This is a genomic window from uncultured Chloroflexus sp. (assembly GCF_937129525.1).
In the GTDB taxonomy this organism is placed as follows: Bacteria; Chloroflexota; Chloroflexia; order Chloroflexales; family Chloroflexaceae; genus Chloroflexus.
Window position 1 is genome coordinate 1 of record NZ_CAKZNK010000046.1, and the last position, 57671, is coordinate 57671.

The 57671-nt window shown below is 57.1% G+C and carries 51 protein-coding genes, 1 tRNA gene and 1 riboswitch (1 of these 53 running past the window's edge); of the genes, 20 read left to right on the plus strand and 32 right to left on the minus strand.

The window, feature by feature from the left end:
• Positions 1-518: 518 nt before the first annotated feature.
• The 3 genes from Q0650_RS04395 to Q0650_RS04405 all read left to right on the plus strand — a co-directional run bounded on the left by Q0650_RS04395 (position 519) and on the right by Q0650_RS04405 (position 4253).
• A complete protein-coding gene (locus Q0650_RS04395; RefSeq protein WP_298816310.1) occupies positions 519-2303 on the plus strand; it encodes a DUF1800 domain-containing protein in 1785 nt (594 codons plus the stop codon).
• 115 nt (positions 2304-2418) lie between these two features.
• Complete coding sequence (locus Q0650_RS04400) at positions 2419-3786, plus strand: DUF1501 domain-containing protein (RefSeq protein WP_298816311.1); 1368 nt, start codon at positions 2419-2421, stop codon at positions 3784-3786.
• A 14-nt stretch (positions 3787-3800) separates the two neighbouring features.
• Positions 3801-4253, plus strand: coding sequence for a cupredoxin domain-containing protein (locus Q0650_RS04405; RefSeq protein ID WP_298816450.1), 453 nt, complete (start codon positions 3801-3803; stop codon positions 4251-4253).
• Between the two features lie 87 nt (positions 4254-4340).
• On the opposite strand, the gene Q0650_RS04410 is transcribed toward Q0650_RS04405, so the two are convergent.
• From Q0650_RS04410 to Q0650_RS04420, 3 genes are read right to left on the minus strand one after another with little or no spacing between them, the layout of a single operon-like run.
• Positions 4341-5384 carry an agmatine/peptidylarginine deiminase gene (locus Q0650_RS04410; RefSeq protein ID WP_298816313.1) on the minus strand — a complete coding sequence of 348 codons (1044 nt, stop codon included), beginning with the start codon at positions 5382-5384 and terminating at the stop codon, positions 4341-4343.
• Between the two features lie 5 nt (positions 5385-5389).
• A complete protein-coding gene (locus tag Q0650_RS04415; RefSeq protein WP_298816315.1) occupies positions 5390-6277 on the minus strand; it encodes a carbon-nitrogen hydrolase in 888 nt (295 codons plus the stop codon).
• A gap of 22 nt (positions 6278-6299) precedes the next feature.
• Positions 6300-6710: a gamma-glutamylcyclotransferase family protein gene (locus Q0650_RS04420; RefSeq protein ID WP_298816317.1), complete on the minus strand. Its 411-nt coding sequence runs from the start codon at positions 6708-6710 to the stop codon at positions 6300-6302.
• Positions 6711-6815: 105 nt separating this feature from the next.
• Here Q0650_RS04420 and Q0650_RS04425 point away from each other — a divergent pair, with 105 nt between their 5' ends.
• The 3 genes from Q0650_RS04425 (at position 6816) to Q0650_RS04435 (ending at position 9889) form a co-directional block, all read left to right on the plus strand.
• Positions 6816-7739 carry an LLM class F420-dependent oxidoreductase gene (locus Q0650_RS04425; protein WP_298816319.1) on the plus strand — a complete coding sequence of 308 codons (924 nt, stop codon included), beginning with the start codon at positions 6816-6818 and terminating at the stop codon, positions 7737-7739.
• Positions 7740-7816: 77 nt separating this feature from the next.
• On the plus strand, positions 7817-9037 hold the full coding sequence (locus Q0650_RS04430) for an MFS transporter (RefSeq protein WP_298816321.1): 1221 nt from the start codon (positions 7817-7819) through the stop codon (positions 9035-9037).
• Between the two features lie 111 nt (positions 9038-9148).
• Positions 9149-9889, plus strand: a complete 741-nt coding sequence (locus Q0650_RS04435) for an SGNH/GDSL hydrolase family protein (protein ID WP_298816323.1) — start codon at positions 9149-9151, stop codon at positions 9887-9889.
• A 20-nt stretch (positions 9890-9909) separates the two neighbouring features.
• Here Q0650_RS04435 and sfsA read toward each other — a convergent pair whose 3' ends face one another.
• Positions 9910-10695 (minus strand): DNA/RNA nuclease SfsA, encoded by a 786-nt coding sequence (sfsA, locus tag Q0650_RS04440; RefSeq protein ID WP_298816325.1) that lies wholly within the window; start codon positions 10693-10695, stop codon positions 9910-9912.
• 239 nt (positions 10696-10934) lie between these two features.
• Between sfsA and Q0650_RS04445 the strand changes: the two genes are divergently transcribed.
• The 4 genes from Q0650_RS04445 to Q0650_RS04460 all read left to right on the plus strand — a co-directional run bounded on the left by Q0650_RS04445 (position 10935) and on the right by Q0650_RS04460 (position 19906).
• Entirely contained in the window at positions 10935-11939 is a 1005-nt protein-coding gene (locus Q0650_RS04445; RefSeq protein ID WP_298816327.1) for a homoserine kinase, read from the plus strand.
• 237 nt (positions 11940-12176) lie between these two features.
• Entirely contained in the window at positions 12177-17393 is a 5217-nt protein-coding gene (locus Q0650_RS04450; RefSeq protein WP_298816329.1) for an Ig-like domain-containing alpha-2-macroglobulin family protein, read from the plus strand.
• Complete coding sequence (locus tag Q0650_RS04455; RefSeq protein WP_298816333.1) at positions 17394-17978, plus strand: GNAT family N-acetyltransferase; 585 nt, start codon at positions 17394-17396, stop codon at positions 17976-17978.
• Positions 17975-19906: a glycosyl hydrolase gene (locus tag Q0650_RS04460; RefSeq protein WP_298816335.1), complete on the plus strand. Its 1932-nt coding sequence runs from the start codon at positions 17975-17977 to the stop codon at positions 19904-19906. The genes Q0650_RS04455 and Q0650_RS04460 overlap by 4 nt, the downstream gene beginning before the upstream one ends.
• A gap of 120 nt (positions 19907-20026) precedes the next feature.
• On the opposite strand, the gene Q0650_RS04465 is transcribed toward Q0650_RS04460, so the two are convergent.
• The 15 genes from Q0650_RS04465 to Q0650_RS04535 all read right to left on the minus strand — a co-directional run bounded on the left by Q0650_RS04465 (position 20027) and on the right by Q0650_RS04535 (position 32627).
• Positions 20027-20338, minus strand: a complete 312-nt coding sequence (locus Q0650_RS04465) for a helix-turn-helix transcriptional regulator (protein ID WP_298816337.1) — start codon at positions 20336-20338, stop codon at positions 20027-20029.
• A gap of 197 nt (positions 20339-20535) precedes the next feature.
• Positions 20536-21558 (minus strand): Gfo/Idh/MocA family protein, encoded by a 1023-nt coding sequence (locus Q0650_RS04470; protein ID WP_298816340.1) that lies wholly within the window; start codon positions 21556-21558, stop codon positions 20536-20538.
• 161 nt (positions 21559-21719) lie between these two features.
• Positions 21720-22874, minus strand: coding sequence for a molybdopterin-synthase adenylyltransferase MoeB (moeB, locus tag Q0650_RS04475; protein WP_367280792.1), 1155 nt, complete (start codon positions 22872-22874; stop codon positions 21720-21722).
• On the minus strand, positions 22871-23155 hold the full coding sequence (locus Q0650_RS04480) for a MoaD/ThiS family protein (RefSeq protein ID WP_298816342.1): 285 nt from the start codon (positions 23153-23155) through the stop codon (positions 22871-22873). Before Q0650_RS04480 ends, moeB begins: the two co-directional genes overlap by 4 nt.
• Before the next feature lie 79 nt (positions 23156-23234).
• Positions 23235-23723 carry a M67 family metallopeptidase gene (locus Q0650_RS04485; protein ID WP_298816344.1) on the minus strand — a complete coding sequence of 163 codons (489 nt, stop codon included), beginning with the start codon at positions 23721-23723 and terminating at the stop codon, positions 23235-23237.
• A gap of 95 nt (positions 23724-23818) precedes the next feature.
• A complete protein-coding gene (locus tag Q0650_RS04490; RefSeq protein ID WP_298816346.1) occupies positions 23819-24745 on the minus strand; it encodes a PLP-dependent cysteine synthase family protein in 927 nt (308 codons plus the stop codon).
• Positions 24746-24805: 60 nt separating this feature from the next.
• A complete protein-coding gene (locus Q0650_RS04495; RefSeq protein WP_298816348.1) occupies positions 24806-25198 on the minus strand; it encodes an iron-sulfur cluster assembly scaffold protein in 393 nt (130 codons plus the stop codon).
• Between the two features lie 86 nt (positions 25199-25284).
• Complete coding sequence (locus Q0650_RS04500) at positions 25285-26136, minus strand: sulfurtransferase (protein ID WP_298816349.1); 852 nt, start codon at positions 26134-26136, stop codon at positions 25285-25287.
• Positions 26137-26229: 93 nt separating this feature from the next.
• Positions 26230-26550, minus strand: coding sequence for a non-heme iron oxygenase ferredoxin subunit (locus Q0650_RS04505; RefSeq protein ID WP_298816351.1), 321 nt, complete (start codon positions 26548-26550; stop codon positions 26230-26232).
• Between the two features lie 129 nt (positions 26551-26679).
• Positions 26680-28095, minus strand: coding sequence for a Fe-S cluster assembly protein SufB (gene sufB, locus Q0650_RS04510; RefSeq protein WP_298816353.1), 1416 nt, complete (start codon positions 28093-28095; stop codon positions 26680-26682).
• A 36-nt stretch (positions 28096-28131) separates the two neighbouring features.
• Positions 28132-28524, minus strand: coding sequence for a Fe-S cluster assembly sulfur transfer protein SufU (gene sufU, locus Q0650_RS04515; protein WP_298816355.1), 393 nt, complete (start codon positions 28522-28524; stop codon positions 28132-28134).
• An 18-nt stretch (positions 28525-28542) separates the two neighbouring features.
• Positions 28543-29781: a cysteine desulfurase gene (locus Q0650_RS04520; RefSeq protein WP_298816357.1), complete on the minus strand. Its 1239-nt coding sequence runs from the start codon at positions 29779-29781 to the stop codon at positions 28543-28545.
• Positions 29782-29910: 129 nt separating this feature from the next.
• A complete protein-coding gene (gene sufD / locus Q0650_RS04525) occupies positions 29911-31125 on the minus strand; it encodes a Fe-S cluster assembly protein SufD (RefSeq protein WP_298816359.1) in 1215 nt (404 codons plus the stop codon).
• 11 nt (positions 31126-31136) lie between these two features.
• A complete protein-coding gene (sufC, locus tag Q0650_RS04530) occupies positions 31137-31916 on the minus strand; it encodes a Fe-S cluster assembly ATPase SufC (RefSeq protein ID WP_298816360.1) in 780 nt (259 codons plus the stop codon).
• 33 nt (positions 31917-31949) lie between these two features.
• A complete protein-coding gene (locus Q0650_RS04535; protein ID WP_298816362.1) occupies positions 31950-32627 on the minus strand; it encodes a metalloregulator ArsR/SmtB family transcription factor in 678 nt (225 codons plus the stop codon).
• Positions 32628-32914: 287 nt separating this feature from the next.
• Here Q0650_RS04535 and Q0650_RS04540 point away from each other — a divergent pair, with 287 nt between their 5' ends.
• Positions 32915-33178, plus strand: coding sequence for a hypothetical protein (locus Q0650_RS04540; RefSeq protein WP_298816364.1), 264 nt, complete (start codon positions 32915-32917; stop codon positions 33176-33178).
• A 114-nt stretch (positions 33179-33292) separates the two neighbouring features.
• Here Q0650_RS04540 and Q0650_RS04545 read toward each other — a convergent pair whose 3' ends face one another.
• The 9 genes from Q0650_RS04545 to Q0650_RS04585 all read right to left on the minus strand — a co-directional run bounded on the left by Q0650_RS04545 (position 33293) and on the right by Q0650_RS04585 (position 42063).
• Entirely contained in the window at positions 33293-34507 is a 1215-nt protein-coding gene (locus tag Q0650_RS04545) for an AAA family ATPase (RefSeq protein WP_298816366.1), read from the minus strand.
• Between the two features lie 244 nt (positions 34508-34751).
• Entirely contained in the window at positions 34752-35606 is an 855-nt protein-coding gene (locus Q0650_RS04550; RefSeq protein WP_298816368.1) for a hypothetical protein, read from the minus strand.
• A complete protein-coding gene (locus tag Q0650_RS04555; RefSeq protein ID WP_298816370.1) occupies positions 35599-36384 on the minus strand; it encodes a class I SAM-dependent methyltransferase in 786 nt (261 codons plus the stop codon). Before Q0650_RS04555 ends, Q0650_RS04550 begins: the two co-directional genes overlap by 8 nt.
• Before the next feature lie 61 nt (positions 36385-36445).
• Positions 36446-37594, minus strand: a complete 1149-nt coding sequence (locus Q0650_RS04560) for a glycosyltransferase family 4 protein (RefSeq protein ID WP_298816372.1) — start codon at positions 37592-37594, stop codon at positions 36446-36448.
• 57 nt (positions 37595-37651) lie between these two features.
• Positions 37652-37726 (minus strand) — tRNA-Cys (locus tag Q0650_RS04565).
• A 44-nt stretch (positions 37727-37770) separates the two neighbouring features.
• Positions 37771-38247: an aminoacyl-tRNA deacylase gene (locus Q0650_RS04570; RefSeq protein ID WP_298816374.1), complete on the minus strand. Its 477-nt coding sequence runs from the start codon at positions 38245-38247 to the stop codon at positions 37771-37773.
• 10 nt (positions 38248-38257) lie between these two features.
• Positions 38258-39214: a HAMP domain-containing sensor histidine kinase gene (locus Q0650_RS04575; protein ID WP_298816456.1), complete on the minus strand. Its 957-nt coding sequence runs from the start codon at positions 39212-39214 to the stop codon at positions 38258-38260.
• 338 nt (positions 39215-39552) lie between these two features.
• On the minus strand, positions 39553-40689 hold the full coding sequence (locus Q0650_RS04580; RefSeq protein ID WP_298816375.1) for a homoserine O-acetyltransferase: 1137 nt from the start codon (positions 40687-40689) through the stop codon (positions 39553-39555).
• Between the two features lie 78 nt (positions 40690-40767).
• Positions 40768-42063 (minus strand): homocysteine synthase, encoded by a 1296-nt coding sequence (locus tag Q0650_RS04585; RefSeq protein ID WP_298816377.1) that lies wholly within the window; start codon positions 42061-42063, stop codon positions 40768-40770.
• 109 nt (positions 42064-42172) lie between these two features.
• Positions 42173-42284: riboswitch (SAM riboswitch) on the minus strand.
• A gap of 332 nt (positions 42285-42616) precedes the next feature.
• Here Q0650_RS04585 and Q0650_RS04590 point away from each other — a divergent pair.
• The 4 genes from Q0650_RS04590 (at position 42617) to Q0650_RS04605 (ending at position 47274) form a co-directional block, all read left to right on the plus strand.
• Positions 42617-43345, plus strand: coding sequence for a carbon monoxide dehydrogenase subunit G (locus Q0650_RS04590; RefSeq protein ID WP_298816379.1), 729 nt, complete (start codon positions 42617-42619; stop codon positions 43343-43345).
• Between the two features lie 111 nt (positions 43346-43456).
• The gene (locus Q0650_RS04595; RefSeq protein ID WP_298816381.1) at positions 43457-43939 is read left to right on the plus strand and encodes a (2Fe-2S)-binding protein; all 483 of its coding nucleotides are present in this window, start codon (positions 43457-43459) and stop codon (positions 43937-43939) included.
• 43 nt (positions 43940-43982) lie between these two features.
• Positions 43983-46346, plus strand: coding sequence for a xanthine dehydrogenase family protein molybdopterin-binding subunit (locus Q0650_RS04600; RefSeq protein ID WP_298816383.1), 2364 nt, complete (start codon positions 43983-43985; stop codon positions 46344-46346).
• 67 nt (positions 46347-46413) lie between these two features.
• Complete coding sequence (locus tag Q0650_RS04605; protein WP_298816385.1) at positions 46414-47274, plus strand: xanthine dehydrogenase family protein subunit M; 861 nt, start codon at positions 46414-46416, stop codon at positions 47272-47274.
• Positions 47275-47379: 105 nt separating this feature from the next.
• Here Q0650_RS04605 and Q0650_RS04610 read toward each other — a convergent pair whose 3' ends face one another.
• On the minus strand, positions 47380-48405 hold the full coding sequence (locus Q0650_RS04610) for a hypothetical protein (RefSeq protein ID WP_298816387.1): 1026 nt from the start codon (positions 48403-48405) through the stop codon (positions 47380-47382).
• A 144-nt stretch (positions 48406-48549) separates the two neighbouring features.
• Between Q0650_RS04610 and Q0650_RS04615 the strand changes: the two genes are divergently transcribed.
• Complete coding sequence (locus tag Q0650_RS04615) at positions 48550-49170, plus strand: DoxX family membrane protein (RefSeq protein WP_298816389.1); 621 nt, start codon at positions 48550-48552, stop codon at positions 49168-49170.
• A 171-nt stretch (positions 49171-49341) separates the two neighbouring features.
• Here the strand turns inward: Q0650_RS04615 and metG are convergent, their stop codons facing one another.
• Positions 49342-51147 carry a methionine--tRNA ligase gene (gene metG / locus Q0650_RS04620; RefSeq protein ID WP_298816391.1) on the minus strand — a complete coding sequence of 602 codons (1806 nt, stop codon included), beginning with the start codon at positions 51145-51147 and terminating at the stop codon, positions 49342-49344.
• Positions 51148-51484: 337 nt separating this feature from the next.
• Here metG and Q0650_RS04625 point away from each other — a divergent pair, with 337 nt between their 5' ends.
• The 4 genes from Q0650_RS04625 (at position 51485) to Q0650_RS04640 (ending at position 56150) form a co-directional block, all read left to right on the plus strand.
• Positions 51485-52726, plus strand: a complete 1242-nt coding sequence (locus Q0650_RS04625; RefSeq protein ID WP_298816393.1) for an SH3 domain-containing protein — start codon at positions 51485-51487, stop codon at positions 52724-52726.
• On the plus strand, positions 52723-53568 hold the full coding sequence (locus Q0650_RS04630) for an exonuclease domain-containing protein (protein ID WP_298816395.1): 846 nt from the start codon (positions 52723-52725) through the stop codon (positions 53566-53568). Before Q0650_RS04625 ends, Q0650_RS04630 begins: the two co-directional genes overlap by 4 nt.
• Before the next feature lie 341 nt (positions 53569-53909).
• Positions 53910-55055, plus strand: coding sequence for an RNA polymerase sigma factor RpoD (rpoD, locus tag Q0650_RS04635; RefSeq protein WP_298816396.1), 1146 nt, complete (start codon positions 53910-53912; stop codon positions 55053-55055).
• A gap of 201 nt (positions 55056-55256) precedes the next feature.
• Positions 55257-56150, plus strand: coding sequence for a DMT family transporter (locus tag Q0650_RS04640; protein ID WP_298816398.1), 894 nt, complete (start codon positions 55257-55259; stop codon positions 56148-56150).
• A gap of 25 nt (positions 56151-56175) precedes the next feature.
• On the opposite strand, the gene Q0650_RS04645 is transcribed toward Q0650_RS04640, so the two are convergent.
• Complete coding sequence (locus Q0650_RS04645) at positions 56176-56976, minus strand: slipin family protein (protein ID WP_298816400.1); 801 nt, start codon at positions 56974-56976, stop codon at positions 56176-56178.
• Between the two features lie 47 nt (positions 56977-57023).
• Positions 57024-57671, minus strand: the 3' portion of a protein-coding gene (locus tag Q0650_RS04650) for a nodulation protein NfeD (protein WP_298816402.1). Its footprint extends 600 nt past the window's final position; 648 of the gene's 1248 nt are visible here — the last part of the coding sequence; the start codon falls outside the window, past its right edge; it ends in the stop codon at positions 57024-57026.

Sequence of the window (57671 nt, forward strand, 5' to 3'; positions counted from 1 at the left end):
CGCGCCGAGAGCGGTGGTGTCCCTGTCCCCGTTCCGCGCTGCGGGGTGGTATTCCACCCACATACAGCTTGCTCGCGCCGAGAGCGGGAGCGTCCATGTCCCCGTTCCGCGCTGCGGGGTGGTATTCCACCCACATACAGCTTGCTCGCGCCGAGAGCGGTGGTGTCCCTGTCCCCGTTCCGCGCTGCGGGTTATACATCAATCTCAGGGAGATGGGCATGGACGTTGATATTCCTATCGTTGTTTCTTTGCCATTGCCAAACTTCGACAAGAAACGTTTGCTCTCACCAACCTGTCTCACCCTTTCAACTGGATTGAACAGTCAATCAAACTGTGTGCTCATACATCTCAATTTGACTTTCTTTCTAACGGGAAGTTCTCAATGTTGCCATCACCTATCAACAATGTAGTAGTAACAAACAGTACTTTCGGGTGATTCCGGCTTTGTCTTGTAAAGATTACAATTTTGACAGGCCATATGATGACGATCTATTCATTATCCATTCCAGGAATACCCTATGGAAATAACCCGTCGTGACTTGATAGAGAGTGGCACGCGGCTGATCGCTGGCCTGGCTGCCACCGGTCTGGCCGCGCTCGGCAATTCACCGACGCCGGTTGCTGCCTGCTCGCCTGGCCAGCCGGCTTCTCTGCGCACTATTGCGCTGCGGCGATTGGCTTTTGGGCCTAGTCCAGAACTGGCGGCAATGTATGATGCGACCCCAGGTTCGACTGTGGAAGAGCAGTTCGATAACTGGGTACGCCAGCAACTGAACCCCGCGAGTATCGACGATACGCCTTGTGATAATCGGATCAATTCGGCGCGATTGAAGATTCAGTACACCCACAATAGCACAACGGTTAATGAAGTTCGTCCCCTCACCTGGCTGAACGCTGCTCGTGAAACCCTCTGGCAGCAGCGAGTGGTGCCCGATCTGCCATGGGCAGAGCGAACGCTGCCCTATAACGAGGTGCGGGTTGCCACCTGGATTCGGGCCGTCTACAGTCGTCGCCAGCTCTTCGAGGTATTGGTCGATTTCTGGCATAACCACTTCAACGTTCGCGCCGAATCAGATAGCCGCATCGCGGCAACCTGGCCGGATTATGACCGCATCATTCGCGCTCACGCCCTCGGTAACTTCAACGCGATGCTGCTCGATGTCACCAAGAGCGTGGCAATGATGTATTACCTCAACAACGTCAGCAACCGCGCCGGTGGCGGCGAGGGTGGCAATGAGAATTTCGCCCGCGAGTTGTTTGAGTTACATACTCTGGGGAGTGATAATTATCTGAAATTTTATGACCGACGCGAAAATATCCCGGTGGTAGAGTACGGTTCTGAACGCTTCGCCGCCGCTTATATCGACTACGATGTGTACGAAGCGTCGCGGTGCCTCACCGGATGGACGATCGCCAACGGACGCGACGGCAGACCGAATACCGGCGCATTCTATTTGATGGAGTCGTGGCACGATAACTTTCCGAAGACGGTATTGGCGCCTGCACCAGCGCCTGGTTTTCCACCTGCGCCCAATTTCCCCTACAACAACGGCGCGCAACGCGATGGCGAAATGGCCCTACGCTTGACAGCCCGCCATCCGGGCACGGCCCGCCACATCTGCGCCAAACTGTGCCGGCGGCTGGTTGCCGATGATCCGCCGGTGTCACTGGTCGATACAGCCTATAACGTCTGGATGCAACATCGCGACTCGCCGGATCAGATCCGGCGAGTCGTTGAGGCGATTCTCCTTTCGCCAGAGGCAAAAGCTATCTTTGGGCGCAAGCTGCGCCGACCGCTCGAGGCAATCTGGGCATTTCTGCGCGCTACCAATGCTACATTGCCCAACGATGATGCTTCCGTTAGTGAGCGATATTGGGGTAATTTGCTCTGGAGCGCCGACCAAACCGGTCATCGTTTGTTCGGTTGGGATACCCCAACCGGCCATCCTGATCGAGCCGACTATTGGGCCAATACCAATGCGCTGATCAATACGTGGAATATGTTCTACACCGTTCAGCAAAGCTGGGGCGGCAATGTGGCAATCGATATTGTCGGCCAAACGCCAGGCGGTTTATCGTGTACCGGGATCGTTGATTTCTGGCTGCAACGCATGCTTACGTATATCCCCTACGGTGATCTGCGAACGCTCCTCATCAACTTTCTGGCCCAGGGCCAGGATCCCAATCAACCGCCGCGACCGCTGAGTGGCGCGCCAGATTGGAACAATCCTGCCGCAGTCAACGAACGGATTGTGACGATGGTGCAGTTGCTGGCATGTAGTCCGGAGTTCTGGTTGCGGTAGAAAGCTACCTCCGGTTGATGAACAACGAGCATGAGCGGCTTTTTCGCAAACACCGATATGACGTGATAACGGCATCTACCACGACTTCACCCCACCCAAGAGGAGCAACCTTGCTATGCAGTGGACTCGACGCGAATTTCTAATGGGTTGCAGCGCCGCTATTGCCGCTATGGCTGCGGCCCGGATCGGTCAATTAGCCTTTGCTGAACCTGCCCGGCCTCAGGCTACCAATGAGATCTTTGTCCAGATCTTCTTGCGCGGCGGTTGCGATGGATTGAGCTTGCTCAGCCCATTTGACGATAGCTTCTACCGCACATCCCGCGGGAGCCTGGCACTGCCGACCAGCGGCCCGAATAGTCCGTTGCTGATCGATCCGCGCAATCCGTCGTATAGCAATAGCAGCAGCTTTGGCCTGAATAGCCGGATGCCACACCTCCGCGAATTGTACAACGGTGGTCATCTGGCATTCATCCATGCATGCGGTTTGAATGATGATACCCGCAGCCACTTTGATGCAATGGATTACATCGAGCGGGGCACACCGGGGAATAAGACGACCAGCACCGGCTGGATTACCCGCCACTTGCAGGCGCAGGGTAGCACAACCAGCCTCCTGCCGGTAGTGGCGGCAAACCACGCCACGCCGGCCAGCCTGCTGGAACATCCGGCGGCGGTGGCGATGTCGTCGCCACAACGGTTCCGTGTCTACACGGGCTATCGCTACAACCGCCAACAGGAGAATTACCCCTTCCTCAGCACACTACGCGAGATGTATAATCGCAGCGCGATTAACCCGCTGGCAACGGCGGGTCGCCGGGTAACGCAGATTATCGATCTGATGAGAGGATTGGAGAGCTATACACCGGCCAGTGGTATCACTTACCCTTCCGGTTCGTTTGGCGACTCGCTGAAAACGGTGGCACAATTGATCAAGGCCGAGATCGGCTTGCAGGTCGCCACAATTGACTTCGGCGGCTGGGACACTCACGAGTCGCAGGCGAATAGCGATGGCACCGGCTATCTGCCTGACCGGCTCGGTATCCTCTCACAAGGGTTGCATGCATTCTACAGCGACCTGGCCTCATTCCATAACCGGCTAACGATTGTCGTCTTGAGCGAGTTTGGCCGCCGACTGGGGCGTAATCAATCCAATGGCACCGACCACGGTCACGGCAATGTAATGATGGTGCTGGGTGGTAATGTCAACGGGGGTAAGGTGTACGGAACCTGGCCGGGGTTGCATCCCGATCAGCTCGATCAGCGACAGGATCTGGCAATTACGACTGATTTTCGACAGGTGTTGAGCGAGATTCTGATTCGGCGCCTGGCGAATCCACAGCTCGGTGTTGTCTTTCCTGGCCTGTCAGCTTACACGCCGCTGGGCATCGCGCGTGGTGCCGACCTGCCGCCAAATCTCTCAGCCACGACACCGGCCAGCACCGGTCATCAGATATTCGTGCCGCTCATCCAGCAATGCCGGTAATCTCACCTCGGGGGATGATTGATGTGGATCGGCTAAGGCGATTTGTAGTATGCGCGTTGGTGGCACTAAGCTTGAGCGCATGCGCAACAACGTCAGCGCCGATGGTTGATCTCACTATTAACGCTGCCGGTTGTTCACCGGCGAGCGTCACACTTACGCCAAACCGTGAACCGGCGTTGACGGTGCGCAATGCCGCGCCTGAGGCAATGGTCGTAAGTGTGCCGACAATGGATCGCTGGATCGAGCTTGAAGCTGGCGCAACCGGGGTGTTTGAATTGCCCCGGTACATTATGGGAACGTTCGATCTGTTTTGTCTCAGCACCGCCGATCACCGCGCGCTCGGCGGCGACAATCCTTTTCTTTGTGTGCTGGAACCGGCAGAACTGGCGCCAGTTGCTCGCTCAGCAGGGATTCTGGTGATCGAACCACACGAGCGCATTCGTGAAGTGCTCGAGCAGAATCGCTAGCGATCAGACCAGCCGAATGTAGTCGGGCAGGGAGAGCGAGGCAATTTACCGTTTGCAAACAACCCCGCTCTCACCTCAATACACCCGTTACCCTGCCGCCGGCACCTGTTGGCTGAGGCAGTGCCAGGCGCCTAACCCCCAGACAACTTCTGTAGCGTCAATACCGATCATGCGCCGGGTGGGGAAACAACGCTGCAACACTTCACAGACTCGCTGATCGTTGGGATGGTTGAACACCGGCACGATGACAGCATGGTTGGCGATATAGAAATTAGCATACGAAGCAGGGAGACGCTGCCCTTGAAAAACGATCGGTGGCGGCATCGGGATCGTCAACACCGTAAGCGGTCTCCCGGCAGCATCGCGCATCAACTGCAACCGACGTAGATTGTCTTGCAGTGGATGGTAATTTTCGTCGCCCGGATCCTCCTCCACGGCTGCTACCACCGTGCCCGGCGCAACGAAGCGGGCAATATCATCGATATGTCCATCGGTATCATCGCCAACGATACCTTCACCCAGCCAGAGAATGGTATGAACTCCCAGCATATCGCGCAGGCGCTGTTCGATAGCCGCGCGGTCGAGGTGCGGGTTGCGGTTAGGATTGAGCAAGCACTGCTCGGAGGTGAGCAGGAGACCATTGCCGTCAACATCGATTGAACCGCCTTCGAGCACCATCTCGCCGACAAAACGGGGCACGTTGAGATATTCAGCCATCCGAGCAGGGATCTGGTTGTCGAGATCGAACGGCGGATATTTGCCGCCCCAGGCATTGAATTCCCAATCGGTTGCCGCTATCTCGCGCCCGTGTGGCCCGTCACGGACGACAAAGATGGCGCCGTGATCGCGGCACCAGGCGTCATTGGTAGGAAACTCGTGGAAACGGATGTCGCCAGTTGCGCCCGCTTCGTCCAGAAACGCGCGCGCCTGCGCCGCCATTGCAGCATCGTTCACATTGATATGCACAGTCTCGCCGCGCGCCAGCTCAGCGACAAAGCGCGCATAGACCGGCCAGATCCGGTCGATGATGCCCGGCCAGCTTGCCTCTTTGTGCGGCCACGACAGCCACGTTGCCTGATGCGGTTCCCACTCGGCTGGCATACGGTAGCCCAATTCTGCAGGGGTTGGCATGAAGCTTACTCCTCATCGATATAGCGTCGCGTAATGTCACTGTAAGCGTCGATGCGGCGATCGCGCAGAAAAGGCCAGTGTGTGCGCTGAACATCGATGCGGCCTAGATCGACCGGAGCAACCAGCACTGCCGGCTCGTCAACCGGAGCGCGAACGATGACTGTACCTGATGGATCAGAGATAAAACTCTGGCCCCAAAACTCGATCCCGCCGGCAGGGTCGCCTTCGTGACCGGTGCGGTTGATGCTGACCACATAACAACCGTTCGCAATGCCGTGTGAACGCTGGATGATCTCCCAGCTCTGGTGTTGGGCGACACCATATTCAGCTTTCTCGGCAGGATGCCAGCCAATGGCTGTTGGGTAGCACAGGATGTCAGCGCCGCGCAACGCGGTCAGGCGCGCCGCTTCGGGATACCACTGATCCCAGCAAATCAGCACTCCGATCCGCGCATAGCGAGTTTTGAACACCTTGAAGCCGAGATCGCCGGGAGTGAAGTAAAACTTCTCGTAGAAGAGCGGATCGTCGGGAATGTGCATCTTGCGATACTTACCCAGATAGCGACCATCGGCATCGATCACTGCCGCTGTGTTGTGGTACAGACCCTCAGCCCGCTTCTCAAACAGGCTGGCAACGATCACGATCTCGAGTTCGGCAGCCAGCTTACTTAGACGCTCGGTGCTAGGGCCAGGTACTGGCTCGGCCAGGGCAAAGAAGTCGTGATTTTCACTCTGACAGAAATAGAGCGAGCGAAACAGTTCGGGCAAGCACACAATGCGCGCCCCCTGCTCAGCGGCGGCGCGAATGCCGGCTTCAGCCGTCGCCATATTGGTTTCCGGGTCAGCGGTGCAGCGCATCTGCACCAGCCCGAGATTGACAATGCGTTGTGCCATTGTGACACTCCATTACAGCAGCTTACCACTCGCCGCCAACGATGAGGCGAAACCGACCTTGCCGGATCATTGCCTCGGCGGCATCTCCGGCAAGATACACCCACGCCTCGCGTGGGCCAGACTCGGTATAAACGGTCATAACCACCCGCTCGTAGAGATTACCCGCCCGCCCGGGCACATAATCCTCCAGTTCATCGAGCAGGGCCAATACGCGCTGATAGCGATCAGGAAGTATCTCGATCAGCTCACCGATAACAGTCGATCCTGGCGGAACCAGATCAACTGCCTGCGCCAGAAATGGATAGGGGCCGGCAGTGTAGAGCGCGGCGTTGGGTAACCAGGCTCGCATCTCGCTAGCCGTCTGTCCGGCTAGTAAGCGGGTATAGTTGGATTGTCCCCGCTTTAACGTTCCGTAAACAAAAAATGGACGCATCAACTATTTTTCGCGGTATACTCATAAGGTGCCGCAACGCGGCGCGCTGATACTATACCACGGCTGCGGGGAAAGCCCTGCGCCGCGCAACAAAGGAGCGTCTCCATGCCAATTGAAATCGCCCTCATGATCGAAGGTCAGAATGGCCTCACCTGGCCACGCTGGCAACGACTGGCTCAGGCCGCGGAGGATCTTGGATTCGTCGGGTTGTACCGCTCTGATCACTTCACCAACGCCAATCCGCCAGAAAAAGATTCGCTCGAACTGTGGGTTTCACTGACCTGGCTTGCCGCTCACACCAAACGGATTGAATTCGGCCCACTGGTTTCCCCGGTTTCCTTCCGCCATCCAGCGCTCACTGCGCGCATGGCAGCGGCAGTCGATGATCTGTCCGGCGGACGGCTCCACCTTGGGCTTGGCGCAGGCTGGCAGGAGCGCGAACACACTATGTTTGGCTTCGATCTGTTGCCGGTCGGGCCACGGTTTCAGCGCTTTACCGAAGGCCTGGAAGTGATCACGCGCCTGCTGCGTAGCGATACGCCGGTCACGTGGATCGGTGAATATTACCAGTTGCGCGAGGCTATCCTGCTGCCGCGCCCGCAACGACCGGGTGGGCCGCCGATCGTGATTGGTGGCAATGGCGAAAAACGCACCCTGGCATTAACTGCTCGCTACGCCGATGAGTGGAACGCTGTCTTTGTTTCGCCCAACCGGTTTGCCGAATTGAACAGTCGGCTCGATGCATTGTTAACCGAGGCTGGGCGGACGCGAACGGCAGTGCGTCGCTCGCTGATGACCGGATCGGTCTTTGGGCGCGACGAGCGCGAAGTAGAACGATTGCTGGCTGGCCGCAACCGGACGCAACTTCAGGAACGTGGTGTGCTGGTCGGTACGGCTAGCGAGATCGTCACGCAGATCCAGGCTTTTGCTGAGGTTGGCGTCGAACGGATCATGGCGCAATGGCTCGATCTTGACGATCTTGACCGGCTGGAAGCATTCGCGACGCAGGTATTGGCTCAATTCCGCTGATATAACGATGCCCTGTTACCTGGCAGGAAAGCAGATCGTAGGGCGCTTCCATAATTGCATAAATATTGCGCACTCTCATGCAAACACGCTGGCAAACAACACTCTGGATCACGTTCGCCGCACAATTTCTTTCGGCGATCGGATTTTCAATAATTTTTCCTTTTCTCCCACTTTACGTTGCCGAACTCGGTGTTGCCACCGTTGGCGATGTCGCGTTATGGGCAGGACTGGTCTTTTCACTTCAGGCCCTGACAATGGCCATCGCCGCGCCGATCTGGGGATCGCTGGCCGACCGACTCGGCTATAAACTGATGGTCGAGCGGGCAATGTACGGTGGCGCCATCATTCTCTTGCTGATGGGGTTTGCCCGTTCGGCAGAGGAATTGACCTTACTGCGCGCCATTCAAGGCATGATTACCGGCACTATTTCAGCCGCCAACGCGCTGGTGGCAACGGTAACCCCACGCGAGCGGATGGGGTTCGCGATGGGAACGTTACAGATGGGCCTGTGGAGCGGCACCGCTGCCGGCCCCTTGATCGGCGGTATTATGGCCGAGACGTTGGGGTTTCGGGCGACGTTTATCACTACAGCAGCGCTGCTCCTTGCCTCTGGCGTTCTGGTAACGGTCGGAGTGCGTGGCGGCGGAAAAGCGCCAACGGCACAGCCACGCCAGCGCATCGGGATGCTGCAAAGCTGGTTAGTGATTGCGCGCACACCCGGCATCGCTGCCGCCTACGGTATGCGCTTTCTGAGCAGTCTCAGTCAGACGATTTTGCTACCGTTTGCGCCGTTGTTTATTGCCAGTCTGCTCAGCGGCGATGATCCGGTCAGCGCGTACACCGGCCTGATCGTTGGCGTTTCATCGGCAGCCGGCACTGCGACGGCGATCTGGTTAGGCAAGCTTGGCGATCGTATCGGGCACCGACAGGTCTTAATAGGGAGCGCGCTGCTGGCCGGTCTGGCCTTTGCGCCACAGGGAGCGGTCAGTAATGTCTGGCAACTACTCGTACTACAGGCACTGAGTGGAGCGGCCATTGGCGGGATTACACCATCGTTAAGCGCATTGCTGGGGCGCTACACTGCTGCCGGCAGCGAAGGCGCAGTGTACGGTCTCGATAGCTCAATCGTCTCGGCAGCGCGCGCGGTTGCGCCGCTGATTGGCGCTCTGGTTGTGGGGCCGTTTGGGCTGGGCAGCGCCTTTCTGGTGAGCAGCGTGGCATGCCTGGCGATTGCTATCAGCGCAGCCCGACTGCCCGCAGTGGAACGCCAGCCTGTGACTGCGCAAACCCAAACATAGCCCGACGCTGGCGCAGGCTGCGTTTCCACAAACAGACCGACGTGGAGAGAAATGGTTACAATTAAGCTGTACGCAACCGTTTCGAGAACCACCATCACAGGAGAGAGCACTTTGATCCGCCGGTTCTATCTGCTTGGCCTTGCCCTGTTCGGCGCAGCCTGTCTGGCCGGCATCCTGGCCTGGCAACGCGCGCGCCATTACGAACGACTCTTTCACCTCGTCCGACTCGATCCGCTTGGGTTGACAGCGATTGACGCCACGCCAACCACATCGGCGCGTTTCGTCTTTTTCGGCGACTCGCGAGCGGCGGCGTGGCCGGCCCCAGCGGGGTTCACCATTGTCAATCGTGGCGTGCCCGGTCATACCACTGCGCAGGCGCGGTTACGTTATGTCATGCACGTTAGCCCGCTCAAGCCGGAACTGGTCATCGTGCAGGTTGGGGTAAACGATCTCACTGCGCTGGCAGTGTTTGAGCGCGATACTGAAACCATCATTCAAACCACCATTGCCAACCTGCGCGCCATTGTTGACCTGGCCCGTTCGGAAGGGAGTCGAGTCATCGTGACCACGATCTTCCCGCTTGGCCCCAATGCCTTCGAGCGGCTCGATCCGGCAACAAGCCTGATTCAGTCTGCAATCATGCGCGTGAACGAGGCGATTGCCGCGCTCGCTGCGCCTGACGTGATCGTTTTCGATAGCGCAGCGTTGCTGGCTGGCGTGGATGGATACGTTGCCGAACCGTATCAGACTGATCTGTTGCACATTAATGCGGAAGGGTATCGCGTGTTGAATGAGGCGCTGGGGAGGTTACTGGCAGAGTATACCGGAAACAGGTCGTCGCCGAAACCATAGGGGAAAGAGACCCTAAAACATCAACCGGCGCAACCATCGCGGCGCAGTTCGAGCGGCACGGCGCTAAGTGAAGCAAACATTGGCACTTCACGGCCTAACGTCACACCCGATATGCTTACCGGGCAGACATAGGCATATATTTCCACACCTATCGAACGGGCAGTGCGCAAGGCGCGACTGAACGCGACATCGACTTCTTCGTCAGGAGCAAAGGCGCATCCCTGTGAACGCTGGATGATGAACACTACTGCCGCGCGTTGACCATTACGGGCGGCGTTGATCAGCAGCTCGAGATGGTGACTGCCGCGCTCAGTCGGAGCATCAGGAAACACGGCGACATGATCGATGATGCGTGTCACCGATTTAACTTCAATCAGGCAAGTATCGAGTCCTTCGCTGAGGCGAAAGTCAATGCGATGCGGGCCGAGCCGAACTTCACGCTGAACCCGAGAATAGCGCGAGAATTGCGGCAAAGCACCCAGCGATAGAGCAGCGGCAACAAGCCGATTAGGCAGTTGGGTATCGAGCGACACCAGGTCGTGCCCCTGATACACGGCCACCACCTGAAATGCCGTCTTGCGCCCAACCTCCTCGCGGGGAGCCAGCAATAAGCGCGCGCCGGGCACCAGCAGATCGGTCAAACGACCACGATCAGAGAGATGGGCGCGCACCATGCGACCGCCCATCTGCGCTTCAACCAGAAACTGACCGGAACGAGCAAAAAACGTTGCTTCTACCAGCGGCGCACCGGTAGAGAGCGGCACTCGCACAGTCGGTTGGATATAGGTACCCGATCCATGTCCCATGTCTGTAAGTATACCACAGAGAAATGTGGTCACATTAAGCTGAGCTACAGTATTGACTGTATCGGTTACAGAGAACATTGTCAACCAGGTTCCCAGCAGCTTCCGTCAGCGGTGTATCGTTTTATTGCGTGACGGTCAGTCATTGCCGGTCAACGCTCCGCTGGCAGCACAGCGACCTGCACTGTCTGATACTGCTCGATGGTACAATGAACACCTGAGCATGGCTATGAGGTAGCTCAATGCTAACCCACGATGACATTGCCCGCGTATTAGCACTTTACGAAGTCGGTGAGTTACGTTCAAGTCGCCCGGCCAGCCATGGCGCAATCAATGAAACCGCCTTCGTTGAAACGACCGTAGGCCGCTTTGTCATGCGGCGCAACCGACGACATATCGGCTTACAGTCGATCCGCCTGCGCCACCGTTTACTCGAGTGGCTGCGTCAGCGTGGCTTTCCGGCGCCACGGGTATTGCCGGCGCGCAACGGCGAGACGGTTGTTATCATCAATGACCGGGTATATGAGTTGAGTGTCTTCATCATTGGCGATGAATTTAACCCGACTCGCCCGCGTCAGCTTAGCGATGTTGGTCGAGTGCTGGCCAGCTATCACCGCGCTGTAAGCGATTTTCCTGATCCACCGCCGCCGCCGCCATCACGCTACCTGCCGTCCGGCTTGAGCAGCCTGACCGAACGGCTCATCACCCGCGACCTGCTCGGCGATCTGACGGTCATCCTGCACTGGTATGAACGGCGCATTGCCGAACTGCGCCGACAATTAAGTGACGAGGCTTACGCCGCGCTACCACACTTGCTGATTCACGGAGACATGCACCGCGACAATCTGATTTTCCGCGGTGATGCAGTAGCGGCGCTCATCGACTACGATCAGATTTGCATCGATGCCCGGCTGGTCGATGTGGTTGACGCGCTGGTGGATATGGCGATTGGTCCGCCGCCACCCAACTGGTCAATGTGGGGAGTCTATCGCGCGCCGTTGGATCTTGAGCGAGTTCGACTCTTGCTGAGGGCGTATAATGCGATTATGCCGCTATCGCGCAATGAAGCTCAGGCATTGCCGGCGATGCTTGAGACAGTGTGGTTGCAGGGCAACCTGCGCCGCGCCTTAAGCACGCCAGACGCCGAACCGGATTATCACCTGGAACTGTTAGGGCAAGGCCAGTGGTTGTCAAAATGGATGGACGAGAATCGCGCGCATATTCTGGCCGCAGCAATGGTATACTGATACTCGTTCTAAGGTTTGCAAACAGCGCGAGTGAACCATGACATTTGTGACAGCCCTGGTAAGACCTGAGGCATCGTTTGCGCAGCGCGCGCAATTCAGGCAGGTCGATTGGGAATTGCGCAATGGATGTTCGTCGTTGTTCTCCAGTCCTGTTCGACACCATACTTCGCAGATGACAAAAACACGAGCACGAACAAACCAATCATTGCCCCCAACCCCTTCAGCGCGGTAAGTATCATGGCTCATCCGGTTCGACTCGATAGCATGATACGAGGCATCCGGCGCTGGATGCGGCTGCTGGCCCACCTTTGGACAATCGTACTGGCTGGTGTCGTTGTAATCTTGCTCGCTGGGCTGGCAATCCGCTGGCTGGCGCCACTATCACCGTGGACTGAGACGCCAACCGTGCAAGTGCGCGATCCGTTGCCTCAGAGCCGGGCCGTGCCACCGCGCAGCGCGATAACGCTCGCATTCAGCCTCCCGATGAATCCGTTCACCGTGGCGCGCGCCCTGCGAATCGATCCACCAGTGTCTGGAACGTTTGAATGGTCGGACGACATGCGTGTGTTGCGCATCATTCCAGCGCAACCGCTACAACCAGATACAACGTATCGCATTCGTCTGCTGGCAAGTGCGCAAAGCCGATGGTGGCGATCGCTCGCCCAACCACTCGATGTTGTGTTTGTCACGGCTGCCCAACCCACAGTGACCGCTGCACTGGCGCCACGTCAGCGCAATGCGCCGCTCGCGCTCATCTTCAGTCAGCCCATGGTGGATGAAACTGCCGTCGGTCAGCCGGTTACACTTACCTTCTTGCGCATTACACCGCCATTGCCGGTGAGCGGGCAATGGCTTGATCCGCAAACATTGTTGATCGAGCCGACCGGTGCGTTTGCCGCCGCAACCACGTATACCCTTACTCTCGACCCCAGTCTGCGTGATGCCCGCGGTATCGAGCTGGGTCAACCCTTTCAATGGCAATTTACAACTCCCTGGCCAACCCTGCTCGAACGGAAGCCACTGCCCGACGAACGCTGGGTCAACCCACAGCAACCGCTCACATTAACATTTGATGCGCCGATCGATCAACGTCTGCTTAGCGCTGCTCTGGTTATCACGCCAACTATCAGCAGCGATCTGAGTAGCTCAACTCATGATGGTCGCTATACCGTTACTTTAACCCCACACAACGGTTGGACAAGTGGACAAACCTATTACGTTCGGCTCCAACCACCAGATGCAATCGCGCCACTGGCTGAATGGCGCTTCGCCGTCGAGCCAGAACCAACCCTGATCGCCTCATTTCCAGGGCAGAATCAAACGCTGGCACCGGGGCAAGAGATACGCCTGATCTTCAGCACGCCAATGGATGAAGCCGGGTTGCGAGCCGGCTTGCGCTTTGACCCACCGGTAGCAGATGTTACCATTGAGGTAGAAGAGAATCGGGTTAGTCTCCGACCGGTAGTGCAGGCAGCAACAACGTACACGTTAACGATAGCTATCGGTACCCGTGATCAGAGCGGTGTTCCGCTTGCCGAGGAGGTAACGCTTACGTTTCGCACGGCAAGCGCGCCGCCCCAGTTGCGTATCGCCGGTGAAACGCTGCTCAGTTTTCCGGTCGAATCACAGCCGGCGATTACCATTGAGCGCATGAATGTAGCGTTCATCGATGCGCAACTTTACCAGCTCGATCTGACAACACTGGCGCGCGCACTCTTAATTCAACCCGGAGAGTGGATCAATTTCGTTCCGGAACGTTACGGTCAACCATTGATACGGTCCTGGCGTGAGCTGATCAACGATCCACCAGATACGACAGTTCGGAGTCTCCTGCCTTTGATGGCGAATAGTGCTGGCGATCCGCTGACACCGGGAGCGTATTACCTGCGCTTGACTACCAGCAATGGCCTGCGCGCCGATCGACTCTTGCTAATCTCATCGCTTCACCTGACCATGCTACCCAATGGTAGTGAACTGTTGATCTGGGTGACGAAGCGAGGCGATGGCGCGCCGGTCAGCAATATTCCACTGTCATTGTACGGCGCTGAGACGCTACTGGCGCGCGGCAGCAGCAACGATCAGGGTCTCTGGCGAATCCCCTGGCAGTTGATAACCGGGGTGGAAACTAACAATAGCGCGAATCGCGCCATCATTGCGCTGGCTGAAGGTGACGGAATCGCCCTTGCTCGCGTTGAACCGGCTACCCTCTTTCCCACCGCAATTCAAGCTCTTCTTGCAGTTGACCGCCTGAGCTATCGTCCGGGAGGCGTCGTCCGCATCAATGGCCTGGTGCGCGAACGACAACCAGATGGCCGGCTCGATATACCGGCTGTCAGATCGTGCCAGCTTCAACTCGATGGCGCCTCTCAGATCGGTGAACCAACCGCTGTGGCCTGCGCCATTACCGATAAGGGATGGCTCAACGGTAGTCTAAGGCTCGACGCTCGCCTGCCACCTGGACAATATACCGCGCGTGTAACCATTGGCGATGCGACATATCAGCTTCCGCTCCGCGTCAGCACGCCATCAGCCGGAACCAATGTCCGGGTCAACCCGACTCGCCCGGCTGGTCTCACAGTTAATGTCACCCGCGCCGAGTTGCCTGTCAGTGGCGCAACAGTAAGCTGGAACCTCCTGCTCGAAACCCTCTCAGTAAGCGAACTCGATGGCGTGAGTGGTGAGACGATTGGCCCCGCCAGCGAAACGCAAGCCAGCGCCGTCACCGATCTCAGTGGACGGGTAACGATAAACCTGCCGGCTGAGGAGAATCTGTTGCGTCCGCTGCGCTATCGCGCGCGGATCACAGTGCAAACGCCTGACGGAGAGCAGATTCTGCGCAACGATGAGGGTATCATCATCCCGCGTAACATACGCCTCGAAGTCGATGCGCCTATCGTCATCGACCGCAACGAACGAGCAGCCATTACAGTGTCAGTGCATGATCCTGATGGTCAGCCGCTTGGCAACACGCTGGTTGAGATTGAGCTACGGCGAAGCGCCACTGAGCCGCCGCTGATCGTCCGTCGCGCGCGCACTGCGGCCAATGGTCGCATGACGACAGCCCTGGTGCCATTGGCCTCAGGACGATATGAACTCATTGCGCGAGTCGGGTCAGTATTGACGAAGCGCGTATTGTGGGTCGCTGGATCGCCGATCGCTACTTCTGAACCATCCATCGTGGCCGACCGTTCTGTCTACTCCATCGGCGATACAGCGCGTTTATTGATCACCGGACCAGCCGGCGGTGGCAGCCTGTTGTTAATTATCGGTCAGGGGACTGATGCCCGTACTGTCATCACGACGGCGCAGCCGGGTAAGCTGATTGATCTGTCGATTAGCGCCGAATTCGCGCCACTCACTCCTATCACTGCCTTGATTGATGATGGCTCACGAGTCTGGTGGGCAACCACAATGCTTTTGATTGACCCGCTGCCATCACCGACTATCAATCTGTCTTTGCGCGAAGCGCTTCCCAATGCGACAGTAACGTTTACCGTTACCGCTGCCACTGATACGCTCCTCGTTACCCTCAATCCGACCAACACACCACCAAATAATCTCGAACCCTGGAATCGGTTGCTCTCGCCGGCACACCTGACTACCGCGCAACGTAGCGGGCTGACCGGCATCATCTTGCCGGCAACTATTCAATCTGTCAATGATCAGCACGAAGTCAGTGTGCGATTGCCTTCGCAACCTGGCCGTTGGCGGATTGAAGTCATTGCCGTCTATGCATCTGGTTTTGCGACCATCGCCAGTGTTCTGATCGACACGAACCAGCCGGTGGAAGCGGTCGCAGTGCCACTGCCGGCCCTGCGTCAAACCGATACCGTCACGACAACCCTGCTCCTGCGCAACGTTGATCGGCAACCCCGCTCGATTCGCGCCCGACTCTGGCTCAGCGGTGGTGTGTTGCTTGATCCAAGCGAGCAATCAGTAACAATCCCGCCAGGATCGACTCTACCCGTCTTCTGGCAGTTGCAACCCCAACCGGGTGTGTCAATCATTGGTCTGCGCTATGAAGTGATTGACAGCGTTCCACTACCGCCAATTGAATATGCTGTGCCGGTAATCAATGAGGGGGCGGTGTCAACTGCCGGCCAAACGCGCGTTATCGCAGACGCAACCGATCTTACTCTTCCTGATAGCGAACACGAGGTCGTCATTGCCGCCGGCGCGCGCGCAGCGCTGACCGATCAGGCCCAACGATTGGCACAGACTATCACCCCAACCGCAGAAACGCTGGCAGCGGCCATTATGATCGGACGCCAACTCGAACGGACAGCCACAACCACCAGCGAAACAGAATATTGGCAAACGACTATTGCCGGCATTCTCCAGCAACTGCGCGCTTTGCGCAACGGCGATGGCGGTTGGGGATGGTGGCCGACCAGTCGATCCGATCCGTTTGTGACTGCGTTCGTGCTCGAAGCTGTCGGCCAGCTCGATCGCACATTGCCCGGCCTGCGTGAGCTGAGCGAGCCAGCGCTGCGCTATCTGCGGCGAGAACGATCAAATCAGCCGCCTGATGCCCAGGCCTATATTGATTATGTCATGTTTTTGCATAGCATTACCGTCAATCAGACACCCACTCTTACCGATGTTGGTCCGGCTGGTCTGGCATTCACTGCGCTGCGACTCGCTAACGAACGCAGCGCCATGCTCAACTCTCTGTGGGCTACTGCCGGCAATAACCTGGCATGGGCCGGCGCCACAGGATTGCCTCCCAGCACGCTTGCGGTCAGCGCCAGTGTTGTACAGGCATTAAGTGCGGATCGCCCTGCCGACCCGCGTCTGGACACCTGGCGAACAGCTCTCTTGCGCCGCTGGCAGGTGGATGGCTGGCCTACACCTTACGAGGCGGCGCGGGTAGCGCTGGCGCTTGGCGCAGAACTGCTGTCTGACGGAGCAACGGTTACCGTCAGTCATGACCTGACGGGTCAATCAACGATTAGCGGCACGGAACGCTTGCGGATTGGGGGTGGTTCCCTCCGGATCGAGCCTGAGAATGGGATAGCGCTGGTGGCAATACGCAGTCCGACGGTCAGCGCCGGTCGCACAGGCGATGTGCGCGCGCGTCTGCGCTACGTCACCGCTGCCGATCCGCTTGTAATGAATCAGGTAGTACAGATTGACGTGTTGTTGGTCATTAGCCAGCCGCTCTTTCGGCTGGATGTGACCATTCCGTTACCGACCGGAATAACGCCGGTAAAGATAGAAGCCGATCATGATTTCGCGTTCCAACGCATCGATCGCGATCGTCGCCAGGCGCAGATCGGCGGCGCAAGACTGGCTGCCGGAGTATACCGGTTTACTGTCACCGCTCAGGCCACGACCGCCGGCGTATTTCAGGCGCCGCCAGTCTTGATCAACGCCCCAGGAAGCGATCTGGCGTCCACGATCATCGTATGGCAAAATGAGATCACAATTACGCCGATCACAAATAGACCGTAGATGGGTAGCACGCTCTTCACAACTGAACGGCTCTGGTTGCGGGTGATGGAGCCATGCGACAACGAAGCGGTGCGTGGCTACTTTCGGCGCGCATGGACGTTTGGCGAAGACTGGCTACCAATTCCGCCAGCCGATTTTTTTACCTTGCAGGGGCAGCGTCGTCGATTGGCGGCAGAGGCCGAAGCGCGCCGCGAGCGGCACAGCTTGCGGCTCTTTCTGGTGCGACGCGATGATCCATTTGAACGGATCTGCGGTGACATCTGGTTTGATTGTATCGATCAGGTCATCTGCCGGGTAGCGTTGATTGAGTTTCGCATGGAAGAGCGTTCTTGTGGCAAGGGGTACATGGGTGAGGCTTTGCCGGTGGCAATGGCACTTGCCGGCGCTGAATTAGGGATTGACCGCTTCGAAGCACTGATAGCGCCGCAACATACCGCTGCATGTCGGTTGGTAGCACGATGTGGATTCACCCCACTCTCCACAATTGTGTGTTGGCGGCAACTTGGACAGGGATGGGTAGAGCATCAGGTATACGCCACGGTAGCGACGCAGACCACTTCCACCGCGCACACCCAGAACAGATGATCCGTATTCTTTGCCTGATATCGTTGTTACTGACTACAGCCGGAATCCTGGCGGCTGACGCGCCGGCGCCGCGCCGGCTTATCACCGAATCGATTGCTATTCGCGCGCCGGTTGGTCCACTGGCAATCGGTATCAACAGCCACCTCGCCACCCGTTACCCCGACGCGGCAACCATGCCTGTGCCGGCGGCAATCGTGGCCGATCTCGGCGTGCAGTGGGTGCGCGAAGATCTGCACTGGCACCGGATTCAACCGCATCCGGACACATGGGATTGGGTCTTCACTGACGCTGCGCTCTACGCGCTGCGCCGGCAACGGTTACAAATCCTGGGAGTCTTAGGACCGGCAGTTGGGTGGGCTACCGCTGACCCCAATGACCGCGATGATCTGATTTCATTCGCGCCACCTGATGAAACGGCTTTCGTAGCATATGTCAGCGCTGTCGTGCAGCGGTATAAACATCTGGTCAAACACTGGCAAATCTGGAATGAGCCGGATCAGGCGTTATTCTGGCGACCGACACCCGATCCCGAACGATACACCCGGCTGTTGATCAAAACTGCCCGGGCTATCCGCGCAATCGATCCTACTGCCACCATCGTGCTGGGAGGTATCAACCCGTTTGATACCGGCTTCCTGCGCGCAATTGCCGCATTCGGCGGCTGGCATGCCTTTGATGTGATTGCGATTCATCCGTATGTAGACCCGCTCAGTCCTGAAGAGGGCAACCTGATTGCTGCCGCCGATGGTGTGCGCGCCATCGCTGCCCACTACGGCCCTAAACCGATCTGGGCGACTGAAATTGGCTGGGCCAGCGGCCCCGGCGACCGCGATGCGCTCGGTTTGACCACCGCTGCGCAGCAAGCAGACTACCTCGCAAGAGCGTATCGCGCCCTCTGGCAAGGCGGTGTCAGCCACGTCTTCTGGTACACGCTGAAAGATGATCCGCACAATCCCTACGGATTGTTTGCGTATGGCCGCGGGAGAGCCGATTTCAGCATTCCCAAGCCAATTGCTGCCGCAATGCGCAATCTTGCGTCAACACTGGCCCGTTCTGTGACCCTGTCGCCGCCGGTTGTCGTCCAGCTTCACAGTCAGTCGGCGCAGTGGCAACGACCTGCGCAACCGAACGGATCGCTGCGCGTCTTGCCATCCGGCATCTTGCAGGCATCATATCGCTTCACAACTCGCGCCAATGATTATGTCGCCTTTGAATTGCGTGAAGCGATCCCGCTACCTGCCGAAACAACGGCGCTGGCGATTCATCTGCTTGGCGATGGCAATGGTCACCGTTTCCGCGTATGGCTGCGTGATAGCGAGGGCGAAATCTATAGCCTGACTGCCGGCGTTATCGGCCCACCAACATGGCAGACACTCACAACCCCTATCAGTCGTCGCCCAGCGCAGTATACTCGCATCGCCGGGGATGGTAATGGCCGACCTGACTGGCCACTGGCGCTGCACGCCCTGGTGATTGACGACGATGATGATGCCTGGAGTGGAATGGGAGAAGTGTACATTGGGCAGCTTGAGGCGCTGATTGCAGAGACTGACAGCATGCCCCTTGAGCCGCTACGCGATGGGGAAAGGTTGCCAACCCGCGCAGGAACAAGCAATCAGGCTGATCAGGCACGCGCAACTTCCCCCTTGCCCGGCCATTGCTGCACTTACGCGCTGCCGGCGCTACCCACAGCTACGAAACTGTCTCACCGGCAACTGCCTCTTGCAACGCCGTCAGAGCATCTACGCCTCCTTGCCGGTAGGCTAGCCAGGGCATGGCCGGCTTTGGTTGGGCATGCACTTCGGTCAATGCCCGCTGCCACTGCTGCAACTCATCAGCAAGAACTTGCGACCAGCTTGACGGATCGGCAGCGCGCAGCCGCCGGCGCGCTCCCATCAAGGCAGCCAATCGCCCCTCGTCATATTTAACGCCGCCGGTCACCCGCCCATCGCGCTGCAACTGACACCACGCCGCGCCGCCGGTGCTCGCCATAACGGCCTGTTCGGCTGCGACCAATTGCTCTTCGAGTGCTTTCATCATAACCGCAGTCATATCATCTGCTCCAGGTACTCGCGCAACCATGTCAGGCTATCCGGCTTGGCATAGTGGCACACTGCGGCGCCATCGTCAAAGGTTTCAATCAGATCGGCCTCCCGAAGCACCCGTAGATGCTGCGAGATGGTTGATTGAGCACGCGGGCCATCTTCGGGCATATGCAGCAGGATCTGATTGCCAATGCACCCGGGGTGTTGCGCAATGTAGCGAAGGATTTGCACGCGCGCGGGGTGGCTGAGCGCTTTGCAGAGTAGCGCCAGACGTCGGTCATCGTGTTCGAGAGCATGCTGGTACGCCGTGGCCATCGTCGGCCTCCTTTCCGCGTGTGTTTTACTGTACGACGATGAGGCGACGATTGTCAAGAGGGAGAGGTACAACCGGCTACAGTAGCGCAAGTGTAGTCAGAGTTACACGCATATAACCAGAACATCAAAAAACCTCCCGCACCTGTCATACCAGCGCAGGAGGAATCGCAACAAGTGAGCGCTACTCTTGAACAGGATCAAAGCGAACTGTGGCGGATAGCATCAAGCGCGCGCTGAATCGCCAGACCATCGGCAAAAGTTGCCGCCAGCGCAAGCGCATTACGCTGACCGGATAATGCCGCGCGCAACGCATGACCGAGATAGACTGTCCCCTGGGGAAACTCGCCGGTCAGCGATGCCGGCACCTCAACGGTATGCGGTGGAGTGATGTCGCTGAAATGATCGTCAACACCAATCGAGAGTTTGCCACCACTAAAACGAAGTGTTCCGGCGCTGCCATACACCGTTACGGTTAACGGCTCATTGGCGCGAGCCACGACCGTAGCGGTCAGCGTCGCCACTACGCCGTTGGTGAAGCGCAAGATCGCCGACGTATAATCGTCGCTCGTCACTTCCTGCCAGGCGCCATGTGCATCTGGCCGCTGCTTGACAAATGTTTGCACGACTCCCTGCGCTGACGCAACTTCATCGGCCAGGATAAAACGTAGCAGATCGATCTGATGCGAGCCAATCGCGCCCAATACCCCGCCACCGGCATGCTGGTCACTCCACCAATCCCAGAGACGTTGCGGATCGGCCCGACTGCTCGCCACAAAGCGCACCTCAGCCGCGCGCACCTCGCCGATGTCACCGGCCATCACCCGTGCCCGCGCTGCTTGCACTGCCGGCAAGAAGCGCAATTCGTGATCGATCAGCGCAAACTGATCGGCGTGGTTCTGTGCTGCCACCAGCATTGCTTCCGCCTCAGCGGCATTAAGAGCGGTCGGTTTTTCACACAACACATGCTTACCCGCTGCCAGCGCCGCTTCCGCCATCTCACGATGGAGATAGGGCGGAGTAACAATGCTGACCAACTGCACATCATCACGCGCAATCAACTCGCGCCAGTTTGCCGTTGCAAATGGCACTTCCAGTTCGCGCGCAATCTGAGTCGTCCTGGTCGGATTGCTACCGGCCAGCGCCGTCACGGTAAGGCCGGCAGCGCGAAACGCCGGCACCTGTACCCGCGCCCCCCAGCCAGTGCCGATAATGCCTATCATAGTTGTGTTCCTATGGTGTCAACATCAGTGCAACTACGTCAAAATGAAAAAAGGAAATCAGCGCCGTCTATCTGGAGCAAACTGCTTGGAGTTACAACACTCGCGCAGAGCAATTCTAAACGGCGCTTTCCCCAACCGTGTCTTTCCGTCACATCAAGCCGCTAATACTTCGGTAGCGATGGATCCACCTCGTCGGCCCAGCGCAGAATGCCGCCGACAAGATTCTTCACTTTGCGAAAACCCACGCTCTTCAGTAACTCAACCGCGCGACCACTGCGCGCGCCGCTCCGGCAGTAGACCACAATCTCGCGCGCCGAGTCGAGTTCGTTGATCCGTTCGGGCAATTGATCAATCGGAATCAACTTATCGGTATTCGGAATCGACGCAATCGCCACTTCATACGGATTACGGACATCGAGCAAGAAGGGACGATCAGGACGTTCGAGCCACTCAGCGAGTTCACGGGGGGTGATTTCAAACTGGTTCGACAACGCAGGCTCCTCGGGCAGAATGCCACAGAACTGTTCGTAATCAATCAGTTCAGTGATCGTTGGTTGATCACCGCACACCGGGCACGACGGGTTGCGGCGCAGTTTCAATTCACGGAAGCGCATCGCCAGCGCATCGTAGAGCAGCAACCGGCCAATCAACGGCTCGCCGATACCCGTTAGTAATTTTATCACTTCTGTGGCTTGAATGGTACCGATCACACCCGGCAACACCCCCAGCACGCCCCCCTCAGCGCAGCTCGGCACCAGTCCTGGTGGCGGCGGTTCGGGATAGAGACAACGGTAGCACGGTCCGCCATCACGCGCCGAAAAAACCGTCGCCTGCCCCTCAAAGCGGAAGATACTGCCGTAGACATTCGGTTTGCCAAGCAATACGCAGGCGTCGTTGGTCAAATATCGGGTCGGAAAGTTATCAGTGCCGTCAACGATCACATCGTAGGGACGCATCAGCTCAAGCGCATTTTGCGAAGTAATTTGCGTTTCATAGGTTGTGATCTCGATGTATGGATTGAGATCGCGCAATCGACGCTTCGCCGACTCGGTTTTGGCAATCCCAACTGTGCTGGTGCCATGCACAATCTGACGCTGGAGATTGGAGGCATCGACAATATCAAAATCGACCAACCCAATATGACCGACGCCGGCAGCCGCCAGATAGAGCGCCAGCGGCGACCCCAAACCACCAGTGCCAATCAACAACACGCTCCCCTGTTTGAGACGACGCTGACCGGCCATCCCCACTTCGGGCATAATCAGGTGGCGCGAGTAGCGGGCAATCTCTTCGTTCGAAAGAGTCACCTCGCTCATAATCGTCCTCCGCCGGCAATTGCCGGAATAATACTGACTGTATCGCCGTCACGCAAGAGCGTAGCTTCGCCATCAAGGTAGCGAATATCCTCATCACCAACGTAGAGATTGACAAAACTGCGCAACCGTCCCTGATCATCGAGCAGATGACGGCCCAACGCCGGGTAGAGTTCGACCAAACCCCGAATCAGGCTGCCAACGTCACTCGCCTCAAGGCTAACGCTGGCATTACCACCGGCATACTGACGCAATGCCGTCGGGATCGTTACGGTTACCGCCATAGGTTACTCTCCTTCACCGATCTGCACATCGACATGCAGGTATTTCTTCACCGATTGATCGAAACCGTCACAGGTAAGGTTATCGCGCCACTCTCTCAGCCGGTACAATTTGTACCTGTTCCTCGATAAAGCGAACCCCTTCATTAACTAACAGCCAGGAAGTCAATTCTGCGGCAACGCCTGAACGCACTGCCTGAATCACAAACGAAAATCGCGAACCACCAATCGCCTGCGCGCCGATGCGGTCGCGCTCCGATGGCACAGCAATCGCATCCGGGTGCGAGTGATAGCAGCCGATAATCTCGTAACCGCCGGCGCGGGCTTCGCGCTCGGCGCGCAAATAATCGCGTGGGTCAAGGTAAAACCGATCGCGGCGTGATAGAGGATCATCGGTTGGCGCCAGTTGCACCTGCCCACTCCAGCGGTTTTCAAGCGGTACGACCTGTAACGCCGTCTTATACTCATCGTTGAGCGTGCCAATCAAGAGACCGACACATTCATCAGGGTAGGTCGACTCGGCATGGGCTGCAATTGCCGCTGCCGCCTTTGCCGGAAGTATCAACGTCATAACCACCTTGCTTGTCCATTACCGAATTCTTTGTGCTGTCGAACCTGATAGGATTGGCGCTGGAACATGCAAAGTCTATGCCGTCCAGTCACCGGCTAGATGCCTGCGCCTTCGGCAAAACCAGGTTCTTCCCAAAAACGCTCGCTCAGGTAGCGGTAAGCACTATCGCACAGAATGGTCACCACCACCCCCTGAGCGATTTCGCGCGCGACGCGCACTGCCGCTACTACATTCGCCGCTGCCGAAATACCTACCAGCATCCCCAACCGGCGCGCTAACCATCGCGCCATAGCGAACGCCTCTTCACTCCGCACTTCCACGATGGCATCGGCCTGATCCGGACGGTAGATTGCCGGCACATACCTGGTCGAGGCCATGTGTTTCACGCCTTCGAGGGCGTGGTAAGGGCTATCGGGCTGGACTGCAATTGCGCGAATGGACGGGTTATACTCACGCAAACGTCGGCTGGTACCCATAAAGGTGCCACTCGTGCCTAAAGCAGCGACAAAATGCGTCACGCGACCATCAGTCTGTTGCCAGATCTCCGGGCCGGTCGTCTCGTAGTGCGCCTGCGGATTGGCCGGATTACTGTACTGGTCGGGGTAGAAATAGCGATCGGGATATTCAGCGACCAATGCGCGAATGGTTGCAATCGCCGCGTCCATACCTTCTGCCGGGTCGGTCAGGATCAGCTCAGCGCCAAGCGCGCGCAAAATCCGCCGCCGCTCAGGGCTGGCATTGGCCGGCATCGCCAGTGTCACGCCATAACCGAGCGCCGCGCCGATAGTAGCATATGCGATACCGGTATTCCCGCTGGTCGCGTCGGCGATTCGCATTCCTGGCCGCACTAGACCGCGTCGTTCACCATCGCGAATCATCCAGTAGGCCGGTCGATCTTTCACCGAGCCGCCAGGGTTGTACCATTCCGCTTTCCCGTACAACTCGATACCGGCAGGCAGATCGAACGCTTCGTGGAGCGACAACAATGGGGTTCGACCGATCAGATCAAGCAGTCTGGTCATAAAGCTGGCTCGCTTTCACCGGGAAGCCGGCGATAGAGCAAAAGGCATTGCGCTGGGACATCAATTCGCCTGATGCCGTTCGGCCAGTCGCGCCGCCGTCTTCAACACCTTGAACGCCAACGTTGCACAGTGTGGCCGTGCCTGCATAATCTCTGATCCAACAATATCGGGCGCTGACGCTTCATCAAGCGCCAGCAAGTCGGCGAGCGTCGCGCCTTGCAATTGTTCGATCAGAATCGAAGCCGTGCCGATGCTGACACTGCACCCCTGTCCGGTAAATTGCAAACCTGCAAGCCGACCATCGCTGGCAACCTGCAAATAGACAGTTATGGTATCGCCGCAATCAGGAACACCGCCGCTGTACGACACTGCATCAGCCAGTTCGCCGTAGTGTCGCGGTTGTCGATAATGATCGAGCAGACGTTCAATAGCATCGTGATGATCGATCGGCATAGAGTCCCGACCAGTAACAATATAAAATGGAGCGAATGAACGAAAGTAGATGCCAGTCGTTCATTCGCCCCCGGCTTATGAACGGACTAGACGTTCTTTTCGATTGGCAAACCTACGCTGTTGCCCCACTCCGTCCAACTACCATCGTAGTTGCGCACCTGCGGATAGCCAAGCAGGTAGGTCAACACAAACCAGGTATGGCTGCTGCGTTCACCGATCCGGCAGTAGGCAATCACCTCTTTATCGGGTGTAATCCCTTGCGAAGCGTACAGCTCGCGCAGCTCCTCGGCGCTCTTGAACGTGCTGTCTTCATTGACAGCCCTGGCCCAAGGAATATTCACTGCCGTCGGGATGTGACCGCCGCGCAGCGTGCCCTCCTGCGGATAGTCAGGCATATGCGTGCGTTCGCCGCTATATTCTTGCGGACTGCGCACATCAACCAGCGCACCTTTGCGCTGGCGCACAAACTCGAGCACCTGATCGCGGAAAGCGCGAATGCGCGCATCATCACGCGGCGGCGCCACATAATTGCCGAGCGGGTACGAGGGCACCTCACGAGTAAGTGGCCGCCCCTCAGCGATCCACTTTGCCCGCCCGCCATTCATAATCCGCGCGTCCCGATGACCGAACAGCTTGAAAACCCAAAATGCATACGTTGCCCACCAGTTATGCTTGTCACCGTACAACACGACGGTCGTGTCATTGCTGATGCCCTTGGCGCGCATGAGCGCAGCGAACCGATCAGAGTCGAGGTAATCGCGCACCACCGGATCGTTGAGATCCTGGACCCAGTCGATCTTAACGGCGCCGGGAATGTGGCCCGTTTCGTACAACAGCAAGTCCTCATCGGTTTCGACGATGCGAACGTTAGGATCGTTCAAATGATCGGCAACCCATTGGGTTTCAACCAGCGCCTCAGGATGGGCATAACCACTCATAATAACCTCCACCTGATCAACAGTATCGCGCAGCGTTCATCGTCATTGCTCGATGCTGTCATTGTAGCGCACCTTACCCTATTAGTCAAGTTCTTACGCTGAAAACTCAACAAATATTCGCCCATCGCGCACCTCGCTGCGGTAGGTCGCTACCGGCGCGAACGCCGGCAAGGTACGCGGCTTGCCAGTGCGCAAATCAAACAGTGAGCCGTGCATTGGACACTCAACGCACAACTCTTCGCAATCGACCTCACCTTCGCTCAGCGATGCTTCGTCGTGCGAACAGCGGTCATCAATCGCGTACACTTCGTGATCAGACACCCGAAAGATGGCGATCCGATGCTCGCCGACTGTAAACGCGCGTCCACTCCCAACCGGCACTTCGTTCACATCACAGACATCAATCAGTTCCATTGAATCCACTCCACTCTCCTTGTCAAAACACAGCGCTCAAACAGTCAGAAAAAAGGTATCTGACGATGAACAACACGAGCGCTCCCATAGCGCGGGAGCGCTCGCTCATACCATCCCTCTAGACAAACTCTATCCGACCGAACCTTCCATCTCCAGTTGGATCAGGCGGTTTAACTCAACAGCATACTCCATCGGTAGCTCACGAGTGAACGGCTCCATGAAACCAAGCACAATCATCGAGAGCGCATCCGACTCAGAAATGCCGCGGCTCATCAGGTAGAAAAGCTGCTCAGCGCCGATACGACCAACGGTCGCCTCGTGAGCCAGCGTGCAGCGATCCTCTTCAATCTCGATGTAGGGAATAGTATCAGAGGCCGACTTCTCATCGAGGATCAGCGCGTCACAGTTGACGTTGATCTTCGCGCCGTAAGCGCCAGGCGCCACCTTCGCCAGACCGCGGTATGTCGTCTTGCCACCGTCCTTGCTCACCGACTTGTTGGTGATGCGTGAAGTAGTCTCCGGCGCCAGATGCACCATCTTCGCGCCGGCGTCCTGATGCTGACCGCGCCCGGCATACGCCACCGAGAGCACCTCGCCACGCGCCTTGCGGCCCATCAGGTAGACTGAGGGGTACTTCATGGTCAGCTTCGAGCCGATATTGCCATCAACCCACTCCATACTGGCCTCTTCGTAGGCCACGGCCCGCTTGGTCACCAGATTGAAGATATTGTTGGCCCAGTTCTGGATCGTCGTGTAGCGGAATTTGCCACCCTTCTTAACGATCACCTCAACCACCGCCGAGTGGAGCGAGTTAGTACTGTAGATCGGCGCGGTGCAACCTTCGATGTAATGCGCCTCGGCGCCCTCATCGATGATAATCAATGTGCGCTCGAACTGACCCATCCGCTCGGCATTGATGCGGAAGTAGGCTTGCAAAGGAATATCAACCTTGACCCCCTTCGGCACATAGACGAACGAACCGCCCGACCAGACAGCCGTATTCAGGGCCGCGTACTTGTTATCAGCCGCCGGCACAATCGTACCAAAGTACTCCTTGAAGAACTCAGGGTACTCCTTCAGCGCAGTGTCAGTATCAAGGAAGATCACTCCCTGCCTGGCCCACTCTTCGCGGAGCGAGTGATACACCACTTCCGACTCATACTGCGCGCCGACACCGGCAAGAAACTTGCGCTCAGCCTCAGGAATGCCCAACCGCTCGAAGGTGTTCTTGATCTCCGGCGGCACTGCATCCCAGTCGGTCTGCGGACGCTCATTCGCGCGCACGAAGTAGTGAATATCGTCGTAATTCAGCTCGGCCAGTTCAGGGTTTGCCCAGGTGCCGGTAATCGGCGTTGGCTTCTTGTTAAAGATCTCAAGCGCGCGCAATCGCCGCTTCAGCATCCACTCTGGCTCACCCTTCATGCCCGAAAGTTCGCGCACGATGCGCTCGTTCAAACCTTTCGGCGCTTTATAGATATAGCGCTCTTCCTGGCGAAAGCCATAGCGCGAGTAATCAAACTGGAGATTCACTGCTTCACTAACCACTGCTTCTCTCCTTGTATAACTATCAACTGCCACTACTTACAGATCGTCATCCTCGTGACCCACTTCATACAACCCGGCCTTGAGCGCTTTCAGCGAGAGCAAGGCGCATTTCAACCGGGTAGGATTGTGGTTTAGCGGGATGCCGATAATATCGAGCAGGTCATCCTTGCTAAACTGCCTGGCCTCAGCAACCGGCTTACCCTTGATTGCCTCGGTGAGCAGCGACGCACTGGCCTGACTGATTGCGCAGCCGCGCCCGGTAAAGCGCACATCGGTAATGATGTCATCGGCAATTGCCAGTTCAAGCCGAATCTGATCACCACACAATGGATTACGCTCTTCGCGCACTACCGTCGGCGCCGGTAGATGACCGTAATTGCGCGGATGGCGCGCATGTTCGAGAATCTGTTCGCGATAGATGTCATCCATAACCGCTCTCGCTGCCGCTCAGGCAAAGATCTGCCGCGCTTTGTGCAAGCCCGAAACCAACCGGTCGATCTCTTCAGGCAAATTGTAGAGATAGAAGCTGGCCCGTGTGGTCGCCGGCACACCGAGCACACGATGCAACGGCTGCGTACAGTGGTGACCGGCTCGCACCGCCACTCCCTCTTGATCGAGGATTGCCGCAACATCGTGGGGATGCACACCCGCCAGGGTAAAACTCACCGCGCCACCGCGATCTAGACCAGCCGGCGGCCCATACACGGTCAAGCCCGGCACTTCCGCCAACCGCGTCAGCGCATACGCAGTCAGCTCTTGCTCGTGATGGTGAATGGTCGCCAAACCTACTTCGCGCAGGTAGTCAGCCGCTTCCCCAAGCGCAATCGCCTCGCCAATCGCCGGCGTCCCGGCTTCGAAGCGCGCCGGCGCTGCGGCAAACGTACTGTGATCCAGCTCAACCAGATCGATCATCGAGCCACCGCCAAGGAATGGCGGCATCGCATTGAGCAGCTCGCGTCGCCCCCACAACACACCAATGCCGGTAGGTCCACACATCTTATGCCCGCTGAAGGCCAGAAAATCAACTCCCAGCGCTTGCACATCAACCGGCATATGGGGCACACTCTGCGCTGCATCAAGCAACACCCGCGCGCCAACCGCGCGCGCCCGCTCGACAATCGTCGTTACCGGGTTGATGGTGCCAAAAACATTGGATTGATGCGTGAATGCAACCATCTTGACCCGCTCATCGAGCAACCGATCGAGATCGTCGAGCGCCAGCCGCCCCTGACCATCGAACGGCAGGTAAACCAGCTCAGCGCCGGTGCGCTGGGCCAGTAATTGCCACGGGACGATGTTGGAATGGTGCTCCATCATCGTCAGCAAAATTCGATCACCGGCTCGAATATTGGCCCCACCCCAGGCATAGGCGACCAGGTTGATCGCCTCGGTGGTATTGCGCACGAAAACGACTTCGCGCTGGCTCGGCGCATTGATCAGTCGCGCTATTTTGCCACGCGCGCGCTCGTAGGCAAACGTCGCCTCTTCACTCAACCGGTAGACGCCGCGATGAACATTGGCATTGTAGCGCCGATAGTAATCCTCCAGCGTCTCGATCACGCGCCGCGGCTTCTGCGACGATGCCGCGCTATCAAGAAACGCCAACGGCTTTCCATGTACCTCCTGCTGAAGGATGGGAAAATCGCGCCGTAGCGTAAGGACATCAAACTGTGACAGAGTCGCCATAGCTCTACCTCTTCTGGCACCGGCTATAAACCGACACCAGCGCATTTGGCGAGGCGCATCACCCGCGCGCTACAGAGTGGATGAGACTGGACAGGATCGGCATGCCAGTTACCCTGCCCAGCCATTCAATCAAATCTTGGCGGCAATTTCGGCAATTAGCTCATTGCGCAGCTCTTCGAGCGGCACGGTCTCGAGCGCCGGCTCAAAGAAGCCCATCACAATCATTCGCTGCGCTTCTGCGCGCGGAATACCGCGCGTCTGCATATAGAAGAGCTGCTCTTGATCGATGTCACCGCTGGTCGAAGCATGACCGCCCTTCAGCACATCATTGGTGCTGATCATCAGACCGGGGATGCTGTCGTTTCGCGCTTTCGGGCTAAGATGCAACGCATGCTCTTCCAGACGGGTGCTGGTTGCCGCCGACTCATGCTCGATCTTGATCATGCCATCGAACACACTGTAGGCGGTATCGTTGACCACCGTCTTAAACTGCATGAAGCTCTCGCAATTGTGACCAACGTGACGCATCCACGGCGCAATGACCAGATGCTGCGTATCGGCTGCAAAGGTCGCGCCAAGCCAGTTGAGACGCGAACCATTGCCTGCCAGCGTCGTCTCTGCTTCGATATGCTGCACCTGCCCGCCAAGCTGGATCGATGTCCACTCAATGTTAGCATCACGCCCCAGAATTGCGCGCTGACCACCCAAATGGTAGACACCGGCCCCCCAGTGCTGAATGCTGACAAAGCGAACACTGGCGCCATCACCAACGAACAGCTCGCTGATCGGGCCGGCGAAAGAACCCATGCGCAAATCGGGAGAAACAAACTCCTCGATTAGCGTTACGCTGGCCTGCGGCTCGACAATCACCAGTGTGCGCGGGAAGATTGCGATCCCATCAGCTCCCAGCGTGTAGATCAGGCGCAGCGGCATCTCGATCGACACACCCTTCGGCACGTAAAGCAACGCGCCATCTTGCCAGAGCGCAGCTCGCAACGCGCTAAATTTATGCTTCAACGGCTCAACTGCCGTGTCAAGATACTTTTGAATCAGCGCCTCGTGGGTGCGTAACGCTGCTGCCAGTGTCGTGAAGACCACACCTTGCGCTGCCAGGGCAGGATCCCACTGGATAGCGGTTGCATGCGCCCCATCTGAGGGTGCAATCGTCGTCGGGTCGAGCTTGCTCAGATCGGTGCGCCGCCACTCCGGCGGATTCATCTGCGCAAACGCCAGCCATGCCTCACGGCGTCGCTCAGTCAGCCATTCCGGCTCGCCGGCAGATTGCGAGCGAGCTACGACCATCTCGGCGCTGATCTCATTCAGGGTTGGCAATGTCGTTGTCATGCGCATCTCCCTCATGCCGCACCGGTCAGCTCCTCGCGGAGCCAGTCGTAACCCTTCTCTTCCAGTTCGAGCGCCAGTTCGGGGCCACCCTCGCGCGCGATCCGGCCATCCATCATCACCGACACCACATCAGGCTTGATGTAGTTGAGCAATCGCTGATAGTGGGTAATGACCAGCACACCCATGTGCGGCCCGGCCAGACGATTCACGCCGTTGGCAACAATTCGCAGCGCGTCAATATCCAGCCCCGAATCGGTCTCATCTAACACGGCCATTGACGGCTTGAGAAGCGTCATCTGCAAAATTTCAAGTCGCTTCTTCTCGCCGCCGCTGAAGCCATCATTGAGATACCGACGGGCAAAGCTCTCGTCCATATCGAGCAGATTCAGGCCTTCGCGCAACAATTTGCGGAATTCAGCCGCCGGAATGGCTGTCTCTTTCGGATCTTTACCCTCTTCAGCGCGATGGGCATTAATTGCGGCGCGCAAGAAATTCGCTACCGTCACTCCCGGCACGGCAACCGGATACTGGAAAGCCAGGAAGATCCCCAGGCGGCTACGCTCATCTGGCTCAAGTTCGAGCAGATTATGGCCTTTGTACCAGATCTCGCCACCGGTCACTTCATACGAGGGATGACCGGCAATAATATATGACAGCGTACTCTTTCCGCTTCCATTAGGACCCATAATTGCGTGGATCGAACCCTGGCGCACGGTCAGATTTACGCCGCGCAGAATCTCTTTATCACCAATCCGCGCGTAAAGATCTTTGATGACCAGATCGTTGCTCATGTGCTCCTCAGTAGATACTACAAAAATCCATTCCTAAACATCGGTATGAGAGTCGGCAGCCGGCGGCGTTACCGTAAGCGGAATATCTTGCGGGCGCAGCACAAACCGGCAATTGTGCGCCCCTGCCCGAATGGTATCTTCGAGCACGAGCTTTTCCCCCAGCACGTACTCGATCATTCGCCGCTCCATCGAGCAGACTTCGGGATGATCGGCTGCCACGTCGTAGTACGGACAGGCGAACAGGCGCAAGACATCACCTTCTGGATCGATCTCTGCCGGCACACCGCGCTGCTCAAGCAAGGCGCGCAACTCATTCAGCCGCGCCGCCACGTCAACGCCGGCCATGCGATCGGCATACTCACTCGCCAGGCGCTGACTTACCCGATCGAGCAATTGCTCAACCTTACCTTCGCCTTCCAGTTCGATCAGCTCGCGCAACAGACTGCTGATCAGCCGATCGTACTGCTTGGGGAAGGATTTTTGCGCTTTCTCAGATAGTGAATAGACCAACCGCGGACGGCCCGGCCCATTGCGCTCACTGGTCACCTCGACCATATCTTCAGCCTGAAGATGCACGAGATGATCACGCACCGCTGTCGTGCTGACCCCAAGCAGGTCGGCCAGCTCTTTGACGGTGGCCCTGCCGTGGCGTTGCAGGTAGCGCAAGATGATACCGGCTGGACTGTCAGATGGATAACGTGAGATTTCCATAGTCGCACTACTCCGAACTACTATTCATCAGTCTACCAGCATTTTGAGCTATTGTCAATAAAAAAGCCAAAAACCTTTTTTATTCCCCAGACGAGGCTTCATCGGCCTTCGAATGGCGCCTTGTGGTTGAACCCTTTGCTCAATCTAGAAAGTGTAATTTTGTAATTGACATTACGTGCAATCGCAGCTACACTACTCATGTGCCCGACAGACCGGGACACATCGGCAAGCAAAGAAAAGGGGTGATCGGCGCCACGGTCGCCCCACTTATCACAAGGAGCATCCGTATGCGTTGGGAGTACAAAGTGGTGTTCGTCGAGGCGTGGCAGCGCGTCTCGGTAGAAGGGCGCGAACGTTATCCTGAAGCAGGCGAACGTAACACCGGCTTTGCCCGTCGCTTTCTCAACGAGCTAGGGGCAGAGGGCTGGGAAGTGACCGGGGTGCAGGCAGTGATGCCGGGACGCAGCTACGTGATTCTCAAGCGTCCGCTTGCCGAAGGCGCTGAACCCGATCTGTCGGTATCGCGTCGCCCCAATCCGAATGCGCCGTAGCATAATGGCGGATATGCTTGCTTAAGCAAGAGGCTGCGCAGACATGGATCCTGACATCGTTCCAATCTGTCTGCGCAGCTTTTCTCGTGCTGGTCGCTCGCGAATTGTCGGTTATCACCGGCTACCGTCACGTGGGTCGCGGCGCGGCGACACGCGCGGGCCGCGGGTGGTAAAGATGCCCCCTTCGGCGGCATTACTTCGCTCGTGCGTCAGACTGATGCTAGGAGGTTGCGGCCCATCGCTTTGACCGACCGCCAGTCGTTGCAATTCGCTTTGCCGCAACTCTTCAGCCCGATCGATCAACTCGGGCGCTTCATCGTAATAGAATTGCAGGGCCTGACCGTGCTGATCCACCCCGGTGTAGCGCAATTCGACGATACTGCCAGAAGGAATACCACCCGAAGCAAGTAGATCGGCCAGCGGCGCTTCGATGTCTTTCAAAATCCGCTGTCGCAAAGGGCGCGCTCCAAATCGCGAGTCGAATCCTTTCGTGAGCAGGTATTCTTTGGCTTCCGGCGTGACCCGCAACTGTACGGCGTAACGCAGATATTGCTGGTTGCACTCGGCGATCATCCGATCAAAGACCTGACTCAGCACGTCAGCCGAGAGCGGACGGAACGCGATAATCTCGTCGAGGCGGTTGATCCATTCTGGCTGGAATACCTTCTGCAATGCTTCAAAGCCGATCTGGTAGATTTCGCGACCCGTGGCTTCAACGTCTTTATGCGGAGTGCGAAACCCAATTGTGCGCCGGTCGAGGAAATCGACCATCTCTTTAGCGCCAACGTTCGTAGTGAAGATGACAATACTCTGATGAAAACTTACCCGTCGGCCACCGTTGAGCAGTAAAATCTCTCCGTCCTCCATGACCTGCAAGAGCAGATTCCACAGTTCCGGCTGCCCTTTCTCTATTTCGTCAAACAGTACGACACTGTTTTCTTGCTCGATGATGTCAGGATTGAGTAACGGCTTCTGGTCGCGGCCAACATAGCTCGGCGGCGCGCCAACCAGAGCGCTTACCTCATGACCCTGACTGAACAGCGAACAGTCGATCTTGAGAAATGCGCTCCCATCAGGACGGAGTAATTCGGCCAGCGCGCGCGCTGTGGCGGTTTTGCCAACACCGGTGGGGCCGAGGAAGAGAAGTGTAGCGCGAGGTCGTCGAGTATTTCCGGCTGAGAAACCAAAGCGCGACCGGTTGAGCACCCGGATCACACTTTCGATAGCCCGTTCCTGACCAAAAATCTGCTCGCGCAACTGACGTTCGATCAGGTCAAGCGGGTTCTTATCGCCACGCACCGCCAGCTTCATCTCACTCTTTTCAGTCATAACGCCTCCCCTGCCGGCAACCGGCAACTTTCCAGCCATTGCTCAAGTGCCGGGTGAAGCGCTTTGTCTGCATCACAATCCTGGGATGTGCGCCCTACCACCCGCTCAACGCCCCCAACGCTCTTTGCCGCTATCAATGAGAAGTGTAGTGCTTCCTTTTCCACCAGGGTTTTTGTTTGATCTATATATTGCCTGTATTGTACCACTCCCCTTTTATCTGTGAACAAAGTTAATAAAACTGTTATCAACGCAGCCATGCTAGCGCGGTTGTGACTACGATGATCGAGAAGAAGAGCAGGGCCAGGGGAAATCCTCCCAGGAGGATAATGAACGCGACGTAGGGCAATGACCCACAGGCATAGGCTACACTCACCACTATCATCAACATACGACCGCGTTTGCGTCCCGTGGCCCAATCGACCAGGCGAGCCAGCGCGTTGCCGGTCATTGGCCCCAACAAGAATGCAACGATGAAGCCAAAAAAACCGGCCCAACCAATTGCGATACCAGCGAGAAACGTGGCGAACAGAGCATAGATGACGGCTACTACGCCGGCGACCAGCAACTGCGTCGGTCCCACCTGATAATTGACCGGTGTGCGCTCGCGGGCACACTCAAGACAAATCTGGCCTACCGGCGTGGCGCGCGCGCATTCCGGGCAGATCGGACGGCTGCAACTAATACAGCGCAAGCCGGTTTCTCGCTGCGGATGGCGGTAGCAGAACAACGTCTCGGTCTCGGTCACGGCATTAACCGGCGGCGGTTCTGTCACTTCAACGGCTTCTTCCCGTTCGCGTTCGCGCACCTGCACGCCGGTTGGAGCCAGCAATTCACCCGCAGCCAGCCGCGCTTCGACATGTTCAAGCGTGGCGCGCGCTTCGCTGTGGTTGGGATCAATGCTTAAGGCTCGCAACAGATACTCGCGCTTGTCACGGTATGGGCGCACTGCTGCCGCCATTCCCAGCAGTGCCTCGACGTGATTGGGATCAATCTCGAGCGCCTCGCGAAACCGCAAGCGCGCCGTCACCGTATCGCCAGCAATCAACGCTGCTCTGCCGGCAGCGGCCAGTTCAGCAGCCGTCATCGTCGATTCAGTCATAGCGCCTCCGCAAGACGAAAAAGTAGTAGGGGGCATCGTCCGGCGCCGGCGCCTCATAGATCCGGCGCAGGATCGGTTCCCATAACAGATTTGGCGTGAAGGGTGGCGCCAGCAGCCAGCGACCGGTCAGGGCGCGGGTGATCAGGCTCGGCGCGCCATAGTAGTGGCTGAAATCAAACAACTTCAACGCCGCGTCACTCAGGTAGGGCCGACACACTTCAACCGTAAAGCCGGCCTGTTCAAACCGGCGCGTCCATTCTGACCGGCTGAGCGTATTGTGATGATCCGAAATGCGGTTGAACCAGCGGCCATACTGACTTCCATTGAGACCGAGTCGGTTGAGCAGCCATGTGCCGAGCAGCTCTCGCGGGAAGCGATCGCCAACTACCGAAGCAACGAACACCCCACCTGGACGCACTACCCGCGCCACTTCGCGCAAGGTCTGATCGAGCGGCACAACATGTTCAAGCACGCAATTCGAGATTGCCGCCGCAAATGATCCATCGGCAAATGGTATGGCTGCGCCATTTGCAACGCAGAGACCGGCGTAAACACCGCGCTGCGCCGCTTCGCGGGTATCGGCCCGACGCGGATCAATCCCGATAATGCGTTTACCGGGCAGCGCAATCTGCACAAACGTGCCATCACCCGAACCAATATCGATGATCGGTTCAGGAAGTTCGGGTACCATCTCGGCGAACAGGCGCGCCTCAACCGCGCGAATCATCGCTCGATGAATGGGTAGTGTCAACAGATGTGGCCGTAAATAGTCAGGCATACGCTCGTCACATCGCATCTGTGCGCTATTGTGTCCATCACTACCATTGTACCGCGTTCGTTTAACCCGCAACGCCGAGCGCGCGAAACAGACGCTCATATTCATCAACTGTGCGTTCCGTGCTAAACAACGCCGCCACCTCCTCGCGCGGTCGCACATAGCTAGCGCGATTGGCAATGATCTCCAGAATGGCATCGGCCAGCGCAGTGGCGTCGCCAATCGGGACAACCTTTCCCATCCCGGTCATCAATGGCGGCTGACGCACTCCCGGCAGATTGCTGGCGACGGTTGGTGTGCCGCACAACATTGCTTCAACCTGCACCAGGCCAAAGGTCTCGGTCGAATTCAGTGACGGTACGACCAGCACATCGAGATTGGGAAAGAATGCCGCCATTTCACGCGGACTCAGCGTTCCCAGAAATGTCCAGTGATCGCGGAAACGCTCGAACAGCGGCGCCAATCGACGCGCGTAAGCCTCCTCGCCCAAGACGTGCTCGTGCTGCCCGGCAAAGAGCACTCGCGCCGTTGGGTAAACGGTCAAAATGCGCGGCAGTGCCGCGAGCAACACTTCGACTCCCTTCTCTGCCGCCAGACGAGCCGCCATACCGATAACCGGCCCTTGCAGATTCCAGCGCCGCCGGAAGGCGGCAATGTCTGCCGCTGACACTTCCGCTACCTCTACCGGCGGGGGGATGATCGTCACCTTTTCGCGCCAGCGCCGCAGGTACGGCGAGTGATCGGCAAAATCCTGCGTGTAAGCGACGATGCGCGTCGCCAGGGCTGCTGCCACCTGATTGGTCACATCAACCACTCGATTGGCTACCCGATTGAGCCATCCCGGTGGCAATTTGAGATCACTATGGTAGGTGAGTACAACCGGCTGCTTCAGCAATCTGCCGCGCAGCGCCAGCCCCGGCGCATCGAATTGAGGCAAATGCAGACTCATCGCGTCGTGCTCAAGGGATAGCCGGGTGGCGAGCCAGCCAAACGTGGGCATAATCACGCCCTTGCTCACCCGTGCCAGCACCGGCGCGCGCGCGATCCGCACGCCATCGAGTATTTCGAAGCGCGGCAGACTCGGATCATATTGCGAAGTTAAAATGGTAACTTTGTGACCCCGCCGGGCCAGACCGCGGGCTAACCGTTCGACATAGATGGTGAGACCACTGGTATAGGGACGATAATAGGTCAGTGCGCAAAAGATTCGCATGGTACGCCATGAAACAAAGAACGAGAGGCGATCAACCTCTCGCTTAGTAGATGCCTCTGGAGGCGACGGCGGGAATCGAACCCGCGAATGGCGGTTTTGCAGACCGCTGCATTACCACTTTGCTACGTCGCCATCGGCCTTATTGTAGCACAGGCAAGCCAACCGCGCAACTTGAGTCACCGCTGCGCGGCAATTGCGCCTATCGTCGATCCCAGCGCGCGCGCAAGATCGGTCGGCGCCAGACCCAGCATCACCCCGCGCTGACCGGCATTGACGTAGATCACCGGATGAACGAGCGCCGTCTCATCCAGATACGAATTCCACCGCTTCGCGACTAATGCCAGCGCGCCAATCCCACCCACTCGCAACCCGGTTAAGCGCTCAGCTTCGGCGCGCGGTACCATGTCGAGGCGTTTTACGCCAGCGAGCGCGGCCAGCCGTTTCAGATCGAGCTGACTGTTGGCCGGCACCATTGCCAGTACCGGACGAAGGCCGGCCCCGCCAGCTACCAGCGTCTTAAACACCTGTTCCGCCGGCACTCCAATCGCCGCCGCCACCGCTACTGCATCTGGCGCTGCCGGATCGTATTCGTGAACTGAATAGGGAATGCGATGCCGATCTAGCAAGCGCATTGAATTTAGTTTGTCTGCCATCCTGATTGTCTCACAACGAAGCCGCTACCGGCGATTGCTCTTTCACCAAAGGGATGGTAACCCAAAAGGTTGTTCCCTTGCCGGGCTGGCTCATCACGGCAATCGAACCATCCATCGCCTGGCACAGACGCTGGGCAATAGCCAACCCGATGCCGACACCACTGTAACGTTTCGTCAATTGCTCTTCAAAACGGGTAAACGGCTCGAAGATCAGATCGAGTTGCGCGCCCGTCATCCCTTCGCCGGTATCACTCACCTTCATTTGTAACAGCGGTGGCCCTTTACCATTGTTGTGGATCGTCACCGTTAGCCTGATCTCACCCTGATGAGTGAACCTGGTTGCATTCTGCAAAAGGTGTAACAAAATCTGTCGAACCTTTGCCCGGTCAATCTCTACGATCGTGGTCGGATCTACCTCCAGCTCAATCATTAACTGATTATTTCGCTCGCTGGCAAGCGGCAAAATTGCAGTTTTCACTTCATCGATTACTAAACCAATTGGCCATCGTCCGCGATTCACCACTACATCGCCAGCCTCCAAACGGGTCAACTCGAGTATCTCATTGACGAGCGCCAGTAATTGCCTTGCTGCTGAATTGATTCGTTGCAAATAGTTTAGGGTTTGCTCTGTCTGTAACAAACCGTTCTCTGCGTCTTCGGCTAACAATTCGCTATAGCCGATAACGATGCTGAGCGGTGTGCGAAATTCGTGACTCATATTGGCCAGAAACGCACTTTTCGCTCGCGTAGCGGCAATTGCCGTCTTGCGCACTTCGTTCAGCTCGCGCTCTAATTCCAACAGTTCTTGCTGCAAATGTAGCCGTTGCCTGCGCTCACGCCAGTACAGCCACAGACTCCAGCTCAGGCCGCCACTGAGCGCAACCATTACCGCAAGCCAGGGTTGTTCTTTCAGTGTCAGCACATAGATAGCCAGAGCCAGCAACCCCAATAGCAGCGCTCCGACCATCAAACGCCAGGCCCCTGCTAGCAGCAACCGCCATCGTTCCTGCCACAGCAATTTCAATTTCAAGCGCAGGCCTCGAAAATCTGGACGTATTCAAAGGCATCTACATACCACTATTTTAGCATACGGCAACAATGAACCTTCTCAGGCAGACATTAACCTTTCCGATAGATCATTGGCCTGACACTCACGACTGCGAGCAATGGCCTGCTACCAGTCTAAAGATCATCGCGCCGCGCTATTCCCATCTGCAAAGATAGCGCAGTCTCTTCTGCTATCAGAACACCCCAGACTTCTGAAGCCAGTTCTTCTCTTTTCTTACAGTCGTAAACTTTATACTCTTACCCGGCCATTACCTGATCAAGAAAATCGCGAATCAATTCACTCTGCGCAGCCATATCGGTCAAGAAGGCATCATGCCCGGCGTCAGTGGCGATCAGATGGGTCGTAAACGAACGACCAGCCGCTTGCGCTGCTGCCGCCATCTGAAAGGTTTCGGCTGGCGGATAGAGCCAATCGCTGCTATAAGCCAGACCGAGAAAACGCGCGCGCGCCTGATCGAACGCGGCTGTCAGTGAACCGTAGCGCGCCGTAAGATCCCAGTTATCCATCGCCCGCGTAATCACCAGATAGGAGTTAGCATCGAAACGGTCATTAAACCGGGCCGCCTGATGTTCGAGATAGTGCTCGATAGCAAAACGTGGTTCTAAATCGAGGGTGTCGGGATCACTGCGCCGTCCAAACCGTTTCTCCAGCTTCTCTTCGCAGAGGTAGGTGATGTGACCAAGCATGCGCGCCACAGCCAGCCCATCACGCGGTGGTTCGCTATCGTAATAGTCGCCACCTCGCCAGCGCGGATCGGACATAATCGCGCGTCGGCCAATGTAGTTCCAGGCTACCGTTTGCGGGCTTGAACGCGCGCTGGTTGCCAGCAAGATCGCGCTCCGCACCCGCTGCGGATATTCCACTGCCCAGGCCAATGCCTGAAACCCACCCATCGAACCACCGGCAACTGCCAGTAACGTTTCAATTCCCAGCGCATCGATCAGGCGCTGCTGCGCATGCACCATGTCTTCGATGGTGATCATCGGAAAGCGTGACCCGTAGGGCTTGCCATCGCTCGGATGCGGGCTTGACGGGCCGGTTGAGCCGCGACAGCCGCCAATCACGTTCGAGCAGATTACAAAGTAGCGATTGGTATCGAACGGCCTGCCCGGGCCAATCATTGCATCCCACCAGCCCGGTTTGCGATCGGTGGGGCTATGGTAGCCGGCAGCATGCGCGTCGCCCGACAGGGCATGCAGGATCAAGATCGCATTCGAACGATCGGCATTCAATTCGCCGTAAGTCTCATATGCCAGCGTTAATGGCCCAAGCGCTGCGCCACTCGTCAGCGTCAGCGGCGTCGTCCAATGCATTCGTTGGGTACGCACATAGCCAACCCCCTCCGGGGTTGGCGCATGAACTACAGCTTCCATCTTGCGCTCTCCCTGTCTACCCACACGCCTGATGGTTAGCGGTGGCGGCGACGCCATTGTCGCCGCTTCCCCTGCATTTTATGAAGGAGTCCCGGCCAGGGCCTGATCGAGATCGGCCAGAATGTCATCAATCGTCTCTAGCCCAATCGAAAGCCGCACGTAATCATCGGTTACTCCGGTAAGACGCTGCTCTTCCGGCGTCAACTGGCTGTGAGTTGTGGTAGCCGGATGGATCGCAAGGCTCTTGGCATCACCGATGTTGGCCAGATGCGAGAAGAGACGCAATCGCTCGATGAACGTTCGCCCGGCAACGCGCCCACCCTTCAGGCCGAAACCGACGATCCCGCTCTGACCGCGCGGCAGATACTTCTGCGCCAGGGCATAACTCGGATGGCTGGGTAGACCGGGGTAATTGACCCATGCCACTTTCGGATGCTCGCTCAGATAGCGCGCCACGGCCAGCGCATTCTTGCTGTGCCGTTCCATGCGCAAGGGGAGGGTTTCCAAACCTTGCAAAAAGAGAAAGCTATTAAATGGACTGAGCGATGCGCCGATGTCACGCAATCCCTGCACTCGCGCTTTGATGATGTACGCCAGATTACCGAACGCTTGCGTGTAGACCAGGCCGTGATAACTCGGATCGGGATTGGTAAACTCCGGGAAACGTCCGCTGGCCGCCCAATCGAATTTGCCACTGTCAACGATAATTCCACCAATTGCCGTCCCGTGGCCACCAATATATTTCGTTGCCGAGTGAATGACGATGTCGGCCCCATGCTGGATCGGTTGCCACAGGTATGGAGTGACCGTCGTGGCATCGACAATCACCGGCACGCCACGTTCGTGAGCAATAGCCGCGATCCGCTCGAGATCCAGCACATCGAGGCGTGGATTGCCCACCAGCTCAAGGAAAAAGGCTTTGGTTCGATCATCTATTGCAGCGGCAAACCCATCGTAATCACGCGCATCCACAAAACGGGTTGTAATACCCAGTTTTGGAAGGGTGTGACGGAACAGGTTATAGGTACCGCCATACAGATCCGAAGAGGCAACAATATTATCGCCACTACCGGCCAGATTCAGAATGGCCAGCGTCTCTGCTGCCTGACCCGATGACAATGCCAGCGCGCCGACCCCGCCTTCAAGCGCTGCCATCCGCTGTTCAAAAACGTCGGTGGTCGGATTCATGATGCGTGTGTAGATGTTACCGAATTCTTGCAGGTTGAACAAACGCGCCGCGTGATCGGTATCCTTAAACTGATACGACGTGGTGGCATAGATCGGAACCGCCCGCGATCCGGTGGTTGGATCGGGAATTTGTCCAGCGTGCAAGGCAAGCGTCTCAAAGCCGGTAAAGCGCGGAGCATCGGACATGCAAACCTCCTTAGACAATTCAGCCAGTGCGATCAGATTGAAGGCAACAAAAACGCCCTCAACGTGCGATGAGGGCGTGAAATCGTTGCGGCCAGCCGCTTTTCCACGTCGCTCATCTTCCAGAACTCTTCTGCCGGAATTAGCACCGTTCGCGCGCGGCGACGCGCGCGAGGGTTGCTGCGGTTTCAACGGGCCGGTCCCTCCACCGCTCTGGATGAGTGCGTGTCTGTTGTTGAGGTGCGTGATGGTGTCGCCTCCACCATTACGATGTCAATAATATAAACTATGCAACGCGCCTTTGTCAAGTATCAGAATAACCATCAATCGGCAATCGATTGCCGACTTCGTCGATCTGTGACCTTGACAAAGCGCTTGCAATTAGGTACGATGATTATGGAACCCATAACCTAAATGTACATATATTCATTGTTGATCGTTCACAAGCATTGTATTAGTGGCGACACCTCAACGTCGAGCTGTTGCTTCCGTCAATGCTTACCTGTCCAGAGGTTGTTCGGCTCACTATATCTGAACCGGACAGCAAGGAGTCATCGTGAAGATCGCCGGCAATTATTCCTTTGCGGCCAGTCGTGAAGAGGTGTGGGCAGCATTGAATGATCCAGAAGTATTGGCCCGCACTATTCCTGGTTGTCAGCGTCTTGAGCAAGTTGGCGAAAACGAGTACGAGAGCACGTTGAAGATTGGGTTGCAAGCGGTACGGGGTGTATACAGCGGTCGGGTGAAGATTGACAATCTCCGCCCACCAGAGTCATATGAGATCCATGTTGATGGCAAAGGCAGCAATGGTTTCCTGAAAGGTTCAGGTAGTATTCTCCTCCGCGAGGAGAATGGGCAAACAATTCTAGACTATGGCGGTGAAGCGCACATCGGCGGCACTATCGCCAGTGTTGGACAGCGATTGCTCGATGGCGCGGCAAAGACGCTCATTTCGCAGAGCCTCAAAGCGCTGGCAGCACAAATTGAAGCTCGTCGCACCGAAGCGCCGACACCCGAACTGGCTGCCGCCACTACACCCGAACCGGCTGAGACGCCAACACCCGAACCGGCTGCCGCCACCACACCCGAACCGGCTGCCGCCACCACACCCGAACCGGCTGAGACGCCAGCATTTCGTCGCACTATTCAGGTGCCAGCAGGTGAAGGCCTTAGTGAGGTTGACGTTGCCCTGGGCGTCATTGAAGATTTTCTCAAAGAGCGACCCTGGGTACCCTGGGTTATTATCGCATTCTTGCTTGGCTATCTACTGGGTCAGCGTCGTTAACAGTATCGCTAATTAGTCGGGCAATCACACCATTGCCATTGTTCCACCGGTCATGCCCGTCGTTCGCAATAGTCTAGTTGTTCGCTTCGCAGTCAACGAGGAGGTTGGAGAGTGACAACGATTACGGTCACGGTCAATGGCATTCGCTATACCAGTGAGGTTGAGCCGCGCTTGCTCCTGGTACATTACCTGCGCGAGCACCTCAATTTGACGGGCACTCATATCGGGTGTGACACCAGCCAGTGTGGCGCTTGTGTAGTTCACATCAACGGCGTGAGCGTCAAATCCTGTACCACGCTGGCAGTCCAGTGTGATGGCGCTGAGATTACTACCATAGAAGGCCTGTCCAGCGATGGGCAGCTTCACCCCTTGCAAGAAGGATTCTGGGAAAAGCACGGTCTTCAGTGCGGCTTCTGCACCCCTGGCATGATCATGGCAGCCGCCGATCTGCTCAAACGGAACCCCAACCCCACCGAAGAGGAGATCCGCCACGGCCTGGAGGGCAACCTCTGCCGCTGCACCGGCTATGAGAACATCGTTCGGGCTGTGCGCTACGCCGCTGAAAAGATGGCCGCAGCACAGGCCGCTGATTAATCCGTCCGGCAGATTTCACAACGAACCTAGTGAGGAGTCGAGGATGACCGCTACCGAAATGAAGGAGCGACTGGTTGGGCGGGCGCTGAAGCGCCGGGAAGATCCGAAGCTGATTACCGGCCACGGTAATTATCTCGATGATATTAAATTGCCGGGAATGCTGCACATCGCCCTCGTGCGCAGTCCTTACGCCCACGCCAAAATCGTCTCGATCGACGCCAGCAAAGCGCTGGCAATGCCGGGTGTGGTCGCCGTCTTTACCGGCAAGGACATGCTCGATATTAACCCGATGCCGGCAGCCTGGCAGGCCGCAGGTGTCAAGAACTATCCGGTGCCGCCTCGCGCCCTGGCAGTCGATAAAGTCGCGCTGGTCGGCGATCCGGTGGCGATGGTGGTGGCCGAAAACCGCTATATCGCCCGCGATGCCGCTGATCTGGTCGAAGTGGAGTACGAACCGCTTCCGGCGGTAGTTGATGCTCGCAAGGCAGTCGAACCGGGCGCGCCCCAGATTCACGAGGCAGCGCCGAATAATATCGTGTTTGAGTGGGAATGTGGCAACAAGGATGCCGCTGACGCTGCCATCGCAAGTGCCGAAGTGGTGGTCAAAGAAGAGATCATCAATCAGCGTCTCATTCCCACCCCAATGGAGACACGCGGCTCAATCGCGCGCTATGATCCGCTCACCGGCGAATGGACGGTCTGGATGACTTCGCAGGCGCCGCACGTTCATCGTCTGTTGCTGACCGCGTTTGTCTTCGGTGTGCCGGAAACCAAGCTGCGCTGTATCGCGCCCAATGTGGGTGGCGGTTTCGGACAGAAGATCTTCTGCTACAACGATATGGCCTTCACCATGTGGGCCGCGCGCAAGTTGGGCCGTCCGGTGAAGTTTGTTGAAGATCGGTCTGAAAACTACAAGTATTCGACCCATGGCCGCGATCATATCACCGAGGCTGAGCTTGCCGGTACTCGTGATGGCAAGATTACCGGCTTGCGGGTGAAGACCTGGGCCAATATCGGCGCATACTTCTCGACCGTTGCCGCCGGTATCCCCACTACGTTGTACGGACGAATCATTACCGGTGTCTACAAGATTCCCGCCGCCTATGTCCACGTCACCGGCGCGTATACCAATACGGCAATGGTTGACGCCTACCGCGGCGCCGGTCGCCCAGAGGCCAGCTATCTGATCGAACGGATGGTTGACCGCTTTGCTGCCGAGATCGGTATGGATCCGGCGGAAGTGCGCCGCAAGAACTTCATCCAGCCCGAAGATTTCCCCTACGATAACGGCCTCGGCTTGCTGCCTTACGATAGTGGCAACTACGAGCCGGCGCTCAACAAGGCTCTCGAAATCGCCGGCTACGCCGAGTTCCGCAAACAGCAAGAGGAGCTGCGCAAGCAAGGTCGCTACCTCGGTATCGGTATCTCGTCGTATGTCGAGATTTGCGGTATCGCCCCCAGCGCCTGGATGGGTGGTCAGGGTTGGGGCGCCGGCCTGTGGGAAAGCGCGAATGTGCGCGTCCACCTCACCGGCAAGGTGGTGGTTACGACCGGCTCGCTACCACACGGTCAGGGCCTCGAAACAACCTTTGCCCAGATCGTCGCCGATGAGCTAGGCGTCCCCTATGAAGATGTCGAAATCCAGTGGGGCGATACACAGGGCACTCCGTTCGGCTACGGCACCTACGGTTCGCGCTCGCTGGCCGTCGGTGGTGTGGCGATCAAGCGCAGCGTCGATAAGATTAAGGAAAAGGCGCGCAAGCTGGCCGCTCACCTGCTTGAAGCCAATGAAGCAGATATCGTCTTCGAGAATGGGCGAGCCTATGTCAAGGGGTCTCCTGATAAAGGCAAGACCATTGGCGAACTGGCCGCAGCCGCCGCAGTGGCCTATAATCTGCCACCCGGCATGGAACCCTTCCTTGATGAGACCAGCTACTACGATCCGCCGAACTGCACCTTCCCCTTCGGCACACATGTGAGCATTGTGGAAGTCGATCCCGAAACCGGCCACGTCAAGCTCCTGCGCTATATCGCAGTTGACGACTGCGGTAACCAGATCAATCCGCTGATCGTCGAAGGGCAAATTCACGGCGGTATTGCCCAGGGATTGGCCCAGGCGCTCTACGAAGGGGCCGTTTACAACGAGGATGGTCAGTTGCTCACCGGTACGCTAATGGATTACGCCGTTCCCACGGCGGCAATGGTGCCACACATCGAGACCGATCACACCGTGACGCCATCACCGGTTAATCCGCTTGGCGTCAAGGGTGCCGGCGAAGCAGGCACGATTGCTTCGGCCCAATGCGTGATGAATGCTATCATCGACGCGCTGGCTCCATTTGGCGTGAAGCATCTGCAAATGCCGGCAACACCCGAACGCATCTGGAAGGCAATTCACGGCAAGTAGACGAGACAGTCCGGGCGCAGATGGTTTTGCCATCTGCGCTTCCCGGCAAACATAACAGGGAGCAGCTATGATTCCAGCCCCATTTGATTACTATGCGCCAACCAGCCTCGCCGAGGCCTTGACATTGCTCCAGCGCCACGGCGATGACGCCAAGATTCTGGCCGGCGGGCATTCACTCTTGCCTGCAATGAAGCTGCGCCTGGCTTCGCCGAGTGTCCTGATCGACATTAATAAGGTTGCCGAGTTACGCGGCATCAAGGTCAACGGCACCGTTGAGATCGGCGCAATGACAACCTGGAGCGCCATTGAGCATCACGCAGATCTGGCCAAAGCCTGCCCGGCTATGGCTGATGCAGTGGCCTTGATCGGCGACATTCAGGTGCGCAACCGCGGCACCATCGGCGGCTCACTGGCTCACGCCGACCCCGCTGCCGATATGCCGGCGGTCATTCTCGCCGTCGATGCTCAGATTCACGTCGAAGGACCCAATGGCCCACGCGCAATCGCCGCTGCCGATTTCTTCACCGATATGCTTAGCACAGCGCTCGAGCCTGGCGAGATTATTACCTCGATTACCTTTGACAGCCACGGCGCCGGCGAGGGATCGGCTTACGCCAAGTTCCCCCATCCGGCTAGCCGCTACGCTATTGTCGGCGCGGCTGCTTATGTCAAAATGGAGAATGGACAGGTGACGGCTTGCCGGGTCGCGATTACCGGCGCCGGTCCCAAGGCCGAGCGGCAAAGCGCTGTTGAGCAGGCGCTGATCGGCACTGATGGCAGTGCCGATGCCGTCGCTGCTGCCGCTGCTCATGCCGGTGAAGGGATGGATATGCTCGGTGACATTCACGCCAGCGATGAATACCGACGGGCAATGTGCAAAGTGTATACGAAGCGCGCGCTGTTGAAGGCGATTGAACGAGCCAGGTAAAAGAGCTAGCTTTGGATGGATCAGTTCAGGATCGTTTACGAACGAGGCGGGTGATGAAACCCGCCTCAATGTTTTTCTGTGCATCGAACCGAAGAAGTGTTCCCTTTAAACCCGCTTGAAATGCACAATGGCCTTATGCCCCGATTGCCTGCCCTCAAAGGTCACTGCGTACAACCCGCGAGGCACATTTTTAGGCACGAAGAGCGTTCCTGTATAAGTGCCCTTATCGTCCACCGTATCACCACCTGTGAAGCGGACTTCAACCACCGTTCCGGTCGCGACTTGGGTGACGTAGGCGCCGATCGACTCATAGGGGACAAAGCCGGTGATCTCAACTTCCAGGGCAAAGAATTCTGCAACGTCGCCTTGCAAGCAGTTTGGTGCGATCGAACCATTGACCGGCGGGGGAATATCATCACACGGACCCGGCCTCGGCGTAGCGGTCGGTGTCGGTGGGGGAGCAGGCCGATCGCCAAACGCTTCGCGGCCCAGCAAACCCAGCAATACTACCTCTGGCCCAAGTCGTTCGTGTAATTCAAAACGCGCTCGCTCAAACCACTGCGTTAAGACGGTATCGCCAGATGTGTTTGTCTCGATCCGCGCTTCAGTGAGCGGCAAGCCGAACAATGCCAGACTCTCGGCCTCGCTGAAACCGCGCCGGCCATCGAACTCTAATCCATGCGACTGCCAGTAACGCAAGAATGCGCCACATACGAGATGTTGGGTTTGATCAAAGTAACGACACCCCGCCTGCTGCGTACTCGGAGCCTTCGGTTCATTCTGCCACGGTGTCCCACGCCGCTGGAGCAAATCATCGCCTAACCGGCCCAACAATACATCGTAGGGCTGCGGATTACCTGGATGCAGTTCAAACCGACTCCGCTCGAAGATTTGCACCAAACGCAATCGCCCCTCAACTTCCTGATAGAAAGCAGGCGTAATGGGGTATCCGAAGACCGGTAAGCCGCCGTGCTGACGCCAATAGGTAGCAAACCGGCCCTCAATACAGTCGGCAACCTCGTTGAAACAGATCCGTTCCTGAGCCTGAGCCGAACGAACCGACACGACTCCCATCAGAATGACCGTCAGAATTATAGTGATTTTAAAATGTTTTTGAAATAATTTGTTCATATAAATAACCCCTGTAATCATAAAAGACTTTCATGTAAAATAATAAGACGACTTTGTTAAATGTCGCAAAAAACAACATTAACCTGTAGTTGTCATTTGTTTCGTTAGATCGGCCTCCTTCTATGCTATCTTTATCACAGGAAATTGGTCACAAAGAATCTGGCAAGGAGGCCAACCATACTACCGAAAACCCCAGTCAATGAACAACACGAAGTCCAGTTTCCCGATCCGCCGTTCGTTCGCGTCTTGTTCAGCAGCACCAAATTTGCCTGGTTGTTCCTGATCATTCGGCTCTTTCTCGGCTATTCCTGGCTCACTTCCGGCTGGGGCAAATTGAATAATCCGGCCTGGATGGAGAGTGGCGCCGCCATTCTCGGTTTCTGGAAAAATGCAGTCACAATACCAGAGACCGGGCGACCGCCGATTGCTTACGACTGGTATCGTTCCTTCATCCAGTTTCTGATCGATACCGAGTCGCATACCTGGTTCGCCAAATTGATCGTTTATGGTGAGATTCTGGTTGGAATCGGCCTGGTCGTTGGCGGCTTAGTCGGTTTTGCCGCCTTCTTTGGCGCCTTGATGAACTTCAACTTTATGCTCGCCGGCACTGCCAGCACCAATCCGGTGATGTTCACTCTTGCCATCATCTTGATGCTGGGATGGAAAGTTGCCGGCTACTATGGCCTTGACTACTATCTGCTACCGCTGCTCGGCACACCCTGGGGACGCAACAAACCAGCCCGACCTGCCGCTGCAACTGCCTGAATCACCAGTTCCCTGCAATCGCTGCCCGTCGCGATCATGTGATCGCGACGGGCATTTTTTACTCAAAAGACGGGAACGAAGTTTGAGTGAGTTGACTCGCTAGACACCATTCGATCATAGTTCAGGATGCGTTCACCAGATCCAGGTGAGGCAAACCGGAAGATGCCGTCCTTACCCTGTGGCCCGGCTCTGCATCCGCGCCAGCTCATCCTCAACAACCTGCTCGTCCAGCTTCTTGAACAACGGTTGCGGCGGGCGCAACGTCTGGCCGACCGGCAGCGCCGATGGCTCCCAGCGTCCTACCCACTGCTCATACTCACCGGTAAGCACGCGATGAGTGCGGCCATCAGCTTCGGTTACCTCGCGGAAGAGCAACGGGCCGGCAATGTAACCATCATAACCCAGGTACTCATGCAAGCGCTGGCTTGAGAAGGGCAGGAAAGGCGTAAAGATGATCTTGAGCGTATCCACGCATCGTAACGCAACATACCAGATCGTAGCTGCGCGCTCGCGATCTTGCTTGATGACCTTCCAGGGTTCCTGTTCACTCAGGTAGATATTCACCTGGCCAGCCAATCGCATTGCTTCGCTCAACGCCGCCTTGAAACGAGCCGCTGCCAGCAAATCGCCAACTGTCTCTAGCCCTGTCGTAACCTCTTCCAGCAATTGCTCGTCGGCAGCAGTCAATTGACCGGGCTGTGGCACCTGACCAAAATTCTTGTAGACGTTGGTCAGGGTGCGATTAACCAGATTGCCCCAGGTCGCAACCAGCTCGTCGTTATTGCGCCGCACAAACTCAGCCCAGGTAAAATCGGTGTCCTGATTTTCCGGGCCGGCAATGGTGAGAAAGTAGCGCAACGCATCGGCGTCATACCGGCTGAGAAAGTCATTGACATAGATTACGATGCCCCGCGAACTCGAGAACTTCTTGCCCTCCATGGTCAGAAATTCGCTCGAGACCACATTGTAGGGCAGTTGCAGCGGAATGCCCTCGTACTTCCCTCCTGGATGCGCGCCAAACTGACCGCCAGCCCCATAACCCAGTAACATTGCCGGCCAGATCACCGTGTGAAAGACGATATTATCTTTACCCATGAAGTAGAAATGGCGCGCGTCTGGATTCTGCCACCACGCCCGCCAGGCATCCGGATCGCCGCGATTGATTGCCCATTCGATGCTTGCCGACAGGTAGCCAATGACAGCATCAAACCAGACGTAGATCTTCTTGTCATCGCGATGCACATACTCCGGTAATGGAATTGGCACACCCCATTCGAGATCGCGCGTGATCGGACGCGGCTTCAGATCTTTGAGAAAGTTGAGCGAGAAATTACGCACGTTTGGTCGCCAGTGGTGTTGTTGGTCGATCCAGGTGCGTAACTGCTCGGCAAATGCCGGTAGATCGAGGAAGAAATGTTCGGTTGGCTTGAAGACCGGCGGCTGCCCATCAACCTTCGAACGAGGATTGATCAGGTCGGTCGGATCGAGCTGACTCCCACAATTGTCGCACTGATCACCGCGTGCCTCGTCATAGCCACAGATCGGGCAGGTGCCTTCGATATAGCGATCGGGTAACGTTCGTCCGGTTGTAGCCGAGAATGCGCCTAACGTCTCTTTGCGGATAATATAGCCTCGTTCGTAAAGTGTGCGAAAAATATCCTGCGTTACAGCATAGTGGTTGGCTGTCGTAGTGCGCGTGAACGTATCATAGCTCAGGCCGAGATTGTACAAATCATCGCCGATGATCTTATTGTAGCGATCGGCAATTGCTTGCGGCGTTGTACCTTCTTTATCGGCAACCAGCGTGATCGGTGTACCATGTTCGTCAGTGCCTGAAATCATCAGTACACGATTGCCCCGTAATCGATGGTAACGGGCAAAAATATCAGCCGGCACACCAAACCCGGCCACGTGCCCGATATGACGCGGCCCATTCGCATAAGGCCACGCAACCGCAACCAGAATATGCTCAGACATGCTGACACCTCAATTGGGCAATAACTGGCAACTTCTGCGTCACCGAACGTCAGTCTGACGGAATATGATCAGACTCTACACAAAAGCACTTTACAGAACACAGATTAAGGAAAAGAGGGAAGCTGGCGGTTAACCCGCCATAAAACCGCGCGCGGTCAGCCGAAGGCCGCGCCAATGGGCAGGCGTGAACCAGGATTGAGGTATCAAATCTATTGATCGACCCATGGTTACTCCACGATTGCCACGACAGCATCTGTAGTATAACACAGACACAGTTGCAGGTAGTGCCAGATTCGCATATTATAAACATCCGAAGCTGCTGTCATTGAGGATGCTCATGCAAACAACACTCAGTCAGATTTCACTGCCTATAGCAATCAGTCTGATCTTTCTCGGTATCGTCATCATTGTGCTGGTCGTCATCTTGATCCGCCGACGACAGGCTGCCAATCAGGCGCCGCCTACGCCTGAGATTCCACCGGCAACCACGATTGACTACACAGCCATCCCCCTTGAGGAACCGGAGAGCTGGCAGGATCGTCTGCGCAATCTGTCGCTGGCCGCCAGAGTGCTCCTGCTGCTGATTCCGATCTTGCTCTGCCTTTCGATTGGGGTGTTGGCGCTGAGTCTTATCAACGAAGAACAATCTGTCGCTCCGCCACCTACTCCCACCCCTTCGCCCATTCCTGTCACCCTCACCATCGAAGACGCAACTGTTGTGCGCGCCGAACCTCCAACGATCAATGTGCGTGTTCGCGCGACTGGCCTGCCTGACAATACAGAGTTGCAGGTAGAATTACGCGCCGATGGTCAACCGCTGCGCTGGTTTGATCCCGATCAGACAATCCGTATTCGCCGCGATCGCGGCGATCTGCGGGCCGAAAAATTGCCCGATGGCGATCCAACACCGCAAGGGCCACGCTATACGGTGGTGGTGCGTCTGCCTGACGGCAGTTTGAGCGACGAGGCTGAGCTGTTGATACCTGAGCTAGTTGCGGCTGCCTTCTTCGGAACAGTGGCAGAGGTACCCACTCCAACGTTCCCACCAACGTTCACGCCGGAACCGGTCGCGCAGGTCACCCCAACCCCGCCGCCAACACCGACCATTCCGCCTACACCAGTCTTGCCCGTCGGTCAACCGGTGGCGGTCATCAACGGCGGCAATGTGCGCAAACTACCGTTCATTACTGATAATGTCATTGGCGGAGTTAATGCCGGTGAGCAGGTGCAGATCCTGGCCCGCACTCCCAACGCCCGCTGGTTTTACGTGCGCACGGTGCGCGATGAAATCGGATGGGTAAGCGGTACGCTCCTCGCTGTCAACGACTTGATCATTGCCGAGGCCAGGGTTGCCAATGTCGTGACCGTCTTTGTCAGCGGGACGGTCTATTTAGCCGCCGATCCGGACAGCGCCGCAATCGACCGGGTCGAAGCAAATGAGGTGGTTGAATTATTGGAGCGCACCGCCGATGGATCGTGGTATCGCGTTCTCAATGTGCGTGATCGCGAAGGATGGGTGCAGGCCAGCCTGCTCGGCATTCCCGATGATGTGATTGCTCAGGTACCCATAGCCCAATGAGTCAGCTTGACCTGCAGCAGAAACTATCGGAGGCGCCGTTACTCTTCTTCGATGTGGAAACAACAGGTCTGCACATCAGCGAAGGCCATCGTATCTGCGAACTGGCGATGCTGCGCTACGAACACGGGCAGGAAGTTGGGCGAATCGACACCTTGATCAATCCAGAGCGCGATCTCGACCCGCAGGCGGCGCAAATCAACCAGATCAATCCCGCCGACCTGCTCGATGCGCCAACCTTTGACAGAATTGCGTCGGCAGTGGTTGAACTTGGGCGGGATGCCGTTCGGATTGCCCATTACATTGCGTTCGATGACGAATTTCTGACCATGGAGCTGGTCCGCAGCGGTTATCCTCCCCTTAACGGACCGGCGCTCGACACCTTCAAACTGGCCTGTCGAATCGGCGTGCCACGCGGCCAGCTCAGTCTCAGCAAACTGGCCAATACCTTCAATCTGCCGCCGCCAGCGCACCGGGCAATGAGCGATACGCTAACCCTGAAAGCCCTTTTTGAATTGCTGGCCGGCAAAATGGCCACTGAACACGGTGTGGTAACAATTAACGATGCCCTCCGCTTTGCCCGTGGCCTGCTGCCCGGTCAACCCGAACCGGAGGTACCTCCCCCCCTGGCCGCTGCGCTGGCCGAAGGCAAGACACTGCGAATCGTCTACACCTCGAATAGCAACCCGCAACCGACTGAGCGCCGCATCCGACCAATCGAGATCACCGTCGAGCAAACCGGTGTGTATCTGCGCGCATTCTGCTATCTGCGCAACGAAGTGCGCCATTTCTCACTGGCGAAAATCAACGACTACCTGCCTGATATTCCTGACGAATCCATCTAAAGAAGGGGTTGACTCTGGCGCGCCAACAGTGCTATAGTAACTCTAGTTACGTCTAATGGGGTGCCACGTCTGCGTCCCTCCATCGCGGCGACAGCTTGGGGTTTGAGGGTTCTCTCTCAACCCCATCTCTTTGCCAGAGCAGAACGGAGCGCGCGACGTGTAAGGCCCGGCGTTTTAAACCAGTCGCTGTGGCCTTTCTCTATTTGCGGCTCAGCGAGCCAGTTATTGCAGCAGCCCGCCGTCATTCCGACGGCCTAGTGATGGTCGTCATACCGGCCTGACGCCATCAACAGAGCATTGGTTGAACGATGTTGAGCAAAGCTACACCGGAGTCAGAGGCGATGATCGAGCAACTGCTCGCCGCAGCGCGGGTGCGCGGGTACATTACCCACGCCGACATTCTTGCCACCTTTCCTCATCCCGAGCACGACATTGCCGAAATTGATCAGCTTTATGCGATGCTGCAAGCCGAAGGGATCAAAGTTATTGAGTCAACCGATGAGTTGGAAGGTCCTGCAGAATTAGATCCCGACCCAGACCAGGATTTGCTGGTCGAATTGCCCGATCTGGGTGATATTGCTTTTGATGACCCGGTTCGGATGTATTTGCAAGAGATTGGGCAAGTGCCTTTGCTGACTGCCGAGCAAGAGGTTGAGCTGGCCAAAGCGATGGAGGCAGGCGCTGCTGCCCGGCAGCGGCTTGACCGCGAAGAGTATACTTCTGCCCGCGAGCGTTTCGAACTCGAACGCGCAGTGCAGCAGGGTCAAGATGCCCGTCACCACCTGATTCAGGCCAACCTGCGGCTGGTGGTGAGTATTGCCAAAAAATACACCTCATACGGCCTGACGATGATGGATCTGGTGCAAGAGGGTAATATCGGCTTGATGCGGGCGGTTGAGAAATTTGATTATAAGAAGGGTCACAAATTTAGCACCTATGCGACGTGGTGGATCCGTCAGGCCATTACCCGCGCCATCGCCGATCAGAGCCGCACGATTCGCCTGCCGGTTCATATGGGCGAAGCGATCAGTCAGGTCAAACGCACATCGCACCGCCTCCAGCAGACGATGCAGCGCGAGCCAACCCCCGAAGAGATCGCCGATGCTATGGGCATTTCACCCGGAAAGGTGCGTCGAACGCTCGAAGCTAGCATGCATCCGCTTTCTCTCGAGATGCCGGTCGGGCAAGAGGGTGAAGGTCGCATGGGCGATTTTATCGAAGATGATCGCATCTCAACTCCCGCAGAAGCCGCCGCCGCTTCATTGCTCCGCGAGCAGCTTGAAGAGGTGTTGATGAAGCTGCCTGAACGTGAGCGCAAGATTATCCAGTTGCGCTACGGCCTGAAAGATGGACGCTACCGCACCCTCGAAGAGGTCGGGATCGAATTCGGGATCACCCGCGAGCGTATCCGTCAGATCGAAGCTGTTGCGTTGCGCAAGCTACGCCATCCGCACCTGGGCAAGAAGTTGCGCGGCTACCTCGATTAGAAACCTGATAATGGCGCCGTCGCCCCTGTGCGCGTCACAGGGGCGATCTGCTGGCAAGAGATAATCCCTTGCCGTGTAATCTTCCCTGTATTTGTCTGCGCGCCGCTGCTGCGAGCGAGGCGGCAGTATCCTAAATATTGCTCCTCTGCCCGAAATGTTATTCACGCCGATTCGCCTGAAAGACTGCGTAACGTTATAACAATGCACCGTCTTGATGAAGCGCAACGCCCGCTCGATGTAGCGATGGTGATCATCGCTGCCTTAACATGGGGCACCATCGGAGTGGCCGTCGGCTGGCTTTACCGCCTTGCCGAGACCAACTCTCTTTCCATCGGCTTTTGGCGGTTACTGCTGTCAGCGCCGGTTTTGCTTGTTACCGCGCGAGTGCTCGCCGGGCCGCGAGCATTTCACATTCAGCCACGTCATATTGCGACCCTGGCCCTCATCGGCGCTGCCTTCGCCGGCTATCAGGTAGCCTACTTTGCTGCGATCCCCTATCTGGGGGTCGCGGCTGCGGTTCTCATCAATATCTGTAGCGCGCCCATCTTCACTGCCCTGCTAGCCCGCGCGTTTCTCGGCGAACGGCTACGCGCCAGCGCATGGCTGGCAATCGGCGGCGCGGTGCTCGGCGCGGCAATGCTGGTTGGCGGCGCGCCCCAGGTCCAATCGACCGCCGATCTCGTCATCGGTGCCTTGCTCGCGCTGACCGCCGGTTTCTCATACAGTCTGGTCGTCCTCGGCGCGCGTCTCATTGCCGCCAGCTACCATCCGGTTGTGCCGGTCGCGCTCTCGTTTACCTTCGGCGCTGTGCTGCTGCTCCCCGCGGCGCTGACCACAGGTCTGGTCGTTACCTACCCGCCATTGGGCTGGCTCGTGCTTATCTATCTTAGCATCGTGCCGACGGCGCTGGCCTATGCCCTTTATGTGCGTGGGATGCGGAGTGTGCGCGCAACTACTGCGGCGACTATTACCCTGCTCGAGCCGCTCGGATCGGCTTTGCTCGCTATTCTATTACTGGGTGAACGATTTACTGTGCCCGGTATGATTGGCGCTGCCTTGCTGATCGCCAGCATCGTGATCATTGCCCGGCGGTAACGCAAAGCAGCGCTCACCTTCGCCGTTAATCCGCCGGTTGACGCGCGTCGTTACTCACCGGATTGGCGGGAGTGAAGAATGCCTTCAGTGTATCAATCGGCAGCGGGAAGATAATCGTGCTGTTCTTCTCGGTAGCGATCTCGGTTAAGGTTTGCAGATAGCGAAGTTGCAATGTCACCGGTTCACTGGCCAACACCTTCGCTGCCTCGGCCAGCGTGCGCGACGCTTGCAATTCACCATCGGCATGGATCAGCTTGGCCCGCTTCTCGCGCTCGGCTTCAGCCTGGCGGGCCATAGCTCGCTGCATGTTCTGCGGCAGTTCAACATCTTTCACTTCGACAATCGTGACTTTGATTCCCCACGGCTCGGTCTGCTCGTCGATAATCTGTTGCAGCTTTTGGTTAATCTTCTCACGCTGCGCCAGCAACTCGTCGAGTTCGACCTGACCGACCACACTGCGCAGAGTTGTCTGAGCAATCTGCATCGTGGCCCGGATGTAGTCCATCACCTTGGTCACTGCCCAGTTCGGGTTAATCACCTGAAAGTACAGTACCGCGTTGACCTTGATCGTGACGTTATCGAGCGTAATCACCTCTTGCACCGGAACGTCCATGGTAATCACGCGCATATCAACACGCACCATCCGCTCAAAGATGGGAATAACGAAGAAGATACCCGGTCCACGCGGCCCCATCAACCGTCCCAGTCGAAAGATCACCCCACGCTCGTATTCGGGCACGATCTTGATCGCCGATAACAGGATCATCAACGCGATAAACGCCAGCACTGCCAGACAGGCAAGAAGAAAGAAGGTAATACCACTCATTACGAGGTCTCCTTTCCGCGATATGGTCAGTAGAGTCAACCCTGGCTCTACGATGACGACGATGTTGACATCAATTCCTCAGACGGATCGATCCGTCGCACAGTCAGGCGTAACGCATAGATACCGGTCACTCGCACAAATTCACCCTCTTCGGCAGTGCCATTTTCACATACTGCCCGCCAGAGCGCCCCTTCAACAAAGACCATTCCTTCTGGATCGAGCCGCTTGCGCACCTCGGCCAGTCGCCCGATAAGTCCTTCTTGACCGGTGGTGACTGGTCGATTGCGCGAACGTAACGCCAGCCAAACACCGGTTACGGCAAAGATGGCAATGATTGCGGCGACCAGCATCACCACCCACAATGCCACTGCTACTCCTGGGGCCTGCGTTGCATCAAAGAGCGTTAACGCGCTGGCAATCATAACGCCTACTCCAATGACGGTCAGTGTTCCGTGCGATGGAACAAAGAGATCGGCAGCGATCAAACCGAAGGCGATGAGAATGCCTACCACGCTCAACCATTGCACCGGCAGGGCAATCATACCAATGATAGCGCCTGCCAGCAACAAAACCCCTAGACCGGCGAGGATGCCTACCGTTGGGCTAAGAAATTCGGCATAAAACGCCAATCCGGCCATGATCAGTAGAATAAAGACAATGGTCGGATTGGCCAGCACCAACAAGAAGGCTTCAAT

What these genes read in the sequence shown, in the direction of transcription:
- Q0650_RS04410 (WP_298816313.1), bottom strand. Translation starts at nt 5,384, where the DNA reads ATGCCAACCCCTGCAGAATTGGGCTACCGTATGCCAGCCGAGTGGGAA.
- sufU (WP_298816355.1), bottom strand. Translation starts at nt 28,524, where the DNA reads ATGGATGACATCTATCGCGAACAGATTCTCGAACATGCGCGCCATCCG.
- Q0650_RS04470 (WP_298816340.1), bottom strand. Translation starts at nt 21,558, where the DNA reads ATGATAGGCATTATCGGCACTGGCTGGGGGGCGCGGGTACAGGTGCCG.
- moeB (WP_367280792.1), bottom strand. Translation starts at nt 22,874, where the DNA reads ATGAGCGAGGTGACTCTTTCGAACGAAGAGATTGCCCGCTACTCGCGC.
- Q0650_RS04600 (WP_298816383.1), top strand. Translation starts at nt 43,983, where the DNA reads ATGACCGCTACCGAAATGAAGGAGCGACTGGTTGGGCGGGCGCTGAAG.
- Q0650_RS04415 (WP_298816315.1), bottom strand. Translation starts at nt 6,277, where the DNA reads ATGGCACAACGCATTGTCAATCTCGGGCTGGTGCAGATGCGCTGCACC.
- Q0650_RS04460 (WP_298816335.1), top strand. Translation starts at nt 17,975, where the DNA reads ATGATCCGTATTCTTTGCCTGATATCGTTGTTACTGACTACAGCCGGA.
- Q0650_RS04570 (WP_298816374.1), bottom strand. Translation starts at nt 38,247, where the DNA reads ATGGCAGACAAACTAAATTCAATGCGCTTGCTAGATCGGCATCGCATT.
- Q0650_RS04495 (WP_298816348.1), bottom strand. Translation starts at nt 25,198, where the DNA reads ATGCCGATCGATCATCACGATGCTATTGAACGTCTGCTCGATCATTAT.
- Q0650_RS04505 (WP_298816351.1), bottom strand. Translation starts at nt 26,550, where the DNA reads ATGGAACTGATTGATGTCTGTGATGTGAACGAAGTGCCGGTTGGGAGT.
- Q0650_RS04520 (WP_298816357.1), bottom strand. Translation starts at nt 29,781, where the DNA reads ATGGCGACTCTGTCACAGTTTGATGTCCTTACGCTACGGCGCGATTTT.
- Q0650_RS04585 (WP_298816377.1), bottom strand. Translation starts at nt 42,063, where the DNA reads ATGTCCGATGCTCCGCGCTTTACCGGCTTTGAGACGCTTGCCTTGCAC.
- Q0650_RS04455 (WP_298816333.1), top strand. Translation starts at nt 17,394, where the DNA reads ATGGGTAGCACGCTCTTCACAACTGAACGGCTCTGGTTGCGGGTGATG.
- Q0650_RS04610 (WP_298816387.1), bottom strand. Translation starts at nt 48,405, where the DNA reads ATGAACAAATTATTTCAAAAACATTTTAAAATCACTATAATTCTGACG.
- Q0650_RS04580 (WP_298816375.1), bottom strand. Translation starts at nt 40,689, where the DNA reads ATGGAAGCTGTAGTTCATGCGCCAACCCCGGAGGGGGTTGGCTATGTG.
- Q0650_RS04560 (WP_298816372.1), bottom strand. Translation starts at nt 37,594, where the DNA reads ATGCGAATCTTTTGCGCACTGACCTATTATCGTCCCTATACCAGTGGT.
- Q0650_RS04485 (WP_298816344.1), bottom strand. Translation starts at nt 23,723, where the DNA reads ATGACGTTGATACTTCCGGCAAAGGCGGCAGCGGCAATTGCAGCCCAT.
- Q0650_RS04540 (WP_298816364.1), top strand. Translation starts at nt 32,915, where the DNA reads ATGCGTTGGGAGTACAAAGTGGTGTTCGTCGAGGCGTGGCAGCGCGTC.
- Q0650_RS04625 (WP_298816393.1), top strand. Translation starts at nt 51,485, where the DNA reads ATGCAAACAACACTCAGTCAGATTTCACTGCCTATAGCAATCAGTCTG.
- Q0650_RS04630 (WP_298816395.1), top strand. Translation starts at nt 52,723, where the DNA reads ATGAGTCAGCTTGACCTGCAGCAGAAACTATCGGAGGCGCCGTTACTC.
- Q0650_RS04480 (WP_298816342.1), bottom strand. Translation starts at nt 23,155, where the DNA reads ATGGCGGTAACCGTAACGATCCCGACGGCATTGCGTCAGTATGCCGGT.
- Q0650_RS04425 (WP_298816319.1), top strand. Translation starts at nt 6,816, where the DNA reads ATGCCAATTGAAATCGCCCTCATGATCGAAGGTCAGAATGGCCTCACC.
- Q0650_RS04575 (WP_298816456.1), bottom strand. Translation starts at nt 39,214, where the DNA reads ATGGTCGGAGCGCTGCTATTGGGGTTGCTGGCTCTGGCTATCTATGTG.
- Q0650_RS04550 (WP_298816368.1), bottom strand. Translation starts at nt 35,606, where the DNA reads ATGACTGAATCGACGATGACGGCTGCTGAACTGGCCGCTGCCGGCAGA.
- Q0650_RS04395 (WP_298816310.1), top strand. Translation starts at nt 519, where the DNA reads ATGGAAATAACCCGTCGTGACTTGATAGAGAGTGGCACGCGGCTGATC.
- Q0650_RS04640 (WP_298816398.1), top strand. Translation starts at nt 55,257, where the DNA reads ATGCACCGTCTTGATGAAGCGCAACGCCCGCTCGATGTAGCGATGGTG.
- Q0650_RS04420 (WP_298816317.1), bottom strand. Translation starts at nt 6,710, where the DNA reads ATGCGTCCATTTTTTGTTTACGGAACGTTAAAGCGGGGACAATCCAAC.
- Q0650_RS04535 (WP_298816362.1), bottom strand. Translation starts at nt 32,627, where the DNA reads ATGGAAATCTCACGTTATCCATCTGACAGTCCAGCCGGTATCATCTTG.
- Q0650_RS04445 (WP_298816327.1), top strand. Translation starts at nt 10,935, where the DNA reads ATGCTAACCCACGATGACATTGCCCGCGTATTAGCACTTTACGAAGTC.
- Q0650_RS04545 (WP_298816366.1), bottom strand. Translation starts at nt 34,507, where the DNA reads ATGACTGAAAAGAGTGAGATGAAGCTGGCGGTGCGTGGCGATAAGAAC.
- sufC (WP_298816360.1), bottom strand. Translation starts at nt 31,916, where the DNA reads ATGAGCAACGATCTGGTCATCAAAGATCTTTACGCGCGGATTGGTGAT.
- Q0650_RS04500 (WP_298816349.1), bottom strand. Translation starts at nt 26,136, where the DNA reads ATGAGTGGTTATGCCCATCCTGAGGCGCTGGTTGAAACCCAATGGGTT.
- Q0650_RS04645 (WP_298816400.1), bottom strand. Translation starts at nt 56,976, where the DNA reads ATGAGTGGTATTACCTTCTTTCTTCTTGCCTGTCTGGCAGTGCTGGCG.
- Q0650_RS04405 (WP_298816450.1), top strand. Translation starts at nt 3,801, where the DNA reads ATGATTGATGTGGATCGGCTAAGGCGATTTGTAGTATGCGCGTTGGTG.
- rpoD (WP_298816396.1), top strand. Translation starts at nt 53,910, where the DNA reads ATGATCGAGCAACTGCTCGCCGCAGCGCGGGTGCGCGGGTACATTACC.
- Q0650_RS04605 (WP_298816385.1), top strand. Translation starts at nt 46,414, where the DNA reads ATGATTCCAGCCCCATTTGATTACTATGCGCCAACCAGCCTCGCCGAG.
- metG (WP_298816391.1), bottom strand. Translation starts at nt 51,147, where the DNA reads ATGTCTGAGCATATTCTGGTTGCGGTTGCGTGGCCTTATGCGAATGGG.
- Q0650_RS04465 (WP_298816337.1), bottom strand. Translation starts at nt 20,338, where the DNA reads ATGGCCACGGCGTACCAGCATGCTCTCGAACACGATGACCGACGTCTG.
- Q0650_RS04430 (WP_298816321.1), top strand. Translation starts at nt 7,817, where the DNA reads ATGCAAACACGCTGGCAAACAACACTCTGGATCACGTTCGCCGCACAA.
- Q0650_RS04450 (WP_298816329.1), top strand. Translation starts at nt 12,177, where the DNA reads ATGGCTCATCCGGTTCGACTCGATAGCATGATACGAGGCATCCGGCGC.
- Q0650_RS04555 (WP_298816370.1), bottom strand. Translation starts at nt 36,384, where the DNA reads ATGCCTGACTATTTACGGCCACATCTGTTGACACTACCCATTCATCGA.
- Q0650_RS04490 (WP_298816346.1), bottom strand. Translation starts at nt 24,745, where the DNA reads ATGACCAGACTGCTTGATCTGATCGGTCGAACCCCATTGTTGTCGCTC.
- Q0650_RS04400 (WP_298816311.1), top strand. Translation starts at nt 2,419, where the DNA reads ATGCAGTGGACTCGACGCGAATTTCTAATGGGTTGCAGCGCCGCTATT.
- sfsA (WP_298816325.1), bottom strand. Translation starts at nt 10,695, where the DNA reads ATGGGACATGGATCGGGTACCTATATCCAACCGACTGTGCGAGTGCCG.
- sufD (WP_298816359.1), bottom strand. Translation starts at nt 31,125, where the DNA reads ATGACAACGACATTGCCAACCCTGAATGAGATCAGCGCCGAGATGGTC.